Here is a 56,412-nt window from a genome sequence, read left to right as displayed (position 1 = left end):
ATCAGGTGGGATTCGCACCCACTATACAACACGACCTTGCTCGGCCGCACCGCATATCTGGACTGCGGCATCAGAACCCTTATCCCCACTGGGTTCAGAGGCAATTGAACCTGCCTGGATTGTCCTCTTGACGGACCTCCCCGTGTCGGCCACCTCGAAGGCTTCGGGAGCGATATCCCACTTTTTGTGGACAGCCCTCTGCGCAAAGCGGATGAACGCCTCGACAGCCTGCATGAGGGTGGCCACAGGAACATCCTGCGCGTAGGAGAGCCACGCTCCATTGACCCTGGTCCCCTCATTGAAGACCTTTGAAAGATGCCTCGCCTGCTCGGGGGTGAGCTTCCCCGCCTGGACAAGGTCCAGCATATCTGGATACTCAAGATAGCTCCTTTCCTGTTTGATTAGAGAATAAGCGGTGCTGCGGGACATCCCGAGGCGCTCCCTGGTATAGTGGCCCAGGCTCAGAAAGAGCATGTCTTTATAGAGACCGAAATTGTTGAGGGTCCGCAGAAGTCTCCCTTGGTAGAAGGAGAGGGAGTGGCGGAGCGCTGCCATCTTGCGGAGGCGGGAAACCGTTTCGAAGGGATCGGCCGGGGGGCGCACGAGTGTCCCGTCAGGGGTGACGGCGGTATCAACGTCGGGCCTGTGGCTCCCGGGAGCCTGGAGCTCCGGAGGAAGCTCTACGGTGACAGGCTTCCATGGCAAGAAATCCCAAAGGTGAGAGACCTCCTCGAGGTCCTTGTGGACCTGCCTGGCAAGCTCCTTTTCCTGCTCACCGAAGGGAGCCTCGTCATAGAGGGAGGCGATTACCCCCGCGAGAGCGCCAAGGAGAAGAGCCTTCTCCCCGAAGGCGGGATCGGCTCCGGTCTCCCCTGTGTCGGAAGCATCAAGACCATTCCGAGCGTGTACCCCATCACCGTGGTTGGCGCAGTCGCCATGGGAAGCCTCAATGCCCTGGGAGCCTTTCTCCTGCGCGCAGCAGAGAGAAAGCTCCCCGGTGTGATGAGCGCCTGGCTTCCCTGTCCCGGAATCCGAATCCTCCGGTGCCTGCGTCTCTGTGCCAGGACGCCCGAGACCCACAAGCGGCGCCGATGCGACAAACTCGGCGAGAAGAGCCTCCACGAATGTCTCCAAAGGAAGATCCGCCTCCTCGGACCTTTGGAACACTTCCAGCGCCCTGTCCCACTTTGCGGCAAGAGATATGGGAATCCGCACGCTTACCGCGAGGCTCCCTGTGTCCTCTTCGTCATCATCCCCGGCGGCGAATGCATTGATACCACTCCCCCCGGCTTTAAAACGCTTCACCTCCTCTTCAATTTGTCTTATGGTTGAATGCATGGCTCTTGAGATACACTCCACCTCGGTCTCAGGCGTCACGACCTGGAAAAGATACCGCAGCGCGCTCTTCCTGAGATGCCCCTTTTCGAGAGCCTCCCTGATGAGGGGGAGCTTCTGAAGGGCCTTCGCGTTCCGCATCAGCTCATAGCCGCTCCTGGAAGAGATGCCCAGCTCTTCTCGCACAAAGTCGGACACTCTCACATAGCCAAGCCTCTCGAGCTTCCCGTCAAGGAAGAGAAGAGCCTCCCCGATGAGGAGATCGAGCCTGACCCCGGCAGAAGAGAGGCACCAGAGGTTCCAGTCCAGGACCTCGGCGGTGAGATCGCGGAATATGTGCCGGCAATTCGAGCGCGAGAGCACCTCATCGGCGCCGTACGTGACCAGCGGGAGGCCGGGGCATGCATTGAAGACCTGCCCGCCCTCCATTGTGGCCTCGTAGCCGGGATATTCGCGGATTGCGCCGGTGCTCACGATAGTCCTCCTTTCATGATATATGCAGATCGAGCAGATACTTTTGTATCTCTATTAACATTATATACAAATAGAGATGTCATGTCAAAAGGGTCATCTGCAGAGATGCCTGTATTTATTGAGGTTGAAGGTCATTGCTGGATGGCCTCTGAAGGACCGGGAAAGCATCTTTTGCGATTTTTCTGATCGATGTGCTGAAAAATGCAGCCAGCGCAGAAATATGAGGCATTGCCGGCAGCGAAAAGGAGGACAGGGAGCAATGCACAGGAATTTCTGACAATTTTTAAAGATAAGACCGGCCCTGTCCTTGGTGACTGCCCCCCTGCTCGAGAAGGGACGACAGATTTTCACATGAAGGCAACACCGGGCTGCTATGATAATCCTGAGGAACAGAAGAGAGAGGTGCCCGGTGAAGGTTGTCCCCCTTACTAATGACATTCTTTTCAAATCGGTGTTTGGAAGAGATACCAATACGTGCATACTGAGAGCGTTCTTGAATAGCGTGCTGGGATTTTCTGGTGAGGACCGCATCGAAAAGGTGGCGATCCTGAATCCATTCCGCTATGGGGAGAAGCTTGAAGACAGGCTGGGGATCCTGGATATCGCGGCAAAAGACAGCTGGGGCCGCCGCTATCACATCGAGATGCAGGTTGGCGATGAGAAGATGTTCATTCCGAGAGTGTCATTTTACCATGCCAGGCTTCATGGGGGCCAGCTTGGCCGCGGCGACGACTTCACGCTGCTAAAGAAGACAATAGCAATATCTATTGTGAGTTATGTCCTCTTTCCCGGCTTTGAGAGGGTTCACAGCAGGTTCAGCAGTCCCCATTTTTTGAAATTCAGCGTGAAATATGCTACTATTGAGGTGGAAGTTCCTGCAGTGCTGAAGGATGAGGAGGGGATGGAAATGGCAGTGAACGAGTATAGGAAGTCGCTTGCCGACCGCAGGGTGCAGAATATGATTCACTTTCGTGAGAAAGCGGAGCTGATAGAGGCCACGAAGCTTACTCTTGCCCGTGAAGAGGGCAAAGCAGAGGGCAAAGCAGAAGTGGCCGCCCGCCTCAGGAGCCAAGGTTTCGAAAGGGAAACCATCAAAAAGGCCACGGCCCTCTCCGACGCAGAGCTGGACAGGCTCGGGATAGAATAACCTGCAGCACGGGCAGCGTTTCCTGCCTTTCTTCCTTGGCGAGCCTGCAGAGTTAATAGAAGTCTTTGAAGAGCCGACTTCGGCCAGGACAGCGTGAAGATATATGCCGAAGCTGAAGCAAAGGGCTGAAGCTCGAGATTTTACTCCACAGATCCCTTGATAAGTCCCATTTATTTCATCCTGTGCTTGATTATATAATCTTTTCACCTGTGGTGATGAGCGTTACGCCATGAATGCGGAGCGTGTGACCGGCAAATCGCCAACTGGCGGGGCAAAAAAGGCCAACTTTCATTGGGCGGCCTTTTTAGTTTCCAGAAGTGCCGGGCGGGGTATCCATGGAGCATGAAAATCTGCCACCCCGGTCATGCCTCCAGGGGAAATTTTGAGAAAATTTTACGCGCATTTTAGCGGTGCGACATTGTTTGTGCCTATTGCAATAGCGCTATTGACGATTTTTTGGGTTTCACTCATGCAAAAGGCGGCCGGTTAAAAAATCTCTGCATAGGATCTGTGGGTGGGGAAAAAAGGGCAAAATCCCGAGTGAGATATTTTTATCATATTAAGGAATGAAAAGTATGTTGAAGCGGTATAAAAATAGGGGATATTGAGGGCTTGAACGGGGAAACTGTGGCAGGAGGATGAGCGATGCGTCAGGGCGAATTATCACAACCGGCCATGCCCGGGAAGAGAGGAGAAATCGAACCGGCAGACAGGAGTGGGGAGAAATTAATCAAATCATCATACTCAAGTGGAGATATTTTCTCCGCATCTCATACTGAAGGATGAAATTTTAACATTTTGGTAAAAACGTACAGAATACCTGTTGACTGCGGGGAAAAATTCAGGTATAATTATATCAGGAAGAGGGAAAATGAGTAAAAAATACTCAGAAAAGGGGGATAAAATGATGAAGAACCTGGTAAAAATGATAAAGGTGACCGCCGCCGTCGCGATAATCGCGCTCATATTTTCAGGGCCCGCCTTTGCGGCAGACAATGCGAGCGCAACGGTGACCTACGCGGTATCGGGGATCAATGAGATAGCGGTGAGCGGGAGCCCCGGAGCGATGACGATAAGCACTGCCACTGCCGGCAGCGAGCCTGACCCTGTTGAGGATGCCACGACCACCTACGCGTTCACCACCAACCAGACCACCAGGAAGATCACGGGCGCGCTCTCGGCGAATATGCCTTCAGGTCTCACGCTCGAGGTGAACCTCGCGGCAGCCGGGGCACCCAACGCATGGTCAAGCACCGGCTACCAGAGCCTCTCGACATCGGCTGCTGACCTGGCGACCGGGGGCAGAAAAAGAGCATCGGGTCTCACCATCACATACCGTCTCTCAGCCACGGTCGATGCAGGTGAGGTGTCGAGCGGCACGACCAACGTGACCTACACCCTCACCTCGCAATAGCTATGGAAAATATCCTCATGGTATTGACCGGAACAAAGAAATAAGTTATAATGAGAAAGGTGGAATAGTGACAGTGAAAGGGTAAAAATTCCTCAAAGAAGTGCGAAGGAGGTGCAAGAGCCCCAGAGGAAGTTGAAGGATAGATAAGCAAGAGATATTGAAAAAAACCCAAAGGAGGGAAAGACTCAAGATGAAAAAATATGCACTCATACTCACGATAGCCGCGATGATATGCCTGATGAGCGGGTCGGCGATGGCGGCAACCCAGGCGACCCACACGGTAAGTTTCTCAATTGCGTCATTCCAGGAGATCTCAAGCACCGGCACAGCGACCCTCGCCATCACCACGGTGACACCAGGTGAAGACCCCGATCCTGTGGAGGATCTGACAAACGTCAAATACAGCTTTACCACCAACCTTGCTACCCGCAGGATTACCGCGCAGTTGAGCGCCGATATGCCGGCCGAGGTCACCCTTCAGATAAAGTCGGCTATTCCCTCGGGTACGGGAGGCGGAACTTGGGCAGGGAGTGAATACCAGACCATCACAGGCTCCACGGCGGTCACCATTGCCACCGGAGGCAAATACAGAGCATCTGATACGCAAATAAGCTATAAGCTCTCCTGCACCCAGGACGCCGACCCGGTGAATGCAAGCAGGACGTGCACGCTCACCATGCTGAGTCAATAAGGAACCCGACTTACACTTTAATGGACTTAAGGCCGGTCTCTCAGGGGGCCGGCTTTTTTGTGCCTTGTTGCCGGGCACGGAGAGGAGTAAGAGACCCGGGCGGGGAATCGGAAAGGCGTGGCCTTCGGCGGAGCGCCTGCGGCAGATCGGGGAGAGAGTGACCGGAGAGGTGAGCCCATGGGGCGGCAAGAGAAGAGGAAATGCTCAGATTCACGGCAGGGCGGCCGTCAGGCCCTGCTAGTTTTTCTTCTCGTCGCCGTCACCTTCACAGCGTTTTTCCCGTCTCTTCAGAACGGCTTCACCAACTGGGATGACGACGAGTATATCCTGAACAACCCCCTGGTCTTTGAGCTTTCCTGGGAGAACCTGAAGGGAATCTTCAATTTCTCAGACCCCTCGCTCTACCGGAGCAACATCCTGGTGAAGAGCCTCTACGTCCCCCTCACCACCCTCTCCTTCGCCGTGGAATATCACTTTTCGGGGCCTTCCCCCTTCACCTTCCATCTCACCAACCTCGTGCTCCACTGCCTCAACACGACCCTGGTCTTCTGGCTGTTCCTGCTGCTCGCGAGGAATGAGTGGGCGGCCTTCATCGTGGCGCTCCTCTTCGGGATCCACCCCCTCCACGTGGAGTCCGTGGCATGGATCACCGAGCGCAAGGACGTGCTCTATGCTTTTTTCTATCTTCTCTCCATGATTGCTTACCTTCACTGGCGGACACACAGAAAGCCTCTTTTTTACGGCCTCACGCTAGCCTTCTTTGTGCTCTCGCTCTTGGCCAAGCCCATGGCAATCACCCTCCCGGCGGTGCTTCTCCTTCTTGACTGGTACGAGGAGCGGGCGCTCAAGGCTGACTTCCTGGTGAACAAGCTGCCTTTTATCCTGCTCTGCATCGGCGAGCTTCTGATCCTGAGGACTATCGGCGAGATAGGAAAGGCCGTCGAGACGGACCTGGGACCTGCGCCGACCCTCGGTTACAATCTCATTGTCGCCGGCTACGGCTTTTATTTCTATTTCTCCAAGATGCTCCTCCCGGTCAATCTCTCAGCGGTGTATCGCCACCCTGTCGAGGCAAAAACCGCGGGCTCACTTCCATGGGAGTTCACGGCGACAGGCGTCATCGCGCCCCTGGTCTTCGCCCTGGCCCTTTACTTCGCCCGGCGCTCCAGGGAGGTCCTCTTCGGCCTTCTCTTCTATCTCATCACTATCCTCCCCGTGAGCCAGATCCTCCCTATCCCGCCCGGCATCGCCGCCGACCGCTATTTCTACGTGCCTTCCCTGGGGTATTTCTTCATTATTGCCCTCGGGGTGCTGTGGATCCACCAGGGGCTTTCCAGAGAGCACAGTCCCGCGGCGCGGGGGATACTCGCTCTCGGCGCCGCCATGGTCATCACGCTCAGTATCCTCACATGGGAGCGCTGCGGCGTCTGGAAGGACAGCATCACCCTCTGGAACGACACGTCAATGAAGGACTCGAGGAACCTTAATGCATACTATGGCCGCTGCCTCGCCTATATAGAACAAAAAGACTTTGACGCAGCTCTCGCGGAATGCACTACCGTCCTCTCCGTCAATCCCTATGACGCCTCGGCACACAATAACTGCGGCGTCATCTTCTTCATGACGGGAAAGACAGATGAGGCCATCGCCTACTACGACAAGGCCATAGCATACAGCCCCCGCTTTTCCGAGGCACACGGGAACCGGGGCGCCGCACGTCAGAAGAAAGGAGATCTGGAAAGCGCCCTGGTGGACTGTGACAGGGCTGTGGAATACAACCCCTATAACGCCGACGCCTTTACCACGAGGGGATTGGTGCACCAGCATAAGGGAGAGTTCCGGGAAGCCCTCAGGGACTATGACCGCGCCCTCTTCCTCGACCCGATGCACAAGGATGCCCTCAACAACCGGGGCTCTCTCCACGCGGCCATGAAGGAATACGACAGGGCCGTCGCCGACCTCACGGAGGCCCTCAGGCTCTCGCCGGGCCACGCGGGAATACTGAGCAACAGGGGGACCGTCTTTTTCCTGAAAAAAGACTATGATAAAGCTCTTGACGACCTGAGGGAAGCCCTCAGGCTCGACCCCTCCCACCTGAGGGCCCGCGTCACGCTGGCCCACACGCTCCACAGGATGGGGAACGATCCCAAGGCCCTCGCAGAGCTCGCGAAGGTTCTCGAGCGCGACCCCTCCTTTCTGGACGCATACCGGGTCCGCATGGAGATCCACCGCGACCGCAACGAGCCGGAGGCTGTCCGGCTTGATGCCCTTGAGCTTGAAAAGCGGGGAGGGGCAGCGAGGGAATAAAACCATTTTTCCGGAATACACTCTCATGAAAGGAGGGTTCTTCCGGGGCGTATTGAATTTTCTACGGGAGGTGAAGAGCATTTCATGATGAGAGACTTTTTCAAATCATTGAAAAGCCGTGTGGGATATTTCTTTGTTTTTTTTATTTTGACAGCCGCACTGCTCACGGGCCAGGTTTATGCGGTACCCACCATTTCATCAACTTCCTCGGGGTGGACAAGAACAATAGATTCCACTGATCTTCAGTCAGGCGCAGGCTCAGAGATCAATCAGATCATTGACAGCGCCACCAACCAGACACTTGTAGTGATCTCGGGCTGCAAAAATAAGTGGGACAACTACCGTGTTGATGTGCGTTATACCTACGGTGGGACGCTTCCCTTTCAGATCTGGATAAAGAGGACCGGTACCGGCACTGGTTCAAACGGAACAGCAGTATCGGGCGGCGACACCTTCCTGCTGGTAACCACCTCGGATCAAACTTTTTTCAACGGGAACGGGGACAGGAATAACATCCCTATCCAGTATGAGATCCAGGGCTGCGAGCTTACCGATGGCACAGGGACCTACAGCAATATCATTATAGTACTGACATGCGTAAATACACCGTAAAGGGGGAGACCATGAAAAAAGTTGCACTGATTCTTCTCTTCATAGTCCTTACCGCCACATGTTCCTGGGCCCGCGTGGCTGTCGTGGGGAACCTCACCCACGATCACGACGCGAAGCCGGGAGACTCCTATGACGGCATGATCATCTGCCGCAACGACGGCGATACCCCGAGCGACGTGAAGGTTTACCAGACGGACTACCAGTTCTTCTATGACGGCCGTAACACTTACGGCGAGGCCGGAAAAATGGCCCGCTCAAATGCAAAATGGATATCCATAAGCCCCATGCGCCTCACGGTGGCTCCCAAGGAGACGGCGGCAATCAATTACACCATCACAGTGCCCAAGGACGATGCCCTCAACGGATCGTACTGGAGCATGATAATGGTGGAGCCTATCGCCGAAACGGCTCCCGAGGTGTCGCCCGAAAAGGGCAAGATCAAGGTGGGCCTCCAGACCATTGTGCGCTATGGGATACAGATCTCCACCAACATCGCCGACTCCGGGGAGAAGAAGCTCCGTTTCATTGACAAGCAGCTCGTCCTCAAGGACAACCAGGTGGCCCTGCAGCTCGACCTGGAGAACAACGGCGAGCGAACCCTTATCCCGGCAGTGTGGACAGAGCTTTACAGCGGGAGCGGCGCTTACGTGGGCCGCTTTGAGAGCGGCAAGTACAGAATTTACCCCGGCTGCTCAGTGCGCCACCTCATCGACCTCTCAGGCGTGCCGAAAGGAGATTACAAGGCCCTTGTCGTAGCAGATAACGGTGATGAAAACGTTTTCGGGGCGGAGTACAATATCTCGATCAAGTAAGCTCCCCTCTCACTTCATTCTCATGGTGCTCATGGTCCTCCTCGTCTGCGGGGCAGGCACAGCTTTCTCTTCAGGCGCCCTTTCAGTGCGACGCTCGTCGCCGCAGGCCATCCAGACCGACCCGGGGAGGATTGTCACTGCCGCCTTTCAGGTGAAAAACACCTTAGGTGCGGCCCTTTCTCCCACAGAGACCATGAAAGTGCCCCCCGGGTGGCAGGTCGTGATCCCCACGGGTCAGCCCTTCAGGATCAGCGCCGGAGAAGAGCTTGTCCGTTTTGCCACGGTGCGGATCCCCGCAAAGGCACCCGCGGGCCGCTACGAGCTCACCTACCAGGTCCAGGCCTCCCAGGCCGCCGAGGGGAGCGGAACCGTCGAGATCGAAGTGAACCCTCTGATAAGAATTGAGGCCCAGGTTGAGGAGAAGCCCGAGATAGTCATCGCCGGCGACATATATGCGATAAAGCTCCGCGTCACCAACAGGGGAAACGTGGCCACCGCCATGGGCCTTGAGCTGAAAAACTCCCCACCGTTTCCCCTCAGTGCCCCGGTTTCCCGCATGACCCTGGACGTGGGACAGTCAGAGCTCATCACCGTCACCGTGAAGACCGAGAAAAGCCTGGTCCGGGAGGAGCAGAACGTCGTGGTGATGAGGCTCATTGTCGATGAGAGCCTGAAAAAGAATCTGGTCATCGAGCGGAGCGCATCGGTAAAAGTGCTTCCCCGCATTACAGGCGTCTATGATCCCTATCACCGCCTCAAGTGCCTCGTGAGCCTCGCCGAGTTCAACGACAACGGCCAGACAGGATTCCAGGGCGAGGTGTCAGGCGCGGGGAGTCTTGACGAGGCAGAGACCAGGAAAATCGATTTTCTCTTCCGGTCGCCGGATCTCCAGAACTTCCAGTGGGCAAACCGGGAGCAGTACTTCATGAATTACTATACCAGGACCTTCGAGATGCACCTCGGCGACCAGAACTATTCCCTCACGCCCCTCACGGAGAACTTCAAGTACGGCAGGGCCGCCGAAGTGGATTTCCTGGGACCCCGCGTGGAGTGGGGGGGCTATACGCTGCGCACCCTTCTCTCCCAGCCGCAGGAGGAGCAGACGGCGGCCTTCATGGCCTATAACGCGAGCGACCGCCTTTATTTTCAGGGCACCCTTCTCAACAAGACCCGTGATACCTCAGTCATGCCCAACAATTACCTCAACAACTACGTCAATGCATACCTCAACGGCTTCTTCAACGGCTACATAAGCGGCCAGGTAATAGGCTTCGTGACAGGCTACGGCTATGTGAACGGGGAGTTCGAGGGCTATGTGAACGGCACCATCAACTGCTTCGTGAACGGCGCGATGAACGGGTACTTCGATGACTACAGCGGCGCCCCTCCTATCGGATTCATTTACGGCAGCGGCCTGCCGGGAAGCTGGAACAATGCGAGGCTTTACAGTATCCTGGGTAATTACGAGGTGAAAGACAAACTCAAGCTCCAGGCCGAGTACGCGGGCTGCAACAGCAACAGCGGCGGTGCAGCCTTCGACAAGGCCTACCATATCGTGCTGAACGGCGCCATCAGCCAGTCCATCAATTACGCCTTCGAGAAATGCTATGCAGGCCCCCGCTATTTCGGCTACATGAGCGACGTGGACTACACCAACGCCTCCATCACCTTCCCCATACTGAAGGAGCTCTCGGGCTACGGCTCATACCGTTTCTACCAGAACAATCTTTCCCGCGACCCGACGCAGAGCACGGCGAACCGGGAGGAGACCTACCAGGTGGGCACCGCCTACACTTTTCCCGGCGGGCTTTCTCTTTCCCTCGATTACAACGACTTTGACCGCAAGGACGACTTCCTGCCCGTTGATTACAATTTCCGGACGCGCTGGTGGCGCTGGGGGCTCGGGCAGAGTTTCACCAGATGGGGCCTCCAGGCCTACCTGGAAAAGGGAGTTCTCAATGAAAACATAATCAACTACGAGCAACCGATGACCAGAACCAGTCTTTATGCTTATTACAATCCAGCTCCCGGCCTAGGTCTCACCCTGTACCTCATCAACGGCGAGACCACCTTCTATCTGAATCCCCAGTTCGGAAACACCATAGGGGGATCGGCGCAGCTCGCCTTTTCAAAAAACCTCAAGATGACCTTCAACTACGAGCAGTACACCATATATGACACCATGCAGCAGAGCCAGAACTACTACGGCACCGTTGAGTATCTTTTCCCCGACAAGAGCTTCCTGCTCATGAGGGCCCGAAAGAGGAGATCCACCAACACTTTTGATGACAGGGGCGTCATGGTGACCTACAATATCCCGCTTGGGGTCCCGGTCTCGCGGAAAAAGGACATCGCCATGATAAAGGGCGTGGTGTTCGACGCCGAAAAGGAAGGGGTGGTCCCCCTCGCCAACGTCGTCGTGAAGGCCGGCCAGGCCGTTGCCGTGAGTGACGGCAAGGGAAAGTATCTTTTCCCCGCCCTTGGGCCGGGTGAGATTTATATATCGGTGGAGAAGCGCTCCATCGGACTCAGGAAAGTGACAAAGGAGAAGACGCCATTTGCCATCAAGCTCAAGGGCGGTGAAACAAAAGAGCTCCCTATCGGAATCATCACCTCGGCGAAGATATCGGGAAACATCACCATTTATGGTCCCCCGGAGGACAGGGGGAGCGGCGAGCTTCTCATCCCCGGCAAGGGCGAGGCGCCGGCGCCCCTTGTGGCCAAGGGAGGTCTCTCCTCGGCCCTTGTCGAGATCACCAACGGGAATGAGACGGTGAGGCAGATGACCAACGGCAACGGCGATTTCGCCTTTTATGACGTGCGCCCGGGAAAATGGACCCTGATTGTCTATGATGACGAGCTTCCCGAGCTTACTTACCTGGAGACCAACAATATCGAAGTCGAGGTGGCCCCTGGCGGGGAAAAGACACTCGCCCTGAGAATCCTTCCCAGGAAGAGGACCATCAAGATCATCGATCACGGCGACGTCAAGAAGGATCAGAAGAAAGAAACCAGGAAGAAATGATTGACGCGGGGAGCTTTTCTCCGTTATAATAGAGAGGGTGAAAGGAGGCGCCATGACAGCCAGAATTATCATCGCCGCAGCACTGCTCTTCGTGCTTGCCGCTCCAGTCCACGGGTCCAACGTCGTGGTAGGTGTGGTGAACCTTCAGGCAAACTCGATAAGCGAGCTCTCCGTCTCGGGCTCTCCTGCTCCCCTCACGGTGAACTCCGCGGTAGCAGGTGAGGAGCCCACGGCAGTCAGCGATTCCACCACGAGATACAGTTTCACCACCAACGGGACCAACCTGAAGATCACGGTGCGCATCGACAGCAACACCGAGACCGGCACTGCTCTCATGATCGCCTTCAAGAAGCCCGACAGCACATGGACGAGCGATCTGCTCCTCACAAGCTCGACAGTTGACGCCGTGACGGGCCTCACGAAAATAAAGGGAAAGAACCTTGACCTTCGCTACACCTTCTCGGCCACAGTCGATGCGGGAGAGATCGATACGACCACCAGAACGGTCTTTTTCACGCTTACCAATTAAGGAGGGGCGCCATGAACTGCAGGCGGTGGATTATCCTGTCTCTGTGCCTTATAGTGTTTGCCTGTTCTCCCGGCAGCGCGAACTCCATAAACCAGACTCTCAACATCACCGTGGCATCAATCACTGAGATGTCCCTCACCGGGTCGCCAGTATCCCTGACGGTGCAGACCGCCGCAGCCGGCGATGAGCCTGATTCAAGCGAGCAGTCCATGACCTACAATATCTCATCGAACCGTGCCAACTTCAAGCTCACGGCGGCCCTCAACTCTGCGGCTCCTGCTGACACCACTGTCGAGATGCAGGCCGCCGCCCCGGGCGGGACTCTGGGCGGGACAAGCGCCGGTTTCGTGCCGCTCTCCACGACGGCGCAGAACGTTGTCTCATCGCTTAACCCGGGCTACCGCACGGCGATCACAGTGACATTCCGCTTCACGGCCCCCGTCATATCGGGCATTATAGCCTCCACCTCCAGAGATGTGACCATTACCCTGACCGCCGGTCCATGATCACCTTGAGCGAGGAAATTTTACTCGGACAAAAGGCCTTCATGGCGGCGTTTCCGAGGCGCAATCGAAAGAAGAGATTTGCAATTTGAGACGAAATAGGTTATGATATAACGAGAAGATAAACTGGGGATGATGGATTTCAGCATTATGAACTATTTTTTACTGAGGAACATGTCCTCGCAGGTAAGAGCGCTTCTGGTGTGCCTCTGCCTTGTGCTGGTCCTGAGTGTGCCCGCATGGGCCGGCGACCAGGCGACGCACAATGTTTACATCTCCGTGCCCGCCATTGACCAGATCACCGTGCAGGGCGACCCCGGGATCATGGAGGTCTTTGTATCTCTTAACCAGTCGGGCGCGAGAGAGGTCATCGATTCCTCGAGTTCTTACAGTTTCTTCACCAATGCGAAGAGAAGAAAAATAACGGGCACTCTTGATCAGAACGCCCCTTCCTACACAATGCTCAAGGTGAATCTTGCAGCGCCTCCAGGCGGCACAAGTCTTGGTGATGTCTCCCTCTCCTCGTCGCCAAAGGATCTTGTGGTGGGCGTGGGGAAAAGAACGGGAAAGAACCTCACGATCACCTACAAGTTTGCCGCAGAAAAGGAAGCAGGGAGGGTGCCCCTCACAAGGCGCACCGTCACTTACACCCTCTGCGACGAATAACCTGGTCTCCTGCCCCCCTCTCCGCAGCAGCTCTTCCCATTATCTCTCCGGAATCGACTTTTTCTAAGTGATTGAGCCATTCTGCCGCACGCTCTCTCCCCTGAATACCATTTTCTGCGATAAGGTCCGGTGCGGTGTGGTTCACAAGGAAAGAACTGCTGCTCCTCGAATAATTACTCTGGATACTAGAACTTTTATTAATATGCCTTGCTCCTAAAGCCACCGATGAAAAATAAGGCCATCACGGACACCACAAAAGCTCCCTCTCAGGCCGGGCAACCCGAGCTGGTTCTTCTCGCATGCCTCATCGCGGGGTTTTGCAGCAGAATCAGGGAGTCATACCGTTTCTTTTTCCTGATATACTGCGGGATTGGGGCTCTTATTACTTTTCTGCTCATCAGGACGGGGCCAGTGGTGATCATGAGGTTCGGCCACGATGTGCCGGTGTATCTTGACTCGGCCTGGCGGGTTCTCTGCGGCCAGATTCCCCACGTTGATTTTCAACAGGTGCTTGGCGCCCTTTTTTTTCTCATTCTCGCCGCAGGGATGAAGATCTGCGGCGTCTCGGTGTGGGGGATAGTCTGCGCCAACATTCTGATGTTCTGGCTCTTTTCCTTCTGGGCCTGGATTCTTGCGGTAAAGAGGCTTTCGGCACCTCTCGCTTTTCTTTTCACTCTCGCCGTGGGGCTTTTTATCACGGGGACCTATCATCTGGGCTTTGATTACACTGTCACCACTTACACGACGCTTTATAACCGCTATGGCTATGCCATGCTTTTCATCGTCATTCTTGAGCTGTTTTTCCCTCTAAGGAAAGAAAAGAAGCTGCATGAAAGTGCGGGAGGCTTTTCCACCGGCTTTCTGCTGGTGTGCCTGTGGTTCATCAAGATCAATTATTTCACCGCGGCGTCTTTATTCATTCTATTAAGAATCCTGCTCGCCGTACCCTCTAAAGACTGGGTGAAAGGCTTTATGGCAGGCTTTTTCTGCGCCATTGTACCGATGGCGCTCTATTTCAGGTTCAGTTTCAGCGCCGTGGTCCATGATTACCGGATAGTATCCATGGTGAGAGGTTATGAAATTCTCATGGATTCTGCTTTATTCATGGAGAAAATAGGGCCTTTCGCCTATGTGTTCATACTGCTGCCCTTCTATATGCTGCTGTTTTCCAGTTTTGCTTTTACCGCAAGGGGTGGAATAAACTCGCCGGTGAAGCTCTTCGTGATTATGGGTGTTTCCGGCTTCTGCGGAATACTTCTGAATATGACGAATTACGGAATTCATGATATGCCGATGCTTCTGGTGATGGCCTTTCTTCCCTTTGAATATTTTGACCTGAAAGTGGACAGGTCAAAGGAATTCAAATGCTACCTCCTGTTCCCTCTCCTGCTGATCTGCATTTTCACTGTGGGGAGCTTTTATGGAAAAAATCTTGCCAGTATTGTATTTGCGGGCACCAATAAGGCGAGGATGCGGAACAGCATCACGAAAATCAAATCAGAGACGCTCAATACTCTCTCTGTTGATTTTGCCGATGGGAGCTACAACCGGGAGTACCCTGAAAAAATCAACGAGGGTCTGGAGCTTCTAAGAAAGCATATTGCAGAACATGACAGGATTGTATCGCTCGACTTCGAGAACCCTTTCCCGGTAGGCTTGAGATTAAAGAGTCCGAAAGGATTTTATGGAATGTGCAATTTCGGCGTTGACTTCAACAACGAGCATTATATCCCGCCGGAGAGGGCTTTCTCTGATACTACCCTCATAATGGTGCCCAAGCCGGGCTGCCCTGAATCTACGCTCCCCTTGCTGAGGATATACGGCGACTATATGGAAAAGCATTTCGACTTCGTCGAGAGCACCGAGCGCTGGATGCTCTACCGGAGGAAGCCCTGACACTTTTCACCCACCCTCCCAAAATGTCTTGACAAATTTCGCCCATGGTATAAAATTGTCATATGAGACGGATCCATTCCTTTTATCTCTTTGATGAGGAAATCAACGGGGGGAAGATGATCTTTCTCTCCGGACCCCGGCAGGTCGGGAAGACCACCTTTGTAAAAGGCAGGCTGAAGGAGGTTGGCTGCGAGGACCTCTATTTCAACTGGGATGACCCTTATGTGAGAAGGGAATATGCTAGGAACCCTCATTTTCTGAAAGCCTATCTCGCAAAACCCCGCAAAGAGAAGCCTCTTGTCGCCTTTGAAGAGATTCACAAGCACAGAGCCTGGAAAAATGTCCTGAAGGGTCTTTATGATCTCCATTCAGCCGAAGCCCAGTTCATAATCACGGGAAGTGCCCGGCTTGACTTTTTCCGGCAGTCAGGCGACAGCCTCGTGGGCAGGTATTTCCCCTACAGGATGCTCCCCGCGGGGCTTGCAGAGGTCGCCGACGATTTTCATTTTGTACAGAAAGATGCTAAGTTCCTCTCAGCACCCGGCCCCGGGGGCTACCTCCCCCTTCTTCAGAGGGTGCCGGAAAAGCCTTTTAAAGAGACCTTTGAGCGCCTGATGCGCTTTAGCGGCTTTCCGGAGCCATATCTTAAAGCCAGGGAAGAGTTCTCGCGCAAGTGGAGAAAAATATACCAGTCCCTTCTCATCGGCGAGGACCTGAGAGAGCTTAGCCGTATTGGCGATATCAAGGGTATTGAGCAGCTTTTGCTGCTTCTTCCTGAGAGAGTGGGCTCGCCGCTGAGCGTCAATTCCCTGAGGGAGGACCTCCAGGTGGCCCATAAGACCGTGGTGAACTGGCTCGAGGCCCTGAAAAAGATATATCTTGTCTTCTCGATTTCCCCTTGGGAAGGCACGCTCTCCAGGGCCATCAGGAAGGAGTCCAAGTATTACTTCTTCGACTGGACGATGGTGAAGGGCGAAGGCCCGCAGTTTGAGAACGCCCTTGCCCTGGGCCTTCTCCGCTTCTTGTGTCGCCTCAATGAGCAGGGAGCCGGCGATTTCGATCTTCACTACGTGCGCACCAGGGAGGGCCATGAAGTGGATTTCCTTATCACCTATGACCGGAAGCCTCTAGTACTCATCGAGGCGAAGGCGAGGGAGCGAAGTTTGACCCGGTCGGTATCGTACTTCAGCAGGCTTCTCTCGGTGCCCTGTTTCCAGGTGGTGTGGAAGCTTGACGATGCCGAGGAGCACCCGGGGGAAAGGTTCGTGGTCCCCGCGTGGCGCTTTTTCGCCCTGCTCGGGTAGTGGTTGACTTTGACTTTTCTTGCTGAATAATTTATAATGTAAATACAAAGCAAACAATGTGCCACAAGTGCAAAGGAACACTTTATGTTCCCAGTGAGGGGATTTGAATGGGATACCGGAAATGCAGAAAAGAACCTTCTCAAGCACAGCGTTACAACTGGGGAAACTGAGGAAGCTTTCTTTACGGATCCTTTGATCCTCAGGGTTAAAAAGAACCTTTACTATATTTTCAGCGTAACTCTTGGGGGAAGATACCTTTTCGGCGTCTTTGTTCTCAAGCCTGGAAGAATAGTGAGAGTAATCAGTATTCGCGATATGGAGAAAAAGGACAGGTCATTATACAAAGAAAAAAAAGGGAGGTGAACTTATGGCGAGACTTCCAGATTTTATCAGTGAGGATGATATTTTTGAATTTTTCGAGAGTCATAGCGGAACTGATTTTCTGGACGACGCTGAAGAAATCAAAGGCCCAGTGCTCGATAGACGCTCTCCCCAAAAGGAAGTCACCACGTTGAGACTGGATCCTGCGCTCAAACGTGTATTGAAGCTAATAGCCCGAAACAAAGGAATTCGGTATCAGACTCTCATAAGCATGTGGCTTACTGAAAAAGCGAAAGAAGAGATCCGGAGGACAGGCCAGGCAAAATAAGAGTTCCTAAGGTCCTTATGATTTTTTGCCCCATTATTTTTCATGCTCCAGTCTTCGCCCTCCCGAAGAGTGTTTTTCTCTTTACTTCAGCAGGCACCTTGGAGTCCCCTGTTTTCAGGTGGTGCGCAGTTTTGATAAGAATGAGGTATACGCGGAGTGAGGATACGTGGTCCCCGCGTGGCGCTTTCTCGCCCTGCTCGGCTAGCTCTGAAGCCACTATTTTACAATTTTCACAAGATATTCATCTCCCCGTGCCCTCTGTGGTAATATCTCTCCGCTATGATCTCCCTGTGGACGCAGATTCCAAAGGGAGGTATAATAGAGATGGAAAGAGCTTTCTCTTGTGATACACATAATATGATAAGGCAACCTCTGGCAAAGGTGAAAGGAAAGATTGTCATGGATGAAAAGAAGCTTCTCGGGAGAATCACGGTAAATCCCGATATTTTCGGGGGAAAGCCAATTATCAGGGGGCGGCGTCTTGCAGTGGAGCATATTGTGGGCATGCTCGCGGCAGGCGATACACTGGAGACTATTCTTGAAGGCTACCCATGGCTTGAGAGGGAAGACATCCAGGCAAGCCTCCTCTATGCTCACAAAATGATATGCCACGAGCGGATTGAGCCTTTTCTCATGGAAACAGGGTCATGAGAGTCTTGCTTGATACCTGTGTGTGGGGTGGAGCGCTCACCAGGCTGGAATCATCTGGAATAGATGCAGAATGGACGGGACGATGGCAAAAAGATCCAGGTGATTATGAGATTCTGGCCTATGCACACAAGGAAGAAAGAGTTTTAGTGACACTTGACAAGGATTTCGGTGAAATAGCTGTTCTTCGTGATATTCCTCACCATGGCATTGTGAGGTTGGTAAATATTCCCGCAAGGCTGCAGGCTGATATTTGCATCAAGGTCCTGATGAGGTATGGGCTTGAGCTTCAAAAAGGCGCCATAGTGACAGTTGAACCGGGAAGGGTGAGGATAAGGACGGCGGAACAATAGGGTGACAGTTATCGGTAATAACTGCGGGGCAAAGGTGCCGGAGACTTTGTTGCATGAGGAGGGGATTGTGATGGCCATGGAGTCATTCAGGAAGATGTCCTCGTCAGAAGAGGTGCATTTCCTGGTCGAGCAGAGGGAAAAGGCCAAGCGTGACTATAACCATTTCCTTCATGAGGCGCGCAGGGAAGGGCAGGAGGAAGGCCGGGCTGAGGGCAAGGCTGAGGGTAAGATTGAAGGTAAGATTGAGGCGGCCAGGAAACTGCTTGCCGAAGGGATGAAACGGGAAGATATCGCGCGGATCCTGAATCTTTCCTGCGGAGATTTCTGAGAAAGCATAATGTGCGGTAATATTAGAGGCCAGGGGACATTCTCCTCTTCAGCCAACAATTGGTTTTGTCCCTATGGATGTATCGAAACACAGGCAAAACCTGTTGGCCGGGAGAATTCCCCTGGCCTCCCGCCACACCGCAGGGCGCCGTCTCACTACCGGGGAATCACACAGCCCGGCCCCTTCAGATGTAATCCCTTTTCACAAAGTCCCGGAAAGGGAGGGCCGTGACCTTCTCACCAAGGGCCAGGCGCTCCCCCGTGAGCGTCACCACGAAGGCCCTTTCCGCCATGTCATCAAAGAGGGAGCAGAAAGAAACAAGTCTTTTCGCCATATTGAAGCGGACTTTATCAAGTGCTATCAGCATGGAGTGCGCTTCCTGTGCCGCTTGAACGAGTCTTATCCTGTGATTTCCTTAAGATGCCAGATGGCTTCAGGCACAAATGTGACTGAATAAATGGGGTCAGACTGAAGGGAACCCGGGGCACTTATCGAAGTGCATGGCGTACCGGGCTTCCGCCGCGATAATTGCCTCCCTGTATGAATAGAGCGTTATGAAAGAGCACATGGCCTCCGAACAGTCTGCCCCCTCCCGGATCGACGCCGTTTCCGGCCGCGTCATGGATTTTCTTGAGAAAATCAGCGGCTCTTACCGGCTTTTCATCGCCTTATACTTCGTCATCGCGGTGCTCATCACCGTCGTGCTCCTCAGGACGGGGCCCGTGGTGATTACAAGGTATGGCCACGACGTGCCGGTATACATGGACTGTGCCTGGCGGGTCCTCAACGGTCAGCTCCCCCACGCCGATTTTCAATCGATCCTCGGTGCCCTTTTTTTTCTCATCCTTGCCGCGGGGATGAAGCTCGGCGGCGTTTCGGTGTGGGGGATCATCTCTGCCACCCTCATGATGTTCTGGCTTTTCTCCCTCTGGACCTGGATTCTCGCCGTCAGGAGGCTGTCGGCGCCCCTTGCGTTTCTTTATGCTCTCGCCGTGGGGCTTTTCATCACGGGAGCCTATCATCTCGGACTCGATTACCGGGCAACGACCTATGCAAATCTTTACAACCGCTATGGATACGCCATGCTATTCGTCATCCTGCTTGATCTTTTTTTCCCTCCCAGGAAAGAAGATACAAGGCAGGACTTCACGGGCGGCCTCTCCACGGGCTTCCTGCTGGTGTGCCTTTTATTCATCAAGGTGAACTTCTTCACCGCCGCCTGCGCGCTTCTTGTCATAAGAGCGGTGATAGCGCGGCCTTCCGGCGGCTGGGCGGCAGGCTTCGCGGCGGGCCTTGCGGGAGCGCTCGTGCCGATGGCCCTCTTCTTCCGGTTCGATTTTACCCCGGTGCTCCGCGATTACCAGATGGTCACCCTGGTAAGAGGCCGGTCACTCTTCTCCGATCCGGCCTTTGTCATGGAAAAGATGGGACCTTTCGCCCTCTCTTTCATGCTGCTTCCCGTGTATCTGATACTGTTCTCGGGCTTCACCTTTCAACCCAGAGGGAAAATAGGCTCGCCCTCCAGGGTATTCGCCCTGATGGCCGCCGTCTTTCTCTGCGGTATTCTGCTGAATCTCACCAATCATGGGTTTTATGACATGCCGATGCTTCTGCCTCTGGTTTTTCTGCCTTTCGAGTATTTTCTGCTGAAACCCGATCACTCCCGGGAATTCCTTGCTGTCTCAGCCCTTTCCATTCTGCTGATATTTCTTATCATCACCGGGAGTTTCTATGGCAAGAATGTGGCGAGCATCGGCTTTGCCTCCGCCAACAAGAAAAAAGCTGCCGGCGCTCTCACTGCGATAAGGTCTGACGCACTTGGCGCCCTCTATGTAGCCTTTGCCGACGGCACCTTCAACAAGGATTACCCTGAAAAGCTCAATGAGGGGCTCGATCTCCTGAAAAGGCACGCCAGGGAGCATGACAGGATCGCCACGCTTGACTTTGAGAACCCTTTCCCGGTGGGCCTCGGATTGATGAGCCCGAAAGGATTTTACTCTATTTGCAATTTTGGTGTCGATTTCAACAATGAGCATTATATCATGCCGGAGAGGGCTTTCCATGACACCACCCTCGTCATGGTGCCCCGGCCGGGCTGCCCTGAATCGACGCTCCCGCTCCTGAGAATATACGGCAGCTATATTGAAAAGCATTTCGACTTCGTAGAGAGCACCGAGAGGTGGATGCTGCTGAGGAAAAAGCCCTGACCGGTTTCACCTCTTTGTTTGTGCCTCTCTTTCAGACTATTCACTTCCATCACAATTATAGCATCACAAAATGTTTACTCTTTTCCTGGGGAATGTGACATCGGGGACATACCCCAGAAGAAGGGCTCCCGCCTGAACTGGCAGGAGAGGATTGTGATGGCGCTTGAGGCGTACAAGAAGTCGAAGGCCGACTGGAGATTGAGGTACCTGATGGATCTTCGTGACAAGGCAGATCATGACTATGCGACGGACATCGCTGAAGCAAAGCGCGAAGGCATAGAGGAAGGTAAGATTGAAGCTGCCCGGAAACTGCTTGCCGAAGGGATGAAACGGGAAGATATCGCACGGATCCTGAATCTTTCCTGCGAAGATTTCTGAGAAAGCATAATGTGCGGTAATATTAGAGGTCAGGGGACATTCTCCTCTTCAGCCAATGTTTGAGTTTGTCACTATCTTGTACATGTAACACAGACAAACTCTATTGGCCGGGAGAATGCCCCTGGCCTCCCGCCACACCGCAGGGCGCTGTCTCACTACCGGGGAATCACCCCCCCCGCGGAGCCCATCGGCGAGGAAACGACGATAAAACCAATCCGCGGGGTTCCATGTCGAGGAGGTCCCCACGGTGTGGAGGAAGCGCGGAGCAGGGATGGCGCTTCATGATGGCAAGGAAAATCCCATCATGGTGAAGTGGCTGTCAAAGGCAAAGGCCGTCACAAGGGAGAGCCTTTTCATCACCGCAAAGCTTGTGCAGTCCGTATAGGTGAAGTCAAGGTCACGGTACTCTGAAAAGATGCGCCAGGCTTCCTCTTGGTCACGAGGCTCCACGGGAAGCACCATGACGGAAGGGCTTTTCATCAGGCGCTCGCCGAATTCCACTGCCACATGGTGTCCCAGGCGCTTTTTTATAAGGGTCACCGACTCGTCAAAGACAAAATTTGTCGTTACCATCGGAAGGGTGTTGCTTTTCAGAAAAGTCTCCGCCTGGCGGTGATCGGGATCGTGAGAGTCTACGAGGGCATACCAGGCGCCCGTATCCACAAATACCCGCTTCACTGCCGGTCTCCATAGAGCACGTCGTCGTGGCTCCTGGCAGTCGCATCACCATCGCCTGTCGCCATGCCGATTATCCCCATGAGAGGATCATCATGGAGCGCTACCTGCCGATCCAGGTATTTTTCCGCAATGAGGTCACGGATAAGGGATGATATGCTTTGCTTCCTCACCATGGAAAGCTCCCTGAGGAGCATGTACTGCCAGTCCTCAAGTGAAATCTGAGTCCTGTGCTTGCGGTGCTCCATGCTCCCTCCTGTTTACATCATACATCATAAACATGGTGATGTCAATTTGGGGGGAGATGGGACACTTCACCCCAGTGATCCTGGAAAATTCCCCAGGCCCCCCTTCCGCCCTTTTCATGTTTCTCTCTTGAAAGTGCCGTCTTACTCCACTGCCTGTAGAGGGCAGCCGTACTTTTTCCGGGGACCCCGAAAGACAAAAAAACCTTCCAGGATGCAAAACCAGATGAGGCGACTTGCTCCATTTACCCATCACTATGCCAATTGATACAATAAGAGCAGGAAGACAAGAGGAGCAGAACCCCATGTACGGAGAGCTTACAAAAACGCGCAGAATCTGGAAAGGAGCCATTGCCATGGCGGCAGTGCTCTTTTTCTTGCTGGCCTGCTCCCCTGTCTATGCCGGAAGCTCGGCCACGCAGGTCGTCATGCTGAAAGTGACCCCCGTGGACGACATCACCATGGAGGGCGGCTCCTCCTTCGTGTCCCTTGCCCAGGCTGCCTCTGCGAGGAGCGCCAGCGGCCAGGTGTCCTCGTCGTACAGCAGCTCCTCCGTGGGGCTCGAGCGCCGCATCACCGGCGCCATTGACGAAGCTCCCTCTTCACAGATGGTGAAGATTCATATGGCAGCCCCTGAAGGCGCGCGCAGCTCAGGCTACGTGCCCCTCTCCCAGGTCCACAGGAGCCTTGTGACGGGAACACCTGACAGGGTGGCCACTGATCTTCCCATCACCTACCGCATGAGCAGCCAGGACAAGAACAGTACGCCAGCGGCGCGGACCATCACCTTCACCATCACAGGCGACTAAAGCCGCCAGGCACCCAGTAAACGGAGGCAAATTATGAGGCACGGAATCGCAATAACCGCAGCAGCAATGGCGCTCCTCTTTCTCCTTGCGTGCCCCGCTTCTGCGGGAAGCACGGCGAGCCACCAGGTCTCCTTCAGCATCGCAGGCCTCAGCATGATCTCGGTGAGCGGCGACCCCGGTCCGATGGAGGTGCTTACCGCCAAGGACCAGAAGAAGACCTCTGAAGTCACCGATGCCTCAACGTCGTACAGCTTTTTCACCAACGCAAGGAGCAGGAAGATTACAGGGAGCCTTGACAGGAACACGCCGCCTCACACGGTGCTGAAGGTGAACCTTGCGGCGCCCGCAGGGGCCACAAGCCTGGGCGAGGTTTCCCTTTCAACGTCGCCATCGGACCTGGTGACAGGCGCGGGGAAAAAGACGGCAAAGAATCTTCCGATTACGTACCGCTTTCAGGCATCAGGCGAGGCGGGCAAGGTGCCCCTCACCTCAAGGACAGTGACCTTTACCATCACGGGGGAATAGGGTTAATCCGGCGAGGTGTCTCCGATCTTCTTGAGCTTTTCCCTGAGGGTCTTCCTGTCCATCCCCAGGATATCCGCTGCCTGTGACTTGTTGCCGCCCACGCTGGCCATGACATAGTGGATATACTCCCTTTCGACCTCGGCAAGGGTTTTCGCGCGCCCTCCCTCGGCAAATGCCGTGAAGCGCAGGTACGGAGGGAGCTCCGTCATGTCGATGACGTCCCTGTCGCACATCACCACCAGGGACTGCACGGTGTTTTCCAGTTCCCTCACGTTGCCCGGCCAGGAGTACGTTTTAAGGGCCTCGAGGGCGGAATCGCTGAAGCCCGGCGCTTTCTTCCCCATCTCGCCGGCGCATCTTGTGGCAATGTAGCTCGTGAGGATCAGGATGTCGCTGCCGCGCTCCCTTAAGGGGGGCAGGGCGATGGGAATGACGTTGATGCGGTAATAAAGGTCCTCCCTGAAGGTGCCGCCGCTCACCATGGAGAGGAGGTCCCTGTTGGACGACGCGAGGAGGCGCACGTCAACTTTCCTTGTGCCTCCCTGCCCTGCTGCAGAGATTTTCCTGTCCTGGATGACGCGCAGGAGCTTGGTCTGCATCGTGTGGGTGAGGTTGGCGATGCCGTCAAAGAATATGGTGCCGCCGTCTGCGGCGCCGAAGAGGCTTGTCGGGGCCTCATCCTGGGGACGCGGAGAGCCGAAAAGCTCGTTGTCCAGGAGCTCCTCGGGGATGCCGCCGCAGTTCACCGGGATGAAGGGCGCCGCGGCCCTGGAGCTGGAGTAATGGATGGCCCGGGCTACCAGCTCCTTGCCTGTGCCGCTCTCGCCGGTGATGAGGACCGTGGCCGAGGTTTTCGCCGCTTTCCCGATGGCGTCGAAGATCTTGAGCATGGCTTCGGACCTTCCTATTATGCCATAAGGCGCCGTTGAGAAGGCCTGCCCTTCGCCTGAGCCGAGCCTGCGCATCTTGAGCTTCTCCAGGGCCCGCCGCACAGCCGAGAGGAGCTCCTCGCCAGTGAAGGGCTTGGTAAGGTACTCTTCGGCGCCTGTCTTTACCGCCGATACGGCGCTCTCAATGGAAGGGAACCCTGTCATCATCAGCACCTCGGTGAACCTGAAGTTTTCCTTAACGTGCCTTACAAGGTCCATACCGCTCATTTTTGGCATTTTAAGATCGGTGATCACCAGGTCCACCACGGTAGTCTCAAGGACCTTGATGGCCTCCGAGACGCTTGAGGCCACCAGCGCATGGTAGCCCGACCGGGAAAGGATCTTTTCCACGAACCTAAGGATGGGCAGCTCATCATCTACCACGAGCACTCGGGTCTTTCCCTCACTTGAAGACATCGGGCGTTCCTCGCATTTCACGGATTATCCATACTCTTCTACGGAAGGGACCCTAATTCCCTCTCACATGCTCTCCTGCTGCCTGCGGCATCCCGGCAAGCCTCGCCAGGCCCGCCATATCCCTTATGGTGACGAGGCCCTTCTCTATGGAAAGGAGGCCCTCGTCCTGAAGGTCTTTAAGGGTCCGCGTCACCGTCTCCCGCGAGGTGCCCATTACCGATGCGATTTCCTGGTGCGTGAGGGGGAGCCTGAAAGAGAGGGTCTTGATGCCGTGACCCGCTTCCCGGGAATGCCATGACAGGAGCATATGGCCGAGGCGCTCTTTCACCGTGGAGAGGGCCAGGTGCTCGCAGGCCGTGTTGGTGCTTCTGAGGCGCTCCAGGGACATGGCCAGTATCAACTGCGAGAAGGAAGGCTCCTTCTCGATGAGCCACCGGAGGTGAAAATCCGAGAGGGCCATGGCCTCAATGGGAGTGAGGGCAACGACTGAGGCGCACCTCGCCTTTCCGTCCAGGAGGGCCATTTCGCCGAAGAGCTCATTTTTGCCAAGAATGGCCAGGGTGACCTCTTTGCCGTCAAAGGACTGGTGCACCACTTTCACCCTGCCTGAAAGGATGAAAAAGCAGGAATCGCCGGGCTCGCCTTCGAGGAAGATGAATTGATCCTTGTGGTACTGCCTTTTTATGAGGAGCGGGAGCCTTGAAAAGTGGTCGGCAATCGAGATGCTCTCCCGGGAGGGGCCTTCAGAAAGAGTCCTCTGCATTGAGATCACCATCCCTTTTTCTTTTATTCTACCAGATATCATTTCAGAGATAAGTGACGGTGATCACATGAAACCGTGAAATTTCTGTTAACTGATGTTACCATTTTGGGATGCGGGGTGGAGGGGCATGGCGTTCAGGGGAAAAAAAGAGGCCAGGCAGGTTCGGCGCTGCCTGGCCCGGTTGCTAAGCCGCGTCTTCTTCCGCAGATAAATCCTCTTCCTCCACAAACTCCACTGCCCCGAAGGTCTTCTCCCTTATGAGGGCAAGGATATCCTCCTGGACCTTGGGATTATCCTCAAGGAATCTCCTGGCGTTTTCAATACCCTGGCCCAGGCGCACCTCCCTGAAGGAGAGCCACGATCCCGATTTCTCCACTACCCCCGCGGTGATGGCCTCCTGGAGCACCGAGGCGTCGCGGGAGAAGCCCGATCCAAAGTAAAGCTCGAGCTCGCACTCTTTGAAGGGCGGCGCCACTTTGTTCTTCTTCACGCTCACCTTGCAGCGGTGGCCTATTGTCTCGCCTGTCTTGCCGTCCTTGATGGATTCCTTCTTTCTCACGTCAAGGCGGATCGACGAGTAGAACTTGAGGGCCCTCCCGCCGGGTGTCACCTCGTTTGACCCGAACATGACGCCTACCTTTTCCCTTATCTGGTTGATGAAAATCACGATGGTGCCCGACACGTTGATCTGTGCCGTCATCCTCCTGAGGGCCTGGGACATCATCCTTGCCTGGTTGGCCACATGGGCGTCGCCTATTTCACCCTCGATCTCCGCCTTGGGGGTGAGGGCCGCCACGGAGTCAATGACGATGATGTCCACGGAATGGCTCCTGATGAGCTCATCGGCGATGAAGAGTGCCTGCTCGCCATAATCGGGCTGCGAGATGAAGAGGCTGTCGAGGTCCACGCCGAGCCTGGTGGCATACTGGGGGTCCAGGGCATGCTCTGCGTCGATGAAAACGGCGTTGCCCCCCTCCTTCTGCACGGCAGCGAGTATTTCCAGGGCCAGGGTGCTCTTGCCGGAGCCCTCGGGACCGAAGACCTCGATGACCCTCCCCCTTGGGACGCCGCCTACGCCAAGGGCCACGTCAAGCCCTATGAAGCCCGTGGGGATGCTGTTCGCGTCCACCCGCCTCACGTCGTTGAGCTTCATCAGCGATCCCTTCCCGCACTGTTTCTCAATGGCCTGGAGCGCCCGCTCAAAGGCCTTCTGCTTGTCAAGAACTTCTACTTTTGCCATACTGCTCATCTCCTTTTCTTTTTCTTCTTTCATTGTAGAATCTCTCACTGACACCTGTATGTCAGTGCCTCCCATGGAATATCTTGTGGCTCCTATTTTTTCCCCTCCCATATATGCCCTCCCGGTGCTTTCACCTCTCCATTATAAAGGAAGGATATGAACAGCATTTTAAAAAGAGTTTGCCGGGGAGGAATAATTTGTTACATTTTCATACTATAAGAAATAAAGAGTACATCATACATGAAAGGAGCAGAACATGGAGATGAAAGTGAGGTCACTGGTGATTCTGCTTGCGTTCCTGGCAGCCCTTTCGGCCTCGTGGGCCTGGGCTGGCAATGACGTGACGGAAGGCACCCTGAAGATCATAGACAAGCAGGGGAAGACCAAGGCGCTCTGCCCCCTCAGGCACACGGCAGTGAAGGCAGACATCACGGGCTTCATGGCCCGTGTGAAGGTGACGCAGCAGTTTCACAACCCGAGCAAGGAAAAAATCGAGGCCGTGTATGTCTTTCCGCTGCCTTCCCGGGCTGCAGTCGATGACATGGTGATGCACGTGGGGAAGCGCACCATAAAGGGCGACATCAAGAAGCGCGAGGAGGCCAAGAAAATCTACGAGGCGGCGAAGAAGCAGGGCCATGTGGCATCCCTTCTCGAGCAGGAGCGCCCCAACATCTTCACCCAGTCCGTAGCCAACATCATGCCCGGCGAAGCCGTCAATATAGAGATAAGCTACGTGGAGTACCTGAGCTACCAGGACGGCATTTACGAGTTCGTCTTTCCCATGGTGGTAGGTCCCCGCTACATTCCCGGCAGGGCCACGGGAGCCCAGGGGACGGGGTGGGCGTCTGATACCAATGATGTCCCCGATGCCTCGCGCATCACGCCCCCGGTGACGCCGAAAGGCACCAGGGCAGGCCATGACATTGAAGTCTCCCTGTCGATTGACGCCGGCGTCCCCATAAGGAAAATCCGCTCGGTGCTCCACAGGGTTCACACGGTGCAGCAGGAAGGAAGCTCCAGGGCACAGGTGACCCTTGATCAGCTTGACAACATTCCCAACAAGGACTTCATACTCCAGTATGAGACGGCGGGAAAGTCCATCGAGGACGCCTGCCTTACCCATGCCTCCAAGGCACGCGGAGGATTCTTCTCCCTCATCGTCCAGCCTCCCCTCAGGCCTGAAAAAGCGCAGATCACGCCCAAGGAGATGATCTTTGTCATCGACTCTTCAGGCTCCCAGATGGGGTGGCCCATTGAGAAGGCCAAGGAGACCATGAAGTACTGCATCGAGAACATGAACGACGGCGACACCTTCAACCTCATGGCTTTCTCCAACAACGTGGTGAAGCTCTTTGACGCCCCGCAGCCCAACTCAAAGAAAAACCGCGAGGAAGCCCTGGACTTCCTCGCCCACCGCCTCGGAGGCGGCGGCACCGAGATGCTCCCCGCCATGATGGCGGCCCTCGAGCCAAAGCCGGACCCTGAAAAGCTCAGGATCGTCTGCTTCATGACCGACGGCTACGTGGGAAATGACATGCAGATAATCGACGCTGTCAAGAAGAACATCGGCAAGGCCCGCCTCTTCTCCTTCGGCGTCGGGAACAGCGTAAACCGCTACCTGCTGGACAAGATGGCAGAGATGGGCCGCGGCGAGGCGGAATACGTGACGCTCAACCGCCATGGCGACGAGGTGGCCGAGGCCTTCCAGCAGAAGATAGGCACGCCCATCCTCACCGACATCTCCATCGACTGGGGGAACCTCCCCGTCAGGGAGATCTTCCCGAAATACCACCCCGACCTCTTCAGCGGCAAGCCCCTGGTCTTCACCGGGCGGTATTCAGGCGCCTCCAAGGGCGATATCACCCTGAAAGGCTTCATCGCGGGGAAGCCCCATGCCCGGAAGATCGCCGTCACGCTCCCGGGGAGCGAGGCAGGGCATGAAGTCCTTGCGAGCCTCTGGGCCCGGACATGTGTCGAGTACCTTATGGACCAGGATCTCCTCAATATCCAGCAAAACAGGCCCAACCCCAAAATCAAGAATGAGATTACGAAGCTGGGCCTGGATTACCGCATCATGACGCAGTATACCTCCTTCGTGGCTGTCGAGGAGAAAGTAGTCACCGAGGGCGGAGTTCCTAAAACGGTGGTCGTGCCGGTAGAGATGCCCGACGGCGTGAGCTACGAGGGAGTCTTCGGCGAGGAGAAGTCCAAGGCCGATAAGGGCGCGATGAAAATGCGGGCTTACAATGCCCCTTCCTCGATGGCAGGACCGGCAGGCTCAGGCAGCGGCGCAGCGAGGATGAACAAGATGGCAATGCCCTCACAGGGCTATCTCTCAGGGGATGAGAGCCGTTACACGCCTCCTGCGAAGAAGCCTGAAGAGAAGCTTGCCTCCTCCCTCAAGGACATAGCCTCGAAGGTAAAGGCAGGCGGCGGGACCTACGTGACGGCCCAGGTGGAAGTGCGCGGGGGGAAAATCCCTCTCATCGTGACGGTGACCCACCTTTCAAAGAAAGTGCTTGCGGACCTCAAAGCCGCGGGGCTTAAAATAGCCACATATTCAGCAGGGCAGAAGGTGGTCACAGGGACGCTCCCCGTGGAAAAGCTCGATGACCTGGCAAAGCTTCCCGCTGTGGAAAAGATTGAGCCCCTGACGGGCGGAAGGAAGATAAGCTTCCTTCCAATGACTCATTTCATGGGAATTCTGGCATACGCTCTGGCGGACGATCCTGTCCCGCCGGAGCGGGGCTGGTGCAGCCAGCTGTTCTAAGGCCTTTACAGGGCGGTCTGTTTCCGATAGGGCCCGGGGTATCCCGGGCTTTTTTTTTCAAGCGGCAATTCCCCGCCTCGCGGAAGCCTGAGACCAGGCTCCGGTATCGCCTCAAAAGGAGAATGGGGGCGGGGGAAGAAAATGAAGAGGTACCCAAGGCGTGCCGTCCCGCGGCACAAGAAAGAGAAGGTGGAAGTATGAACTCTGTAAAAGGCCGCTGTGCTCTCCTTATTCTCGCCGCGCTCCTCTTGGGAGTCTGCTCCCCTGGCGCCGTTGCCGCAGTACCGGACTCATGGAAGAAGACAAAGATGAGAGAATCTCTCTATGCCAGCCTCCCGCGCTTCGTGTTCGACGGCAAGGGGGCCGTGCGCCTCGCCTTCTCGACGAGAGTGCCCGCACCTCCCGCCTGCGTGCATGTGGGGATTATTCTTCCGGGTGACAAGCTCTCCATCCCCGTCTTCAGGAAAACCTTCAAGGAGCGCATTGGAGAGCCGGGGAGCCTCGCAAGGGACCACTCCATCGCCGTCAATTTCGGCGCGATGAAGAATTATGTCGATCAGGGAGCGCTCCGCGGCGAAGGACTGGATTTTCATTACCGCGTGGAGGTATGGAACCCCGTGGATCTGGGCGTATCCTTCTACGAGGGGAGACAGCGGGTCCGCGAGGAGCAGGGCCTTTTCAAGCCCATGCCCACCCTCACCGAAGGCCCTTTTGTGGACATGGTGACCCATAGTTCTGCCACCATCGGGTGGAAAACTGACGTGCCCACGAGGGGCGAGGTCCTCGTGGGGCAGAAATCGGTGGCGCAGAATGAGCCCTCCTGCGCGCACGAGGTGACGGTCACCGGCCTCTCCCCCGATACCCATTATCACTATGAAGTGAAGGTCCAGAACGACACCTGCTCATACCGGTATCCCCGGTATTCCTTTGACACGGCGCCCCTTCCCGGCACCGGAAAGAAATTCCGCTTCGCCTTCATGTCCGACAGCAGGGCCTCGGAAGGAGGGGGGCAGGAGGATTTCCTGGGCTTCTCCAAGCCCGATCTCCAGAACTTTTTCATGCAGTGCTACCAGCAGAGGGCAAAGATGATATTCTTCGGGGGGGATCTCGTGGACGGCTATGTCTCCGAGGCCAGGGACCTGCAGCAGCAGCTCAACCAGTGGAAGCTCACCATTGAGTTCGTGGGGCACCGCATCCCTGTCTATGAGCTCATCGGCAACCACGAGTTCGTGGGTGACGCGTGGCTTGTGGAAAAACAGGGAAAGACCCGGGAGTATTACCGCTACAAGGAGGGAAATGACGGCACCGAGGCCGTCATTGCAAGGGAGTTCGCCAACCCCGGGGAGAGCTTCCCGCCGCCGGAAATAATCAAGGGAGCAAAGGGTCCTTCCTACGAGGAGAGCGTCTTCAGCCTGGACTACGCCAACTGCCATTTCGCCTGCCTCAACAGCAACTATGCCAGTGCGGGCGTCAGAGACACCTATGACGGGGATATGTTCGCCGAGGCTCTCACCGTGCTGGGGGGCAACAGGGTCGGCTACCTCATGGAAAACCAGCTCAGGTGGCTCGAAGAGGACCTGAAAAAAGCCAGGGAGCGGAAGATGGAGCATCTCTTCGTGATGCTCCATGAGCCTCCCTTCCCCAACGGGGGCCACGCCGACAGCGCCATGTTCTGGGGCAAGAAGCAGGGGGGCACTTGGAAGGGCCTCAATGACAGGACACAGCCCATGGGAGACGTGCTGGCCATGAGAAGCCGGTTTCTCTCGATTCTCTCAAAATACCGCGTACTTGCACTCTTTACAGGTCATGAGCATAATTATTCCAGGATGGTAATTGACAAATCGCTTGATCCCGCGGTGGAAAACCCCATGTGGCAGATTTTGAGCGGTGACGTGGGGGCTCCCTATTACTTCCAGCAGAAGGATCTCCCCTGGAGCGGCAAGGTGAAAGCCTTCAGCTCCGAGCTCAACTGCTGCATCATTGAAGTGGAGGGGCCAATGGTGTTCCTGAAGGTCATCTCGCCCACCGGCGAGCTGCTGGATGAGGTACAGGACATGAAGGGCGAGCTGAAGGGGCAGCCGTAAAAAGCTGCAGGGGCTTATCCCTGCCTCGGATTATCCCCCTTATCGGCAAGATCGCGGACCTTCACCTCGTCTGCTGCCACACCGAGGTGCTCCCCCTCCTCGGGGAAGGGCTCCCTGCTCTCAGGCGTGAAGGAGAGCACGAGGAACATAAGGGCAAGGATGGCGTAGGCCAGGGCGAACTGGTAGGGAACCTGCTGGGCGATGCCGGAGAGATTCCATGGGGCATACATGCCCCCGTCTGGCGACGAGGAGTGGATGATGCCGAAGAAGGCCAGGATCGCCAGGATCGAGAGGTACACCGAGCTCAGCCTCAGGCGCCTGTCGATAAGCTCCGCGAGGAAGCCTCCCCAGAGCATTGCCGTAAGGATGAAGCCGTTGCCGAGGGCTACCGTGACGAGCACTTCGGGGAGAGTCTTTCCCTGAGTCTGCATGAGCTCCTGGAACCGTTCTATGGGCACGATGTCGGGCGTACCGAACTTTATGGCAAGGAGCCTCGCCACCGTGGGGAAATAAGCAAAGGCCACGGCGGGAGCATGGCGGGCGGGGCAGGCAAGGAAGGCCTGCACCATGATATCGAGGGCCACAAATATCAGGATTGGCGCCAGGACCGCCCTTGGAATCAATTCCACGAAAAAGGAGATATAACCCAGGATCCCCCCGAGCCCTATGAAAAGCCCCGTGAGAAGCGTGTAACCGGCGCGGGCTCCCATCCCCTTGTAAGCCGGCTGGCCGATGTAGGGCGTTGACTGCGCCACGCCCCCGCAGATGCCTGCGATAAGGGTGGCGATGGCCTCGGTGAGGAGGATGTTTCTCGTATTGAAGTCGTCACCGGCAACGCGGGCACTCTCGGTCACGTTGATGCCGCCCACGACGGTGAGGATGGCGAAGGGAAGGGCGATGGGGAGGTACTTAAGGGCTTCCATGAAGCCATTCAGGAACAGGATCGACGGCGTGGGAAAGCCGAAATGAAGCTCGGCAACGGGAGGCTTGTACTGGAGGCCCCCCAGGGAGCCGGTACTTCCCAGGACGTGATAGAGCACCGTGCCGATGACAATGGCGGCAAGGACACCGGGGAAGTTTCCGGGGAGCCTTATCTTTGCCACGAGGGTGTAGAGGATTATGCCCAGGGAGATGAGGCCCACGACGGGGAGGCCGAAGATGTCTATGAGGGGCACGAGGCCTATGAGGGCGAGCCCTATGCCTGCCAGGGAGCCCAGGAGGCCTGCCTGGGGGACTATCTTCTGGATCCATCTCCCGCAGAAGGACATGATGAGCTTGAATACGCCGATGAGGACCATGGTGGCCATCCCGATGTACCATGTCATATAGGCCGCGTCATTGGGCGAGTATCCTTTCTGCTTCAGGGCGATGAAAGCAGGGCCCAGCACCACGAGGGCCACGCCGATAGTCGAGGGGGTGTCAAGCCCGAGGGGCATGGCAGTCACATTGGGGTTCCCGCTCTTTTTCGCGAGCTGGAAGGCCATCCAGGTATAGACCAGGTCGCCGAAGAGCACGCCGAAGGCCGTGCCGGGGAACATGTGCTTGTACACGATCTCGGCGGGGTACTGGAAGGCGAAGATGAGGATGCCGGCCAGGAACGAAAGGACTGTCATGTTGTCGAACATGAGGCCGAAAAACCCGTTGATGTCACCTATGACAAACCACTTGTACTGCTCTTCCTTCTGTTTCATCAGTGCCACACTCCCGGCGAAAATTTTCCCAAGTTCCTGAGAACTTTTCGACGCCCCCGCCTTTCTCCCTTCTTCAGGAAGGCGTCCCCCGGCCATGCCTCTTTCGGTCTCTGAAAGGTGAAAGGAGCTTGCGGGGGGAACATGGATGCGGGGCTCACCATGCACAGAGGGAAGGGCAGATGGCCAGATTCCTCCAGATCAACGATTTTGCCGGGAGCCAGGGAGGCGCGGAGCTCCACATGGCTCTGCTCTCAGAACTCCTTGAGGCAAAAGGGCACGAGGTAATCCTTTTTCCTGTCAGGGAGCTTTACCGCAAGCTCTCAACAAAGGGCCTCAGGGAGAAGCTTGAGGGGATTCTTTCTTCTCCGGGTATCGACGTGGCTCACGTGCACATGCTTGACCACCCCTTTCTGCACCTTCTGGAGGCCCTTTACGCCCGCGGCGTGCCGATTATCCAGACCCTTCACGATCACCGCCCCATATGCCCGGCGGGGTCGCTCTTCAGGAAGGGGAAGCTCTGCCCGCGCTGCAAGGGCGGCGCTTTTTACCAGGCCGGCTTCTCGGCCTGTGTGAATATGCCTCTCGCGCTCAGCCTGTGGGCACGATTGACGATCATGGGGCAGTCGCCCTACGGGTGCGTGGCAAAATTCATCGCCCCGAGCAGGGCTCTCATCGATACTTACAGGAAATGGGGATTTTACTACCCCATGGTCCACCTTGCGAATTTTCTGGATATGCCTTCCTATGAGCCTTATTACCGGGACGACTCACGGAAGGTGGCCTATTTCGGCCGCCTCTCGCCGGTAAAGGGCATCAATACGCTGATGGAGGCCGTGAAGGGCCTTCCCGTGGAACTGCACATCATCGGGCGCGGCGAGCTTGAGGGAGCCCTTGAGAGGAAAATAAGAAGTGGAGGTTTTGATAACGTGGTGCTCCGGGGCTACCTATCCGGTGACAGGCTGAGAGAGGCAGTCAATGAAGCCTTCTGCGTGGTGGTGCCGTCGGAGTGCGTCGAAAACCTGCCTTACGCCGTCATGGAGGCCTTTGCCCTGGGCAAGCCGGTCATAGGGACCATGATGGGCGGTATCCCGGAGCTTGTCGAGGACGGCACGCGGGGCTTTCTCTTCCCTGCCGGCGATACCGCGGCGCTGAGGGAGAAGATCGAGATCCTCTTCAGGGACCGAGATAAGGCCCTCGCCATGGGTCATCAGGCGCGGCAGTTCGCCGAGGAGTCCTTTTCCCCCGACCGCTATTACCATGCTTTCATGGAGCTGGTGAAAGGAGTGCTGAGGGTGCCCGGGGTGCCCTGATAGAGGATGAGAATCGCTTTTTTTGCAAAGGACTGCAGCAGTTATACGGTAAAGAGGCTTGCCGAGGAGGCCGTCATGGAGGGCCATGAGGTTGCCTGCCATAATCCCCTCCAGGTGGCCATCGGTCCTGACAGCCTTCTTTCAGGAGGCGCAAGGCTCTCAGGCTGTGACATGGCTTTTGTCCGCACCTCAGTCCATGCTGCCGAAAGGGAGTTTATCCTCGCGGTGGCAAGGCACCTTGAGCTTGGCGGGGTCCCTGTCATCAATCCCCCCGGGGCCATTGAGCGCTCAAGCAACAAGTTCACCACTTTCCAGGTGCTCAAAGGGATCGGAGTGCCCGTGGTGCCCTCAGTCGCCCTCCGGTCAGGCGAGGAGGCAGGCGCCGTAATTGAAGCCCTGGGCGGCTTCCCCCTGGTGGTGAAGCTGTTTTATGGCTCCCGCGGCATGGGCGTGACTTATGCCACCTCCCAGGATATGCTGGTGTCCCTTATTGACTCTTACCGGGCCCTCGGCGTGAACGTGCTTGTCTCTCCCTTTCTCGGGGAACCCAGGGGAAGGTGCCTCAGGGTGCTCTGCGCGGGAGGCGAGGTCATCGCGGCGGTGCACATGGCGTCAAAGCCCGGTGATTTCAGGAGCAACGCGGCGCGGGGAGGGGTTATTGCGGGGAAAGAGGAAACGGAGCAATGCGGCGGGCTCGCGATGAGGGCCCTGAGCTCGCTGGGGCTTCTTGCGGGAAGCGCCGATCTGCTCGCTGACCGGGGCAGGCTCATGGTCCTTGAAGTGAACTCATCACCGGGGATAGAAAGCCTTGAAAGGGCTCTCGGGTGCTCCATTGCAGGCCCCATGCTCAAGGCCCTCATTGAGGCGCTTGCCAGGGACGGCAGGCTTCCCGGGGGACGGTGAAAGAGGTTTCTTCGGAAAACCAAAGAATACATGAGCCGTGGAGCAAGGGGCTTCGGTGACGGCACTGCCCCGAAAAAGAAAGAGGTGGGTGGTATGAAGCGGATTTTCGTGATGCTTGCGGGGCTCATGCTGGCGCTTTTGATAAGCGGGTGCCCCAAGGAAGGGGGGAAAAGCGGCGAGGAGCCCGGGATGAAAGTGGGCTTCGTCTATATAGGGCCGGTGGGCGATGCGGGCTGGACCCTTTCTCATGATAAAGGCCGGAAGTACCTCGAGGAGCAGCTCACTTCGGTGAAGACCACCTACGTGGAAAACGTGGCGGAATCATCGGATGCCGAGCGCTTTATCACCAACCTTGCCATGCAGGGCAACAAGGTGATTTTCACCACCAGTTACGGCTATATGGATGCCACGCTGAACGTGGCGAAGAAGTTCCCCCAGGTGGTGTTCATGCACTGCTCAGGCTACAAAACGGCGCCGAATGTGGGAACTTACTTCGGGCGGATGTACCAGGCCCGTTACCTGAGCGGCATAGTGGCGGGAAAGATGACAAAGAGCAATATCATCGGCTACGTGGCTGCGAACCCCATTCCCGAGGTGGTGAGGGGTATCAACGCCTTCACCCTCGGCGTGAGAAAGGTGAATCCCAAGGCCAAGGTGAAAGTGGTGTGGACCCACGTATGGTATGATCCTCCTGCAGAGCGCGAGGCCGCAGAGAGCCTGCTTGATTTCAAGGCCGACGTGATTGCCCAGCACCAGGACACCTATGCTCCCCAGCAGGCCGCCCAGGAGCGCGGCAAGTTCAGCATAGGCTACAACACCGACATGGCCACCTTTGCGCCGAAGGCCCATCTCACGGCGCCCGTCTGGAACTGGGGCCCCTATTATGCGAAAGTGGTGAAATCGGTCCAGGACGGCACGTGGAAGAGCGGGTCCTACTGGGGCGGCATGGAGGAGGGGATCGTGGGGCTCGCTCCCTTCGGCCCCATGGTGCCCAGGGAGGTCCAGGATCTTGTCAAGGCTGAAAGGGAAAAGATAGAGGCGGCGGCAACGGATAAGGCAAAACCCGGGGAGCCCGCTGACTGCATTTTCTCCGGCCCTCTCAAGGACAACACGGGCACTCTCAGGGTAAAGAAGGGGGAAAAGCTCACCGATGACCAGCTTCTCAAGATTGACTGGTTTGTCGAGGGCGTCGAGGGCAAGGTGGAAACGGGGCAGCGCCTCTTTGAGCAGGTGCCCCAGGCGAGTATGAGTCTCAGGTAGGCCGGGAAATCGATGGAAACAGACAGCTCTCTTCTTCTCATGAAAGGCATCACAAAGCGATTTCCCGGCATTGTAGCCAATGATGACGTCACCTTTGAGCTGAGAGCAGGCGAGATCCATGCCCTGCTGGGCGAAAACGGCGCGGGGAAGAGCACCTTGATGAGCATCCTTTCGGGGCTTTACTTCCCCGACAAGGGAGAGATCCTCATGGCGGGAAAGCCCGTGAGCTTCCGCTCTCCCGGCGAGAGCCTCCGCCACGGCATTGCAATGATATACCAGCACTTCATGCTCGTGGAGTCCCACACGGTCTGCGAAAATATCATACTTGGAAGGCGTGAGACGGGGATTCATCTCCCGATGGCCCGGCTTGAAGGGAAGATCGAGGAGCTTTCCCTGAAGTACCGTCTTGCCGTGAGCCCCCGGTCGTTGATCTGGCAGCTTTCCGTGGGCGAGCAGCAGCGGGTGGAGATTCTGAAGGCCCTTTACCGTGATGCAAAGATCCTCGTCATGGACGAGCCTACGGCAGTCCTCACGCCCCAGGAGACCCGGGAGCTCTTCACCACCCTCAGGCTTCTCGCCGGGCAGGGCCATGCCATAGTGTTCATCTCCCACAAGCTCGAGGAGGTGATGGCTCTCTCTTCACGCGTCACGGTAATGAAAGCGGGGAGGGTCGAAGGGACGGTGAACACGGCGGAGACGACCGCCGAGGGCCTTGCCCGGATGATGGTGGGGCGCGATGTGAAGCTCAGCCGCTTTCCCTCGGAGCCGCCCGGCCTTTCTGAAGCCCTCGTGGTGAAAGATCTCCATGTAAGGAACGAGCGGGGTCTTCCTGCCCTCAGGGGGGTGAGCTTCACCATCCAGAAGGGGGAGATCGTGGGCATCGCCGGTGTGGCGGGAAACGGGCAGAAAGAGCTCTCCGAGGCGCTCAACGGCCTCAGGCCCATTGAAAAAGGCACCATCACCCTTTTGGGCAAGGAGGTCGCCCGCAGGAGCCCCAGGGAGCACTACCGCGAAGGCATGGCCTTTATCCCGGCCGACAGGCTTGCCATGGGCCTTGTGCCCACTCTCCCCGTGGACGATAACTTCGCGCTGAGGGAATATGACAGGCCTCCCTTTTCCAGGGGACCTTTCATTGACAGCGGGGAAATCGGGAAGGCGGCGAAAAGAGCCGTGGCCGAGTACGGGATAAAGGTCCCGAAAGAGCATTACCCTGTGAAGCTCATGTCGGGCGGGAACCTCCAGAAGCTCCTCTTCTCCAGGGAGCTTCACGGCGGCCCGAAAGTTCTCGTGGCGGTCCATCCCACGCGTGGACTTGACATCGGCGCAGTGGAGTTTGTCCATGAGAAGCTCCGCGGGGAGCGCCAGGCCGGGACGGCAATACTGCTCATCTCTGAGGATCTGGAGGAGCTTCTTCTGCTTTCCGACAGGATAGCCGTCATCTATGAGGGAAAGATTACGGGAATTGTAGAGGCCGGGACCGCCAGCATCGAAGAGCTGGGCCTCATGATGAGCGGGTCTCTCAGGAGGGAGCCCGGCGACTAGGCCGGGAAGACAGGCAGTACGACAGGTAAAGGAAGTGCCATGACCATAAGGCTTGTGAAAAGGGAGAACCCGGAGTGGTGGATGCCTGCAGCGGTATTTCTCGTTTCTCTTCTCGCTGCCCTCCTCATTGCGGGAGTACTTATGGCTTTCATGGGAGTCTCTCCCCTCAGGGCATACAAGGAGATGATAATCGGCGCCTTCGGCACCCCATACGGCCTCTCAGAAACGCTTGTGAAGGCTATTCCCCTTATGATGATGGGCCTTGGAGTGGGCCTGGCTTTTCGCATGGTGCTCTGGAACATCGGCGCCGAGGGGCAGTACTGCCTGGGGGCCATCTGTGCCGCAGGGCTCGCTCTTGCTTTTCCTGCGCTCCCCGCAATGGTGATGATCCCTCTCATGATAGCCATGGGCTTCCTGGGAGGAGCCCTGTGGGGCCTTGTACCCGGCGCCCTGAGGGCCTACCTGGGCACCAGCGAGATCGTGACGTCGCTCATGCTTAATTACGTGGGGATTTATTTCCTGGAATACCTTGTTTACGGCCCCTGGAAAGATCCCAGGGGCTACCAGTTTCCCATGACCGCCATCCTGCCCGAGACGACCTTTCTTCCCCAGTTCGGCATCACCCGCGTTCATGCCGGTATTGTGATTGCCCTGTTCATGGTGGCGCTCTTCTGGGTGATCATGAAAAAGACAAAGTGGGGCTACGAGGTGAGGGTTACCGGCGAGAATCCGGGAGCGGCCCGGTACTGCGGAATCAAGGTGGAGCGGAATATCCTCCTTGTGATGCTGGTGAGCGGCGGCCTCGCGGGGCTTGCAGGTATGTGCGAGCTCTCAGGGGTGCAGCACCGCCTCCAGCATGGCTTTGCGCTCGGTTACGGCTACACGGCCATAATCATCGCCTGGCTTGCCAGGCTGAATCCTCTCTCCATCATCCTCGTATCGGTGCTCTTTGCAGGGCTCATGACAAGCGGCGACCTGCTGCAGATGAACCTCGGCGCCGGCGCCGGCCTTGAGGGCGTCATCCAGGGAATCATCCTCTTTTTCATTCTGGCAGGCGGTCTTTTCTGCGAATACAGGATAGTGACAGGTAAGGAGTGACCATGGACTTGCACACCACCCTTCTTGTGGCCATACTTGCGGCGGCGGTACGGGCAGGCACGCCCATACTGCTCGCGACCCTCGGCGAGATCATAGCGGAGCGCGCCGGCATGCTCAACCTCGGGCTGGAAGGCATGATGCTCGTGGGGGCCCTGTCAGGTTTTGCCACTTACCAGCGCGCCGCCGCTATATGCGGTATCCCGGTGGCATGCGAGCCCAGCGGGAAACTTCTCATTGTGGCTCTTCTCGCGGCGATGGCAGCCGCGGCTCTGCTGGCCCTGGTCCATGGGCTGGTGACCATCACGTGCCGTGCCAACCAGGTGGTGAGCGGCCTCGCCGTCACCATTTTCGGCGCCGGCATCACGGGCTTTGCAGGAGATGCATTCGTGGGCCTTCCTGCAAAAGGATTTCCCGTCGTGCCTGTTCCGCTCCTCTCAAAAATCCCCGTCCTGGGGCCTGCCTTTTTCCAGCACAATGTGCTGGTCTACTTCTCATATCTGCTTGTGCCCCTTGTGTGGTTTTTTCTTTTCAGGACACGGTGGGGCCTGGAGCTCCGCTCCGCAGGCGAGAGCCCAAGGACCGCCGACGTGATGGGCATTAACGTGACGGCGGTGAGATTCGCCGCACTCCTGGTGGGAGGGCTCTTCGCGGGGCTTGCCGGCGCCTCCATCTCCCTGGCCTACACGCCGGGCTGGACGGAGATGATGACGGGGGGAAGGGGCTGGATTGCCGTGGCAATCGTCATCTTTTCAGGGTGGAATCCCCTGAGGGCGGCGGCGGGCGCCTACCTCTTCGGAGGCATCAGCGGCATCCAGATGAGGATCCAGGCGGCGGGCACCCATATCCCCGCCAACGTGCTGATGATGTTCCCCTACCTGTTCACCATTCTTGTCCTTGTCATCGCCTCGTCAGGCCCCCTCAAAAGGTTCTCACAGGCCCCGAAGGGACTGGGTCTCCCCTATATAAGAGAGGAAAGAGAATAGAAAAAGGGAATCATGAAGAAGGGGTCCAGGGAGATGGATATACAGGAAGCGAGGAACCGCCATGGACGATATGCACAAGATACGGCAAGAGATTGACGAGCTTAACTTTGAGATCCTCAGGCTCCTCAATGAGCGGGCGGCCCGTGTCGAAAAAATAGGCATGATTAAGAGGGAAAAGGGACTCAAGACCTATGATCCCGCCAGGGAGTCGGACATGCTCGCGAGGCTTCTCGCAGAAAACAAGGGGCCTTTCCCCTCGAGCGCCGTGAAGAAGCTTTTCAAGGAGATTTTCAGCGCCTCACGGGACCTCATGGAGGAGGAATGGCGCGAGACCCTCGTGGTGAGCAGGAAGCACAAGTCCGAGGACACCCTTGTGGCCCTGGGAGACCAGGTCGTCATCGGGGGAGAAAGGCCTGTAATAATCGCCGGGCCCTGTTCCGTCGAGAGCTTCGAGCAGATGGAGCGCATCTGCGAGGGCCTCATACCTCTCGGCATCAAGGTGATCCGCGGCGGCGCCTACAAACCCCGCACCTCGCCTTACAGCTTCCAGGGTCTCGGAGCTGACGGGCTCGCCATCTTTGCGGAGATAAAGAAAAAGTACGGCCTCAAGGTGGTGACCGAGGTCCTTGATTGCAGGGATATAGAGGCAGTGAGCGAAGTGGCCGATGTGCTGCAGATCGGCGCGAGAAACATGTATAATTACGAGCTGCTCAAGGAGGTGGGCCGCCAGAAGAAGCCCGTGCTGCTTAAGCGGAGCTTCTCCGCGACTATCGAGGAGCTCATCCTTGCGGCAGAATACGTGATGAGCCGTGGAAACAGCAGCATCATCCTCTGTGAGCGGGGCATAAGGACCTTTGAGAGATGGACCAGGAACACCCTTGACATATCGGCCATCCCCCTTCTTGCCAGGGAGTCCCATCTGCCCGTCATCGTTGACGTGAGCCATGCCACAGGGAGAAGGGACATTCTCCTTCCCGTGGCAAAGGCGGCGCTGGCGGCAGGTGCCAAGGGCATCATGGTGGAAGTGCATTACAACCCTGACGTGGCCCTTTCAGACAACGAGCAGCAGCTCGACCTGGAACAGTTCAGCACCTTTTTTGAAGGACTGGGGGTGAAGCGATGAAGAACCTTACCGCTTCATTCATGCTTCTGCTGATGATGGCCGCGGGACTGAGCGCCGCCTGGGCCCGCGGGGCTTCCCCCATCGGTGCGCTGAAAGACCTCTCGGGCAAGGTGTACCTGATAAGGAACACTGAGAAAAGCGCGGCCAAAGAGGGGATGAACCTTGAGGAAGGCGACGGGATCATCACCGACAAGGACTCAAGGGCGACGATCTTCATCAATGAAAAAGCCAGGATTGTCCTTAACGCCTCGACGGAGGTCTTTTTGGGGATGAAATTCAGGTTCCCCGTGTATGCCCTCGAGTCGGGGCAGGTGAGAGGGCTCTTTGACGGCTGCCCTGCAAAGATAATCATACTGGCCGGCGATGCCACCATAACGGCCGATAACGCGGAGATTGACGTCTATGCGGAGCGCCAGGAGAAGAACCATCTCATCGTGCTTCGCGGCAGGGTGTGGTGGGTGGTTGAGAAGTGGGCCGCCAGGAAGACGCTCCCGGAGGGAGAGCATGTCCTGTGGGACGAGCGGGGAGCAATGCCTTTTGATGATAAAAGAGATGACGGGCGGAAGAAGATGCTTGAGTGGTACCCGGCGAAACCAGGTGAGAGGGGACCGGCAATATTACCTTGAGGAGAAAGGTGGAGTGCTATGACAATCTTTCAGATGATGGGAAGCCATGGCTGTGAATATGTGACGGCCTGCTGTGACGAGGCGACGAAGCTCCGGGCTTTTATCGCCATCAGCAACACCTCGATGGGGCCGGCGCTTGCAGGCCTGAGGATGTGGAACTACGGGAGCGAGGAGGAGGCTCTTCTCGATGCCCTGAGGCTTGCCCGCGACATGGCCCTGAGGACTGCGGTCTCCGGCTGCGACCTCTCAGGGGGGAGCATTGTCATATGGGGCAATCACAAGGTCCACAAGAGCGAGGCGCTGCTTCGGGCCCTGGGCAGATTTATTGAAAGCCTTGAGGGAAGGCTCATCGCTACCACGGAGCTTGGTACCTCTTGCGAGGACCTTGAGTGTGTGTGCCGCGAGACTGAGTATGCCGTAAACCTGCCCCTTATCGGCTCCATGAGCGGCGAGGAAGGCCTGGCTACGGCCTGGGGGGTCTACTACGGCATCATGGCCTGCGTGAAAGAGATCTTCAAGCTCACGACGCTGAAGGACCTCAAGGTGGGCGTCCAGGGCGCCGGGCGCGTGGGAAGGAACCTCATCGAGCTCATCAAGAAAAGGGAGCCGGGCGTGCAGCTCTCCATAAGCGACATAGATTATGACAGGATGAAGATCATCCAGGACTGCCATCCTGACATAAAGATCGTGTCGCCCGAGGAGATACTGCAGAAGGAATACGACATCTTCATCCCCTGCGCCCTTGGCGGGATCATTACGCCCGAGGTGGCATCTGCCCTCAGGTGCAGGATGATCGCCGGGGCGGCGACATGCGTGCTCTCCGATGCTTCAGCCGCTGATGTGCTTCACGGGAAAGGCATCCTCTTCGCCCCCGATTTCGTCATCAACGCGGGGGGCGTGCTGCAGGCCGAGGACGAGATTACAGGGCGCGGCGCCATGCAGGGCGAGGAATCATACAGGAAAATCGCCAGGAACCTTGTGGGCATTGTCTCCCAGGCCCGCGAGGAGGACTCGAGCCCCTACCGGGTGGCTTTGAGGCTTGCCAGGGAGAGGATTGAGAATATCTCGCGGGTGAGTCACATCCTTGCCGTCAGGTAGAGAGGAGCACGCCTATGAAAGAGGAAAAAAAGTTCAAGCTGCTGATCATCAATCCCGGCTCCACATCGACAAAAATCGCCCTTTACCAGAATGAGACGCCGGTCTGGGAAAAGAACATCTCCCACAGCTCCATGGAGCTCGAGCAGTTCAAGCGGGTCTGGGACCAGTATGACTTCAGGAAGAGGACCATTCTCAAGGAGCTTGACAAGAGGGGCGTTTCCCACGATGAGATATCAGCCGTCGTGGGCCGCGGGGGCCTCCTCCCCCCTCTTGAGAGCGGCACTTACCGCGTCAATAATGAGATGATTGATGACCTCCGGGCTGCCGTCCGCGGCGAGCATGCCTCGAACCTGGGGGGCATTCTTGCCTATGGAATTGCGTGGGACCTCAGGATAGACAGCTTTATCGTGGACCCCGTCTCCGTCGATGAGCTTGAGCCCCTGGCCCGTTACTCGGGCATCCCCGAGATCACCCGCGAGAGCATTCTCCATGCCCTCAACATCAAGGCAGTGGCAAGGAAGTTCGCGGCACTCAAGGGGAAATCCCTCAATGATCTGAACATCATTGTGACCCACATGGGAGGCGGCGTCACTTCCTGCGCCATAAAAGCCGGCCGCATGGTGGACGTGAACAACGGCATCTACGAAGGCCCCTTCACGCCTGAGCGCGCCGGAAGCCTTCCCACTTATCCCCTTATCGAGATGTGCTTCTCGGGGAACTATACCATCAAGCAGATCAAGGAGCGCCTTGTGGGCAAGGGCGGTCTCGTGGCCTACCTGGGGAGCAACAGCGCCAAGACCGTCGAGGAGATGATCAAGGCCGGCGACAGGAAAGCCCGCGAGGTCTACGAGGCCATGGCCTACCAGATTGCCAAGGAGATAGGCATGCGGGCAACGGTGCTGTCGGGGAAAGTTGACGGCATCGTGCTCACCGGCGGGCTTGCCCATTCCAAGATGCTTACCGACTGGATTGTGGAGCGCGTGCAGTTCATCTGCCCCGTGACGCTCATTCCCGGCGAGAACGAGATGGAGGCCCTTGCCCTGGGAGGCCTGAGGGTGCTGCGCGGCGAGGAGCAGGCCAAGCGGTACGGCTCAAAGAAAAAATCCATCGGTGTCGTCTTCTGGGAGTCCCTCCCCGAGACAGAGATCGTGCTGGAAGAGCTTGAGAGGGCTCTCAAGGAGGCGGGGTTCAGATTCAGGACAGGCGATGAGAACATTGAGCTTCACTACCGCAACTGTGACGAGAAGGAAGCCAACTGCCGCGCCATCATGGCAGATTTTCTGGAGATGAAGGTTGATCTTATCTATTCCCTGGGCTCGCCGGTAATCAGCACCGTGAAAAAGATGCTCGTGGGGACCGAGGTGCCCGTGGTCTGCGCCGAGGTATTCGACCCCGTGGTGATGGGGCTTCTCCGCGATTACGAGGGCACCCACGGCAACGTGACGGGCACCTATTACCGCGTAAGCCTTGCCGAGCAGCTTGACAAGGGCCTCATTCCCCTCGTGGATACCGTGAAGCGCCTCGGCGTCATCTACAACACGGGGGAGCTCCACTCGGAGATACAGCTTGACGAGGCGAAGAAGCTGGCCTCTGAGAGAGGCTTTGAGCTTTTCCCCTTTGACGTGCAGAACCCCGGCGATCTCCACAGGGCCCTCGAGTTCTTCCAGGATCAGGAGATAGATGCCCTGTTCCTCCCTGCCGACACCATGACGCCCCAGGTGGCGAAAAAAGATATCAAGGCTCTGGCGGAAAAATTTCCGGCCCTCTGCGCGCTCCGCTCAGCGGTGCAGAAGGGCGGCCTTGTCTCTTACTGCGCCAACTGGAGAAACCTCTGCCAGGTGAGCGCAAAGAGCGCCGTGAGGATTCTCAACGGCGAGTCTCCTGACAAGATACCCTTCGTGGGCCCCCAGGAGCACCAGCTTATCGTCAACCTCGAGACGGCCAGGGCCCTGGGGCTCTCCGTCGGTGAAGAGACAAGGAAGAAAGCCGCTGAGCTCATAGAAAAGTCATAGCGCGCCGACAGCAGCATATGAGGAAAAGATGAACAGCCGGAACGACAGCATTGCCGAACGATGGCGCCTGCTCTGGGAGAAATACCACCGCTCCTATTTCATCTTTTCACTCACCGTGCTCACCGTGGCGCTCACCGTCGTCCTCTTTTCATTGAAAGGCTCCATTATCCTCGAGGATGCCGTGGCAGTGCTCTGGATGATGCTCTTTTTCTTCTATTCCGACAAGCTCCTTTTTCTGGTGATGACCCGGGTGAGGCGTGAGAAGATCTTGCAGCGCCTGAGGTATATGCTTAACGAAAGCCCCCTGTTCATATGGAGCATCATCTCCCTGATCCTCTTTTCCCTCGTGCTCATAATCATAGAGGCGGTCTGCAGGCTGAGCACTCCCATGGCTTCTTTCTTCAGGGCCATCGATGACGCGGTCCTGGTCATCTTGCTGCTGGAATACTACCTTCGCTATCTTTCAGCAGGTGATGACAAGATAAAATTCATCACAAGCTCCGAGTCCCTCATTGACCTGCTGGCCCTTTTCCCGCTCCTCAGGGCCTTCAGGCTCATGCGTTTCATAAGGCTTCTGCGGTTTCTGCGCATCGCCAAATTCAGGAAGTACCTGCAGACCCTGGCCGAAAGCACCAAATATCTCGCCGCGCTCTGGTCCGAGAATGTCTTCAACTTCATGATCATCGTGATACTGAGCATCGTTTTTCTTTTCTTCGGCACCATCACCATATTTCACCTCGAGCATCACCGTGAGCCCTTCAGGCACTTCCATGACGCCCTCTGGTGGAGCATTTCCCTCCTTTTTGCCGGACAGCCCCTTGACATCACCACTCCGGGGAGCCGCATCATCGGCGTCATCCTGATGCTGAGCGGCGTCGTCATCACCTCGATACTCACCGGCACAGTGGCCGCCACTCTCAGCGAGCGGCTCCAGTCGGTGAAGAGCGGGAATATAAATTATTCATTCAGAGACCATGTGGTGATCTGCGGCTGGCGCGACCAGGCCGCTGACCTTATAGGGTACCTGCACTCCCATATGGGAAAGAGGAAAAGGCACATCCTAGTGATTGACGATAGTATCGAAGCGCTCCCCCTCCTCGGCCGCGATGTCTTTTTCGTGAGGGGGAGCCCTCTCAATGAATCGGTGCTGCTGCGGGCAAATGTCCCCTACGCGGCCGCCGTCATCGTGCTCTCGGGCACTACGCAAGGCCTCTACGCCGACGAGAGGGCAATCCTGGCCACCCTTGCCGTAGAGTCCATCTCGCGCACCAGGATGGGCCGCGATATCCACACGTGCTCCGAGCTCTTCAACGCGGCAAACATGAGAAATCTTGAGCGGGCCTACGTCAACGAGATTATTCTCATCGATGACGAGGCCGATGACATCCTCGCTCAGTCGGCCATTATCCCCGATCTCGTGGACGTGATGAACGAGCTTCTCACCAATGAAAAGGGGGAGAACAACCTCTACAAGATCATGTCCTATAGTTTTGTGGGAAAGCACTTCGGGGAGATCTACCTGGAGCTTTCCGACAAAAACATCATTCCCCTCGCGGTCCTCAGTGAAGAAGTGAAGACCGACCGCGAGGGGGTCCCCCTTGTGGATGAGCTGGGCATCATGGAGTTCACATGCAGGACCACGGTGAATCCCCCGGGAAGCTATGTCATCACGCCCCATGACAGGATTTTCGTCATCGCCAGGCCTGAAGATATCAGAGGATGGGAGGTGATGAGGGAGTGATCATTGACAAGGAAGCCTCTTTCACCCTCGAGGATCATCTGGTGATACTGGCATGGGACGAGAGGCTGGTGAAGGTCCTCTCCCATATCGAGAGCCGCCAGAAGCTCTGCGGTCTTCCCGCAATAAACCTTGTGATCTCCGCAGGGGCCAACAGCATCCCATGGGAGAAGCTGCCGGGAGAGAAAGTATACCGGCTCATCGGCGATCCCACCGATGAAGGGCTGCTTCGGGCCGCCGATATAGAGAAGGCCAGGAATGTGATCCTCCTCGCCAATGAAAAGGAGCGCTCCGTAGCCGATGCCCGGTCAATTCTCATTATCCTGGCCATCAAGAGCATCTCAAAGAATATCCATGTCTGCGTCGAGGTGGTGGACACCGACAATATCGCGAGCATGAAGCTGGCCCGGGCCGACCATATCATCTCAATTCCCAACCTTAGGGAGAAGCTCCTGGCGCAGGCTGCCGTCACCCATTATGTATCCCATGTGTACAAGGAGCTCTTTGACCTCTCCACCTCCCAGAGTCTTTTTGCGATAGCCGTAAACGGCGATCTCGTGGGGAAGACCGTGAGCGAGGCCTCAGCCCTGCTCTATAAAAAGGAAATGCTGCTGATAGCCCTCAGCGACCGGAAGACGGAGAAGCCGCGCATCAACCCCCCCCGGTCGTACTGCCTTGCCAGGGAGGATCAGATCCTGGTCCTCGCCAACCAGCATACCTTTGATTTTGCGCGCCTCTGCACGCTGATGTAAAAGAGTTTCATGCGCCTTGTGCCGCCCGCAGGGTGGTCTTGAAAGTGAAAGGAGTGACTGTAATGAAGAAAACCTGGTGTGGAGCCTTCTTCGCCGTGATGGTCATATCTCTTGGCCTGGCTTGCGCTCACGCCTCGGAAGAGAAAAGAAGCCCCTACAGGAAAGAATCCATGGAGTGGAAGGGTCTCACGCGAACTTATATTCTCTATCTTCCCGTGAGGGAGTTTGAAAAGCACCCTCCCCTCGTGATAGCTCTTCACGGCGGCGGCGGCACGGCCCAGAAGATGGCGGGCTTCACGGTGAAGGGCTTTCAGAAGATGGCCGACAGGGATGAGTTCCTGCTGTGCTATCCTGACGGCGTGGAGGGCCACTGGAATGACGGCCGGGGAATCAGTGAGTACCGCGCCCACAAGGGAAACATTGATGACGTAGGCTTTCTTACGGCGCTCATTGATTCCCTGGTCAAGAATTACGGCGTAGATCCTGCAAGGGTCTATGTGACAGGTGCTTCAAACGGCGCCCTGATGGCGTACCGGCTTGCCTGCGAGGCCACGGGCAAGATCGCTGCCATTGCCCCCGTTATCTGCCCCATGGGGGAGGCCGTTTACAAGGGGCCCAAGCCTGCGATGCCCATCTCGGTGATGATAATCAACGGCACCGACGATCCCCTGGCGCCTTACAAGGGCGGTGATATTCACCTGGGAAAGAAGACTCTGGGAAAGGCTGTCTCCACCAAGGAGACCGTCGAGTACTTCGTGAAGCTCAACGGGTGCGAGAAGGCTCCCAGAACGGAATCATTACCTGATGCTGATCCCGGGGACGGCTGCACCGCCACTGTCGAGACCTATGGCAGCGGCAGGGAGGGCACCGAGGTGATCCTCTATACCATAAAGAACGGCGGCCACACGTGGCCCGGCGGCACCCAGTACCTTCCCGAGAAGGTCGTGGGCAAGGTCTGCAGGGACTTTGACGGCGCCTCGGTGATATGGGAGTTCTTCAAGAGGCACCACCGCTGAGATCGCCATCTTCGGGGGAGAAGTGTTCCACACTCCTCCGCTGCCTAGCGCCTTCAGCCTGCGCCATCAACGGCAGGGGCGCTCTTCACCTTTTCTCCCAGGAGGCTCCTCAGGGCTGCTTCGGCTCCTTCCCTGGTGAAAGGCTTCCGCTCCGCAACGTGGGCCCCGGTGTCCAGCACATAGAAAAACGGCACGGCCTGGACGCCGAATTTTTCCCCGCTCAGAGCCCCTTTGCCGTCGGCCAGCACGGGAATGCCCGGCGCCTTCTCCCGGTAAAAGGAAAGAGGTGAGGAATCCCTGCTGCTGTCTATGATGAGAAAGGCGATGCCTTTTTTTCCGAACTCCCTCTGTATTTCGGGAAGGCTCGAGGTTGCACTGGCGCTGAAAGGGCACGAAGGAGAGCCGAAAAAGATCACGGTCCCTTTCTTTCCCAGCAGCTCATAAAGCTTCACCGGTTTTTTCTCAAGGGTTGAGGCGTCAAAATCGGCAATCAAAGTGCCTTTTTCCGGGAGCGGCCTCGTGTAGACATGGGGAGCGTCCCCCTGTTTTTCACTGAGTATTTCCGCCACCATTCTCTTCACTTCCCCCGCGTCGCACCCGCCGGAGAACCTTATCTCTCTTTTCCCGTCAAGGATATAGAGGGTGGGATAGGAGAAGAAATCAAGCGCCCTGGCGATTTTCCTGTCATTGTCATCTATCCTGGAGAATGGAGCGTTCCATTTGGCGGCAGACGCTGCCATCCCGGGCAGCTTTTCGGGAGGGGGCACGTCCACCCTTATGATGACGGCCTCTCGGGGCTTCTCTTTCGAATATTCAGCAAGAGACTGCGTTGCCTTGCCCGTCTCGCTGCAGCCCTCCATTCCAAGGAGCAGCACGAGGACCTTCCCTTCGTACCGGGGGAAAAGCTTCTGCCGGGCTTCCGCCTGCCCGAGGGCGCATGCTTTGTGCATGCCGCTCCCTGCCACAAGAACAAGCATGACAAAGGCACAAAGCATAAGGGAGGAGAGAGTGCCCTTTCTATTCATTCTGTACCTCCTTTTGTGAGGGGCATTTTCGTGATGACGGGCACAAGGTCGGGATAGGGAGGCCCCCCTTTCTCCTTGCCGATGACAGGATTTCCCGTGCTGTCTGATTCGAAGGAGGCCACCTCGCTGGCACCCAGGAATTTTGATGACGCCCTGTCAAAGGAGTAGAGGCGGAGCACGTAAGAGGCTCTCTTATCCCTGGAAGAGGGAATGGGGGGATAGGGATGCTCCTCGAAGCAGACATGCTCAAGCCTCACAAAGACCACGGTGTCTGGTTTTTCTACCGAGGGGGATTTCACCTCCGCGGGGAGCCTGAAATAATCTTCAGGAACGGTGGTGAGGAGTTGCTCCTTCATGGTGAGGAGAAGGACTTTACCGCTTCTTTTAGGGACCGCATCGAAGCTCACGGTCCGCTTCTCGTATTTTCTCTCCCTGTCCAGCTCAAAGAGAAGCTTTTCATAACCGGGTCGCGCGTTGGGGAATTTTGCCATCTCGATGAACCGCCCGGCAGGCTCCCTCACCAGCAGATAGATACCCGCAAGGACCGCCACGATGAGCACGATGACGATAACCTGTTTCATGGCACACCTCCTCCCGGAAAGTTCTTTTTCCGGCGGAGAAATACCTTTACGCCCATCGGAGCTTTCCGGGGGGAATCGCCTTGCCGCTATTGAATATTAAAGAAGAGGTGAAGGGCTATGGAGATTATTGTAGCAGAGCAAGAAGGTATGGTGAGCCTTCTGATAGCCGGGAGGCTTGACGGCACCTCTTCAGGTGAATTTGAAAAGGCGGTGCTCCCGCTCGCGTCTTCAGGGAAGGCGCTGGTGCTCGACTGCAAAGGGCTTCTCTATATCAGCAGTGCCGGCATCAGGAGCATCCTGATGACCGCCCGCAAAGTAAAGGCATCGGGCGCCTCATTTTCTGTCAGGGGGCTTTCGGGCCCCGTGCGGGAGACTTTCCTGCAGTCCGGTTTCGGTTCCCTGATTACTCTCGAAGGCTGAAAGCGCTCTCTGGAATTTTCAAGGAGGAAGGCATGCTTTTTCTTTCAGAAGAGGAAAAAAGTGAATGGCGCCAGCGAAGCGATGAGATCCTGCGGGGTGCTCTCTCCCCGGGGGAATGCTGCGACGGGATAAGGCCCAATCTTATCCCGGTATTCTATTGTTACGCGGGCACCCTGCTCTCTGCAAAGGGGCTTGAAGAGAAGGGAGCCTCCTGGATAAGGGAAGGCGCCATGCTCGAGGAGGAGGGTGTCTTTTTCAATTCCTTTCTCTCGAGCTTTCTTGAGCGCCATGGGGGGCGCCTCGTGATGCCTGCCGTGGTCTTTCAGGATCCGGCTCCCTTTCTCCACTTTGCCGGCGTTCCCACGCTTAAGGAGGCGAGGGCCGCCTTCAGAGTCCACTGTGCCCACTCGCTCCCGGTCTTCACGAAGCCTTTCCGTATCATGGACATAGGCTGCGGCGACGGAGGGCTTCTGACCGCGCTTCTCTCGCACCTCAGGAAGGCCGGGAGGATCGGTGACATTGCCGAGATAGTGCTCCTGGACGCTTCAAGGGCAATGTGCGCCATGGCGGAGGAGAAGGTGGGTCACGCTTTCCCGCAGGCTTCGGTCCGCGTGGTGCAGAGCAGGATAGAAAATTTCTCCGGCGGCCTCGAGGGGCACTTTGACGTGATGCTCTCGTCGCTTGCCTACCACCACATGCCCCGGGAGACAAAGCTTGTGCATCTTAAGAAAATATCGCCTCATACGGATCACTTCATTATATTTGAGGTGGACTCCAACAATGACACGCCGGAGCAGTTCTCCCCCGAGCTTGCCCTCTCGGTATACCAGTCCTATGGCTCTCTTATTGACTGGGTATTCAGCCACGATGCCCCTCTTGAGACGGCCATTCCGAGCGTTGATGCCTTCCTGATGATGGAGGCAGTCTCATTTTTCATCCAGGGGCGGGGCGCCAGGACTGATTATCATATGCTGCGCCCACAGTGGCATGATCTTTTCCGCGAAGGTCTTGGCAGTGCTTTCACATGCCGTTGCGACTCCATTGCCTATTCTGATGAGTATATCAACCTCTATACCATCCATTACGGGCGGTAGGCATTACTGGCCGGGGAACCGCGGCCGCCTGTGGCTCCTCTCATAGTCGGTTCTCGTGGCGTTGGGATCAAAGTTGGGGTTGTAATCAGGGTCATCGGTAAAGTAATCTTTCCCCTCAGGAGTGACCCAGCGGTATTTACCCTGCTCCTCGACTCTTTCAAAATCTCCGCTGTGGGGGTTATGGTATTCTTCCTGGCCCATCAGGGTGAGATACTGGTCGTTCTGGATCTCGGCGCTGGTCATCATCCTGTGCTGCTGGATCTCCTGATCCATCTGGTTCAGCGACCGCTGGGTATCCAGGAGCTTCTGGTCGCGCTGCTGCTGCTGATGCTGAGCATCGAGGGCCATGTTCCCCATGGCCTGGGCATTCCGGGACTCGCTGCCGGCCCACTGCCCGCTGATCTTCATGGAATCCCTGATTTTTTCCAGCACAGGGAGCCAGGTGTTGAACTGCTCCATGGGTGCCCTGAGCAGGTGGGTGTCCTCGTTTACCCACATGCCGGCCATCATCGGGCCGTAGCTCTTGATGTAGCAGAAGGCGCGCTCAAGGTAGCGGCGGTCCTGCTCGGCATATTCATATTCAACAGCGGCGGCGTCGCACTGGCACATCAACCCCGTGGCCATGCTGGCCTGGGCTTTCTGCTGCGCAAGCTGCGGGAATGGCTGAGCGCCGTGAAAGCGGGCATCGCCCGCCTGGGGGTGAGCCTGCCTGAAGAGGACCTGCCACAGAAACTCTGCAGCCGGCATCGCCGGCATCACTGTCATGCCGTTATAGTTGCTGCCCGGCGGGAACATGCCGCCGATCATAGGGTTCATGCGCAGGTCGCAGAAATAGAGAGAGGGAAGGAAGTGGATCATCACGGTCCCCTGGGGGTCGCTCATCACCGCCATATCGAGCTTGGCTTCGATGGACTGGGTGAAGCCGCCCCTCATCATAGGATTAACCCTTACAATGCCTCCCTCGATATGCCACCCCGCGGGCATGAGAAAGGTGAAAGCCCCCTCGCGGGGCTCCCGGGCTTCCTGAAACAGGATTGTTTCCTGCATAAAACCTCCTTGTGCCCCCATGACCGCCCTTGTGACAATGTCTTCAAGAATGGCGGAAATCGGAGGATTTTTAAGAGTCCTGTTCTCTGCTGACAATCATTATTTGATGCCGCCCGGGTAAATTGCCATGAGACGCTGGTTGTGCTCTGCAGCAAAATAATGTCGCCTGGTATGCTCTTGAGTATAGCAGAGTAAAAGTCTATGGTCAACAGGCCTCCCCAGGTGCACCGGCCTCATTATTACATCCCCCGTTACCCCGATAAGGAAAGCGTCGTCAATGCTACAGGGATACCTCGCCTCTCAGGCGGTTAATTGCGTCCATGGCGCCCATTACTATAATCACGTCGTTTTCATGAAGGCGCATGTCGGCCGATACATTCGGAAGCGTCTCTTTTCCCCGCTGGACTGCGAGCACTGAGACTCCGTAAAGCCTTCTCAGGTTGGATTCCGCAAGGGTCTTTCCCGCCAGGGGTGAAGTGGCGGATATTCTCAGCGGTATGATGGTGATGTCCGGGCGAGAGAGCAGGAGGCCCGCCATGGTGTGTGTCACGGGAGAGCGAGGCCTGAACATCCTGTAGCCGCCCGCTCTTGCCTGGGCGGTGAACCTTTCGATGTCCTGCACGGGGATAAGGTAATGTTTCAGAACCCTGGTGAAAATCTCGACAGAGGTCTCGAATTCCTCGGGGATCACGCAGTCGGCGCCAAGTGCCTGAAGCTCTTCCACTTCGGCCATGAATCTTGTTCTCACGATAATATGGAGGTCCCTGTTTCTTCTCCTCGCAAGCTCCGTCACGCCCCTCATGGCGGCAGGATCAGAAATGGCAATGACCAGTATTCTTGCCGTGCCGATGTTGACATGGTGAAGTATGGCCTCATGGGTTGCATCTCCATAAAGAATCGGCTCCCCGTTTTTCTGCTCTGTCTTGACTGTGTCAGGGTTCATTTCAATAATTGCATAGGAGATGCCGACAGTCTTTGCCGCCATGGCGAGGTTCTTCCCCACGAGCCCGAATCCCACGATGATCAGGTGGTCTTTCTGCGGGGCTTCGGCACCTTCTTCCTTCTCTTCGGGGCAAGTGCCCCTAAAGCACCGTAGAATGGGCAATTTCAACAGCAGACCCGAGAGAGCGGGAGCAAGTGAGAGCGCCAGAGGGGTGAGGAAGAGAGTGCAGAGGGCAACACCCAGGAAAACCTGGCGGAAATCCTCGCCTATGATGCCCAGGCTGACGCCTGACTGAATAAGGATAAAGGAAAATTCTCCTATCTGGCATATCGATGCCCCTACAAGCACTGCAGTGCTTAGCGGCCAGCGCAGCATCAATACGGTAAAGGCGCCGATGGCAGCCTTGATGACCAGGATGCCAAGAGCGGCACCTATAATCAACAGGGGCTTATTGAGAAAGTAATGCATATCGAAAAGCATCCCTATGGACATGAAGAAAAAGCTTGAGAAAACGTCCTTGAAGGGGATTATGGCGCCCAGGGCCCGCTGGCCGTAATCGGATTCGGAGATTATCAGGCCTGCGATAAAGGCACCGAGCGCCAGTGAAAGGCCGAAGGACGAGGTGAGAAATCCTATGGAAAGGCACAGGAAAAGCACCGTGAACATGAAGATCTCACGGCTTCCAGTTTTCACCACGCGGTAGAGCACCTGCGGGATGACCCACTTCATCGCGATAAAGACCAGGGCCCCGAGAGCGCAGGCCTTGACAATGAGTGAAATGATCTGTCTTCCGGGGTCAGCGGCGTTCCCCGCGAGAAAGGGGATAATGAGTATCATCGCCACGACGGCGATATCCTGGAATATAAGAATGGCAAGGCTTATCCTCCCATGGGGGCTGCCAGTTTTTGCCTGCTCCTGGAGTATTGAGAGCACGAGAGCAGTGCTGCTCAAGGAGACCAGGAAGCCTATGAAAACAGCCAAGTGCAGCGGCTGCTTCATTATGAGCGCTATAGCCGTCGCAGCTGCCACGGTGAGAGTGACCTGCAGCGCGCCGCCTGAGAGGAAAAGGGTTCTTATCTTCCAGATCTTCTCGAAAGAGAACTCAAGCCCTATGGTAAAGAGGAGGGCGACCACACCAAGCTCAGCAAATACCGTGATGTTGTCGTACCCCTCTATGAGGCTGAAGCCATGGGGGCCGATAATGACCCCGGCAATGAGGAAGCCTATGATGCTGAGGATTTTGAGCCGGTGACAGAGAAGGATCACGGGGATGGTAATCCCTGTGATTACTACAAGATCTCTCAATATATCGAGCTCCATCAGGCCCTGCCCTTCTTTCTCTTTTCTCGTTCCGCCGCTTTTTCTCTTTCCGAGGCCTTCTGCTCAGCCTCCCTGCGCTCCTCCTCCTCTCTCATCTGCTCTTCCATCCTGATTTTTGCCGCTATGGCGGCGCTCACGATTATGGGATACATGTTCGGTCGCCTCCTTGTTCGGTAATATGGGGCCGGAACAGCGGGCACTCTGTCTGCTGCCGTGCAATAAGGCCTGAGTGACGGCCGGCACTGAATTACCTGTCCGGGTATCCATGAGTCCTGTGATTTGTGCTGAACGTGGCGGGAGGAGGTTACCTGAGGGGAGGGGAGCGCGCGCCTGGTGATGATGAATCAATGCATGAGCCATGGGCCGGCAGTTCTTCACAGATGCCGCCCTGAATGAGCTCTGCCGAAGACGTGGTGAAGCCATATGCGGCCTCTCTCTCTCTCTTGCCCTGGCTGCCTGTGTCCCGTGATCTCTGGCTCACAAGTGAGGCATTGGTGCCGGGCCGCCTCTCTCCCGCCGTTATCCTGTCAAAAGGAAGACAGGGGAGATTAAGGATATCCAGAGCACCGCATGGGTAAGGGGAGCACTCATCGCCGGGGCCGGAATCACTCCCCAGAGATGGGGAGCCCGTGCTTTCTGCCCCTGCTCCATTCCTGCAGGCATGGCATAACGAAGTGCCGGCGTCCAGGAAGAGAAGGCCTGCGATGGTGATAAGAAGGAGAATCTTAAAGAATCTTCCCATAGCAGTGGTTTACGCTGCCATTCATTGTGATGTCCCGGCGTGCGGGAACTTCCAGTTCCATTATAGCACATCAGCGCCCGTGGGTAAACCGGTCCTTACCCCGCTTTCATAGACGAGAAAGGCTTCATGGGAGTACGTTGAGCCGAAGATGAAGGTGAGGTCAAAGGGCGCCCTGCCTCTCACGGTGAGGGTCCGGAGTCTGTGGAGGAGGTGGAGGTGGCAGGCCTCGCAGAGCACGATAAGGTTCCAGGGGTCATCGGTGCCGCCTTGTGAGCGCTTGATGATATGATGAATGTGCAGGTTTCTGCGGCAGCGGCAGCCCGGAGTCTGGCAGCGGAACCGGTCGCGCTTCA

At 56.5% G+C, this 56,412-nt stretch carries 53 protein-coding genes and 1 pseudogene; 39 read left to right on the top strand and 15 right to left on the bottom strand.

Annotated elements, in window-relative coordinates; translation table 11 throughout:
• Window positions 1-21: 21 nt before the first annotated feature.
• On the bottom strand, window positions 22-1,809 hold the full coding sequence (locus RDV48_28095; GenBank protein MDQ7826697.1) for a hypothetical protein: 1,788 nt from the start codon (window positions 1,807-1,809) through the stop codon (window positions 22-24).
• Window positions 1,810-2,182: 373 nt separating this feature from the next.
• Here RDV48_28095 and RDV48_28090 point away from each other — a divergent pair, with 373 nt between their 5' ends.
• The 17 genes from RDV48_28090 to RDV48_28010 all read left to right on the top strand — a co-directional run bounded on the left by RDV48_28090 (window position 2,183) and on the right by RDV48_28010 (window position 18,693).
• Window positions 2,183-2,956, top strand: a complete 774-nt coding sequence (locus RDV48_28090) for an Rpn family recombination-promoting nuclease/putative transposase (protein ID MDQ7826696.1) — start codon at window positions 2,183-2,185, stop codon at window positions 2,954-2,956.
• A gap of 904 nt (window positions 2,957-3,860) precedes the next feature.
• Window positions 3,861-4,370, top strand: a complete 510-nt coding sequence (locus RDV48_28085; protein ID MDQ7826695.1) for a hypothetical protein — start codon at window positions 3,861-3,863, stop codon at window positions 4,368-4,370.
• A 190-nt stretch (window positions 4,371-4,560) separates the two neighbouring features.
• Window positions 4,561-5,061, top strand: coding sequence for a hypothetical protein (locus tag RDV48_28080; protein ID MDQ7826694.1), 501 nt, complete (start codon window positions 4,561-4,563; stop codon window positions 5,059-5,061).
• A 177-nt stretch (window positions 5,062-5,238) separates the two neighbouring features.
• A complete protein-coding gene (locus RDV48_28075; protein MDQ7826693.1) occupies window positions 5,239-7,368 on the top strand; it encodes a tetratricopeptide repeat protein in 2,130 nt (709 codons plus the stop codon).
• 84 nt (window positions 7,369-7,452) lie between these two features.
• Complete coding sequence (locus RDV48_28070; protein MDQ7826692.1) at window positions 7,453-7,980, top strand: hypothetical protein; 528 nt, start codon at window positions 7,453-7,455, stop codon at window positions 7,978-7,980.
• 11 nt (window positions 7,981-7,991) lie between these two features.
• A complete protein-coding gene (locus tag RDV48_28065) occupies window positions 7,992-8,792 on the top strand; it encodes a hypothetical protein (GenBank protein ID MDQ7826691.1) in 801 nt (266 codons plus the stop codon).
• Window positions 8,793-8,823: 31 nt separating this feature from the next.
• Entirely contained in the window at window positions 8,824-11,817 is a 2,994-nt protein-coding gene (locus RDV48_28060) for an NEW3 domain-containing protein (GenBank protein MDQ7826690.1), read from the top strand.
• Window positions 11,818-11,869: 52 nt separating this feature from the next.
• Window positions 11,870-12,346, top strand: coding sequence for a hypothetical protein (locus RDV48_28055; GenBank protein MDQ7826689.1), 477 nt, complete (start codon window positions 11,870-11,872; stop codon window positions 12,344-12,346).
• Between the two features lie 11 nt (window positions 12,347-12,357).
• The gene (locus tag RDV48_28050) at window positions 12,358-12,852 is read left to right on the top strand and encodes a hypothetical protein (protein MDQ7826688.1); all 495 of its coding nucleotides are present in this window, start codon (window positions 12,358-12,360) and stop codon (window positions 12,850-12,852) included.
• Between the two features lie 147 nt (window positions 12,853-12,999).
• Window positions 13,000-13,515 (top strand): hypothetical protein, encoded by a 516-nt coding sequence (locus tag RDV48_28045; protein MDQ7826687.1) that lies wholly within the window; start codon window positions 13,000-13,002, stop codon window positions 13,513-13,515.
• 225 nt (window positions 13,516-13,740) lie between these two features.
• Complete coding sequence (locus RDV48_28040) at window positions 13,741-15,411, top strand: hypothetical protein (protein ID MDQ7826686.1); 1,671 nt, start codon at window positions 13,741-13,743, stop codon at window positions 15,409-15,411.
• 62 nt (window positions 15,412-15,473) lie between these two features.
• Window positions 15,474-16,715, top strand: a complete 1,242-nt coding sequence (locus RDV48_28035; protein MDQ7826685.1) for an ATP-binding protein — start codon at window positions 15,474-15,476, stop codon at window positions 16,713-16,715.
• Between the two features lie 84 nt (window positions 16,716-16,799).
• The gene (locus RDV48_28030) at window positions 16,800-17,078 is read left to right on the top strand and encodes a BrnT family toxin (protein ID MDQ7826684.1); all 279 of its coding nucleotides are present in this window, start codon (window positions 16,800-16,802) and stop codon (window positions 17,076-17,078) included.
• Window positions 17,079-17,082: 4 nt separating this feature from the next.
• A complete protein-coding gene (locus tag RDV48_28025; GenBank protein MDQ7826683.1) occupies window positions 17,083-17,364 on the top strand; it encodes a CopG family antitoxin in 282 nt (93 codons plus the stop codon).
• 399 nt (window positions 17,365-17,763) lie between these two features.
• Window positions 17,764-18,015 carry a DUF433 domain-containing protein gene (locus RDV48_28020; GenBank protein ID MDQ7826682.1) on the top strand — a complete coding sequence of 84 codons (252 nt, stop codon included), beginning with the start codon at window positions 17,764-17,766 and terminating at the stop codon, window positions 18,013-18,015.
• Window positions 18,012-18,365, top strand: a complete 354-nt coding sequence (locus tag RDV48_28015) for a DUF5615 family PIN-like protein (protein ID MDQ7826681.1) — start codon at window positions 18,012-18,014, stop codon at window positions 18,363-18,365. The genes RDV48_28020 and RDV48_28015 overlap by 4 nt, the downstream gene beginning before the upstream one ends.
• 70 nt (window positions 18,366-18,435) lie before the next feature.
• Complete coding sequence (locus RDV48_28010; protein MDQ7826680.1) at window positions 18,436-18,693, top strand: hypothetical protein; 258 nt, start codon at window positions 18,436-18,438, stop codon at window positions 18,691-18,693.
• Between the two features lie 184 nt (window positions 18,694-18,877).
• Here RDV48_28010 and RDV48_28005 read toward each other — a convergent pair whose 3' ends face one another.
• A complete protein-coding gene (locus RDV48_28005; protein ID MDQ7826679.1) occupies window positions 18,878-19,060 on the bottom strand; it encodes a hypothetical protein in 183 nt (60 codons plus the stop codon).
• Window positions 19,061-19,247: 187 nt separating this feature from the next.
• Here RDV48_28005 and RDV48_28000 point away from each other — a divergent pair, with 187 nt between their 5' ends.
• Both RDV48_28000 and RDV48_27995 read left to right on the top strand, forming a co-directional pair.
• Window positions 19,248-20,900 carry a hypothetical protein gene (locus RDV48_28000; GenBank protein MDQ7826678.1) on the top strand — a complete coding sequence of 551 codons (1,653 nt, stop codon included), beginning with the start codon at window positions 19,248-19,250 and terminating at the stop codon, window positions 20,898-20,900.
• Between the two features lie 153 nt (window positions 20,901-21,053).
• Window positions 21,054-21,278, top strand: coding sequence for a hypothetical protein (locus RDV48_27995; protein MDQ7826677.1), 225 nt, complete (start codon window positions 21,054-21,056; stop codon window positions 21,276-21,278).
• Between the two features lie 279 nt (window positions 21,279-21,557).
• Here RDV48_27995 and RDV48_27990 read toward each other — a convergent pair whose 3' ends face one another.
• Complete coding sequence (locus RDV48_27990) at window positions 21,558-21,956, bottom strand: PIN domain-containing protein (protein MDQ7826676.1); 399 nt, start codon at window positions 21,954-21,956, stop codon at window positions 21,558-21,560.
• A complete protein-coding gene (locus RDV48_27985; protein MDQ7826675.1) occupies window positions 21,953-22,201 on the bottom strand; it encodes a hypothetical protein in 249 nt (82 codons plus the stop codon). Before RDV48_27985 ends, RDV48_27990 begins: the two co-directional genes overlap by 4 nt.
• Window positions 22,202-22,503: 302 nt before the next feature.
• Between RDV48_27985 and RDV48_27980 the strand changes: the two genes are divergently transcribed.
• The gene (locus RDV48_27980) at window positions 22,504-23,007 is read left to right on the top strand and encodes a hypothetical protein (GenBank protein ID MDQ7826674.1); all 504 of its coding nucleotides are present in this window, start codon (window positions 22,504-22,506) and stop codon (window positions 23,005-23,007) included.
• 33 nt (window positions 23,008-23,040) lie between these two features.
• Window positions 23,041-23,532, top strand: coding sequence for a hypothetical protein (locus RDV48_27975; GenBank protein MDQ7826673.1), 492 nt, complete (start codon window positions 23,041-23,043; stop codon window positions 23,530-23,532).
• A 2-nt stretch (window positions 23,533-23,534) separates the two neighbouring features.
• On the opposite strand, the gene RDV48_27970 is transcribed toward RDV48_27975, so the two are convergent.
• The 3 genes from RDV48_27970 to recA form a co-directional block, all read right to left on the bottom strand.
• The gene (locus tag RDV48_27970) at window positions 23,535-24,878 is read right to left on the bottom strand and encodes a sigma-54 dependent transcriptional regulator (protein ID MDQ7826672.1); all 1,344 of its coding nucleotides are present in this window, start codon (window positions 24,876-24,878) and stop codon (window positions 23,535-23,537) included.
• 52 nt (window positions 24,879-24,930) lie between these two features.
• Window positions 24,931-25,641 (bottom strand): Crp/Fnr family transcriptional regulator, encoded by a 711-nt coding sequence (locus RDV48_27965; protein MDQ7826671.1) that lies wholly within the window; start codon window positions 25,639-25,641, stop codon window positions 24,931-24,933.
• A 184-nt stretch (window positions 25,642-25,825) separates the two neighbouring features.
• Window positions 25,826-26,881: a recombinase RecA gene (gene recA, locus RDV48_27960; protein MDQ7826670.1), complete on the bottom strand. Its 1,056-nt coding sequence runs from the start codon at window positions 26,879-26,881 to the stop codon at window positions 25,826-25,828.
• Window positions 26,882-27,137: 256 nt separating this feature from the next.
• On the opposite strand from recA, the gene RDV48_27955 reads away from it, so the two are divergent.
• Both RDV48_27955 and RDV48_27950 read left to right on the top strand, forming a co-directional pair.
• Window positions 27,138-29,651, top strand: a complete 2,514-nt coding sequence (locus RDV48_27955) for a VIT domain-containing protein (GenBank protein MDQ7826669.1) — start codon at window positions 27,138-27,140, stop codon at window positions 29,649-29,651.
• A 197-nt stretch (window positions 29,652-29,848) separates the two neighbouring features.
• The gene (locus RDV48_27950; GenBank protein MDQ7826668.1) at window positions 29,849-31,735 is read left to right on the top strand and encodes a metallophosphoesterase family protein; all 1,887 of its coding nucleotides are present in this window, start codon (window positions 29,849-29,851) and stop codon (window positions 31,733-31,735) included.
• Between the two features lie 14 nt (window positions 31,736-31,749).
• Here RDV48_27950 and RDV48_27945 read toward each other — a convergent pair whose 3' ends face one another.
• Window positions 31,750-33,426, bottom strand: coding sequence for a hypothetical protein (locus RDV48_27945; GenBank protein MDQ7826667.1), 1,677 nt, complete (start codon window positions 33,424-33,426; stop codon window positions 31,750-31,752).
• Window positions 33,427-33,605: 179 nt separating this feature from the next.
• Between RDV48_27945 and RDV48_27940 the strand changes: the two genes are divergently transcribed.
• The 14 genes and pseudogenes from RDV48_27940 (at window position 33,606) to RDV48_27875 (ending at window position 48,887) form a co-directional block, all read left to right on the top strand.
• A complete protein-coding gene (locus RDV48_27940) occupies window positions 33,606-34,736 on the top strand; it encodes a glycosyltransferase family 4 protein (protein ID MDQ7826666.1) in 1,131 nt (376 codons plus the stop codon).
• Window positions 34,737-34,742: 6 nt separating this feature from the next.
• Window positions 34,743-35,639, top strand: coding sequence for a RimK family alpha-L-glutamate ligase (locus tag RDV48_27935; protein ID MDQ7826665.1), 897 nt, complete (start codon window positions 34,743-34,745; stop codon window positions 35,637-35,639).
• A 93-nt stretch (window positions 35,640-35,732) separates the two neighbouring features.
• Entirely contained in the window at window positions 35,733-36,899 is a 1,167-nt protein-coding gene (locus RDV48_27930) for a BMP family ABC transporter substrate-binding protein (protein MDQ7826664.1), read from the top strand.
• Window positions 36,900-36,911: 12 nt separating this feature from the next.
• The gene (locus tag RDV48_27925; GenBank protein ID MDQ7826663.1) at window positions 36,912-38,441 is read left to right on the top strand and encodes an ABC transporter ATP-binding protein; all 1,530 of its coding nucleotides are present in this window, start codon (window positions 36,912-36,914) and stop codon (window positions 38,439-38,441) included.
• 39 nt (window positions 38,442-38,480) lie between these two features.
• On the top strand, window positions 38,481-39,539 hold the full coding sequence (locus RDV48_27920) for an ABC transporter permease (protein MDQ7826662.1): 1,059 nt from the start codon (window positions 38,481-38,483) through the stop codon (window positions 39,537-39,539).
• A 2-nt stretch (window positions 39,540-39,541) separates the two neighbouring features.
• Window positions 39,542-40,522, top strand: a complete 981-nt coding sequence (locus RDV48_27915; protein MDQ7826661.1) for an ABC transporter permease — start codon at window positions 39,542-39,544, stop codon at window positions 40,520-40,522.
• Window positions 40,523-40,583: 61 nt separating this feature from the next.
• Window positions 40,584-41,645: a bifunctional 3-deoxy-7-phosphoheptulonate synthase/chorismate mutase gene (locus tag RDV48_27910; protein MDQ7826660.1), complete on the top strand. Its 1,062-nt coding sequence runs from the start codon at window positions 40,584-40,586 to the stop codon at window positions 41,643-41,645.
• Window positions 41,642-42,271 (top strand): hypothetical protein, encoded by a 630-nt coding sequence (locus RDV48_27905; protein ID MDQ7826659.1) that lies wholly within the window; start codon window positions 41,642-41,644, stop codon window positions 42,269-42,271. Before RDV48_27910 ends, RDV48_27905 begins: the two co-directional genes overlap by 4 nt.
• 18 nt (window positions 42,272-42,289) lie before the next feature.
• Entirely contained in the window at window positions 42,290-43,369 is a 1,080-nt protein-coding gene (locus tag RDV48_27900; protein ID MDQ7826658.1) for a Glu/Leu/Phe/Val dehydrogenase dimerization domain-containing protein, read from the top strand.
• A gap of 14 nt (window positions 43,370-43,383) precedes the next feature.
• A pseudogene (gene buk, locus RDV48_27895) lies at window positions 43,384-44,457 on the top strand (butyrate kinase).
• Window positions 44,458-44,517: 60 nt separating this feature from the next.
• Window positions 44,518-45,381: an ABC transporter substrate-binding protein gene (locus RDV48_27890; protein ID MDQ7826657.1), complete on the top strand. Its 864-nt coding sequence runs from the start codon at window positions 44,518-44,520 to the stop codon at window positions 45,379-45,381.
• A 28-nt stretch (window positions 45,382-45,409) separates the two neighbouring features.
• Window positions 45,410-47,122: an NAD-binding protein gene (locus RDV48_27885; GenBank protein ID MDQ7826656.1), complete on the top strand. Its 1,713-nt coding sequence runs from the start codon at window positions 45,410-45,412 to the stop codon at window positions 47,120-47,122.
• Window positions 47,119-47,871, top strand: a complete 753-nt coding sequence (locus RDV48_27880) for an NAD-binding protein (protein MDQ7826655.1) — start codon at window positions 47,119-47,121, stop codon at window positions 47,869-47,871. Before RDV48_27885 ends, RDV48_27880 begins: the two co-directional genes overlap by 4 nt.
• Window positions 47,872-47,933: 62 nt before the next feature.
• Window positions 47,934-48,887, top strand: coding sequence for a PHB depolymerase family esterase (locus RDV48_27875; protein ID MDQ7826654.1), 954 nt, complete (start codon window positions 47,934-47,936; stop codon window positions 48,885-48,887).
• A gap of 53 nt (window positions 48,888-48,940) precedes the next feature.
• On the opposite strand, the gene RDV48_27870 is transcribed toward RDV48_27875, so the two are convergent.
• Entirely contained in the window at window positions 48,941-49,912 is a 972-nt protein-coding gene (locus RDV48_27870) for a TlpA family protein disulfide reductase (GenBank protein ID MDQ7826653.1), read from the bottom strand.
• Entirely contained in the window at window positions 49,909-50,493 is a 585-nt protein-coding gene (locus RDV48_27865) for a hypothetical protein (protein ID MDQ7826652.1), read from the bottom strand. The genes RDV48_27870 and RDV48_27865 overlap by 4 nt, the downstream gene beginning before the upstream one ends.
• A gap of 117 nt (window positions 50,494-50,610) precedes the next feature.
• Here RDV48_27865 and RDV48_27860 point away from each other — a divergent pair, with 117 nt between their 5' ends.
• Together RDV48_27860 and RDV48_27855 are read left to right on the top strand one after the other, a co-directional pair.
• A complete protein-coding gene (locus tag RDV48_27860; protein ID MDQ7826651.1) occupies window positions 50,611-50,913 on the top strand; it encodes an STAS domain-containing protein in 303 nt (100 codons plus the stop codon).
• 32 nt (window positions 50,914-50,945) lie between these two features.
• On the top strand, window positions 50,946-52,007 hold the full coding sequence (locus RDV48_27855; protein ID MDQ7826650.1) for a class I SAM-dependent methyltransferase: 1,062 nt from the start codon (window positions 50,946-50,948) through the stop codon (window positions 52,005-52,007).
• Between the two features lie 3 nt (window positions 52,008-52,010).
• On the opposite strand, the gene RDV48_27850 is transcribed toward RDV48_27855, so the two are convergent.
• From RDV48_27850 to RDV48_27830, 5 genes are all read right to left on the bottom strand, one after another.
• Window positions 52,011-53,054: a hypothetical protein gene (locus tag RDV48_27850; GenBank protein MDQ7826649.1), complete on the bottom strand. Its 1,044-nt coding sequence runs from the start codon at window positions 53,052-53,054 to the stop codon at window positions 52,011-52,013.
• Between the two features lie 280 nt (window positions 53,055-53,334).
• A complete protein-coding gene (locus tag RDV48_27845; protein MDQ7826648.1) occupies window positions 53,335-55,317 on the bottom strand; it encodes a cation:proton antiporter in 1,983 nt (660 codons plus the stop codon).
• On the bottom strand, window positions 55,317-55,469 hold the full coding sequence (locus RDV48_27840; protein ID MDQ7826647.1) for a hypothetical protein: 153 nt from the start codon (window positions 55,467-55,469) through the stop codon (window positions 55,317-55,319). Before RDV48_27840 ends, RDV48_27845 begins: the two co-directional genes overlap by 1 nt.
• A gap of 152 nt (window positions 55,470-55,621) precedes the next feature.
• Window positions 55,622-56,059 carry a hypothetical protein gene (locus RDV48_27835; GenBank protein MDQ7826646.1) on the bottom strand — a complete coding sequence of 146 codons (438 nt, stop codon included), beginning with the start codon at window positions 56,057-56,059 and terminating at the stop codon, window positions 55,622-55,624.
• Between the two features lie 60 nt (window positions 56,060-56,119).
• The coding region (locus RDV48_27830; GenBank protein MDQ7826645.1) for an HNH endonuclease signature motif containing protein at window positions 56,120-56,412 on the bottom strand (293 nt) is incomplete at its 5' end.

The organism is Candidatus Eremiobacterota bacterium (assembly GCA_031082125.1).
Classification (GTDB): Bacteria; Vulcanimicrobiota; CADAWZ01; order CADAWZ01; family Ess09-12; genus Ess09-12.
Note: the sequence above shows the minus strand (reverse complement) of the source record. Positions and strands in the feature narration are given on the sequence as shown.

Bases quoted from the DNA above. Each gene is read 5' to 3' on its own strand.
- RDV48_28045 (MDQ7826687.1), top strand. From the start codon at position 13,000: ATGAACTATTTTTTACTGAGGAACATGTCCTCGCAGGTAAGAGCGCTT.
- RDV48_28000 (MDQ7826678.1), top strand. From the start codon at position 19,248: ATGAAAGAGCACATGGCCTCCGAACAGTCTGCCCCCTCCCGGATCGAC.
- RDV48_27955 (MDQ7826669.1), top strand. From the start codon at position 27,138: ATGGAGATGAAAGTGAGGTCACTGGTGATTCTGCTTGCGTTCCTGGCA.
- RDV48_27940 (MDQ7826666.1), top strand. From the start codon at position 33,606: ATGGCCAGATTCCTCCAGATCAACGATTTTGCCGGGAGCCAGGGAGGC.
- RDV48_27925 (MDQ7826663.1), top strand. From the start codon at position 36,912: ATGGAAACAGACAGCTCTCTTCTTCTCATGAAAGGCATCACAAAGCGA.
- RDV48_27930 (MDQ7826664.1), top strand. From the start codon at position 35,733: ATGAAGCGGATTTTCGTGATGCTTGCGGGGCTCATGCTGGCGCTTTTG.
- RDV48_27970 (MDQ7826672.1), bottom strand. From the start codon at position 24,878: ATGTCTTCAAGTGAGGGAAAGACCCGAGTGCTCGTGGTAGATGATGAG.
- RDV48_27860 (MDQ7826651.1), top strand. From the start codon at position 50,611: ATGGAGATTATTGTAGCAGAGCAAGAAGGTATGGTGAGCCTTCTGATA.
- RDV48_27885 (MDQ7826656.1), top strand. From the start codon at position 45,410: ATGAACAGCCGGAACGACAGCATTGCCGAACGATGGCGCCTGCTCTGG.
- RDV48_28075 (MDQ7826693.1), top strand. From the start codon at position 5,239: ATGGGGCGGCAAGAGAAGAGGAAATGCTCAGATTCACGGCAGGGCGGC.
- RDV48_28085 (MDQ7826695.1), top strand. From the start codon at position 3,861: ATGATGAAGAACCTGGTAAAAATGATAAAGGTGACCGCCGCCGTCGCG.
- RDV48_28055 (MDQ7826689.1), top strand. From the start codon at position 11,870: ATGACAGCCAGAATTATCATCGCCGCAGCACTGCTCTTCGTGCTTGCC.
- RDV48_27975 (MDQ7826673.1), top strand. From the start codon at position 23,041: ATGAGGCACGGAATCGCAATAACCGCAGCAGCAATGGCGCTCCTCTTT.
- RDV48_27875 (MDQ7826654.1), top strand. From the start codon at position 47,934: ATGAAGAAAACCTGGTGTGGAGCCTTCTTCGCCGTGATGGTCATATCT.
- RDV48_27855 (MDQ7826650.1), top strand. From the start codon at position 50,946: ATGCTTTTTCTTTCAGAAGAGGAAAAAAGTGAATGGCGCCAGCGAAGC.
- RDV48_28050 (MDQ7826688.1), top strand. From the start codon at position 12,358: ATGAACTGCAGGCGGTGGATTATCCTGTCTCTGTGCCTTATAGTGTTT.
- RDV48_27905 (MDQ7826659.1), top strand. From the start codon at position 41,642: ATGAAGAACCTTACCGCTTCATTCATGCTTCTGCTGATGATGGCCGCG.
- RDV48_28065 (MDQ7826691.1), top strand. From the start codon at position 7,992: ATGAAAAAAGTTGCACTGATTCTTCTCTTCATAGTCCTTACCGCCACA.
- RDV48_28025 (MDQ7826683.1), top strand. From the start codon at position 17,083: ATGGCGAGACTTCCAGATTTTATCAGTGAGGATGATATTTTTGAATTT.
- RDV48_27840 (MDQ7826647.1), bottom strand. From the start codon at position 55,469: ATGTATCCCATAATCGTGAGCGCCGCCATAGCGGCAAAAATCAGGATG.
- RDV48_28030 (MDQ7826684.1), top strand. From the start codon at position 16,800: ATGTTCCCAGTGAGGGGATTTGAATGGGATACCGGAAATGCAGAAAAG.
- RDV48_27870 (MDQ7826653.1), bottom strand. From the start codon at position 49,912: ATGAATAGAAAGGGCACTCTCTCCTCCCTTATGCTTTGTGCCTTTGTC.
- RDV48_27865 (MDQ7826652.1), bottom strand. From the start codon at position 50,493: ATGAAACAGGTTATCGTCATCGTGCTCATCGTGGCGGTCCTTGCGGGT.
- RDV48_28040 (MDQ7826686.1), top strand. From the start codon at position 13,741: ATGAAAAATAAGGCCATCACGGACACCACAAAAGCTCCCTCTCAGGCC.
- RDV48_27900 (MDQ7826658.1), top strand. From the start codon at position 42,290: ATGACAATCTTTCAGATGATGGGAAGCCATGGCTGTGAATATGTGACG.
- RDV48_27985 (MDQ7826675.1), bottom strand. From the start codon at position 22,201: ATGGAGCACCGCAAGCACAGGACTCAGATTTCACTTGAGGACTGGCAG.
- RDV48_27950 (MDQ7826668.1), top strand. From the start codon at position 29,849: ATGAACTCTGTAAAAGGCCGCTGTGCTCTCCTTATTCTCGCCGCGCTC.
- RDV48_28070 (MDQ7826692.1), top strand. From the start codon at position 7,453: ATGATGAGAGACTTTTTCAAATCATTGAAAAGCCGTGTGGGATATTTC.
- RDV48_27835 (MDQ7826646.1), bottom strand. From the start codon at position 56,059: ATGGGAAGATTCTTTAAGATTCTCCTTCTTATCACCATCGCAGGCCTT.
- RDV48_27915 (MDQ7826661.1), top strand. From the start codon at position 39,542: ATGGACTTGCACACCACCCTTCTTGTGGCCATACTTGCGGCGGCGGTA.
- RDV48_27850 (MDQ7826649.1), bottom strand. From the start codon at position 53,054: ATGCAGGAAACAATCCTGTTTCAGGAAGCCCGGGAGCCCCGCGAGGGG.
- RDV48_28020 (MDQ7826682.1), top strand. From the start codon at position 17,764: ATGGATGAAAAGAAGCTTCTCGGGAGAATCACGGTAAATCCCGATATT.
- RDV48_27980 (MDQ7826674.1), top strand. From the start codon at position 22,504: ATGTACGGAGAGCTTACAAAAACGCGCAGAATCTGGAAAGGAGCCATT.
- RDV48_28015 (MDQ7826681.1), top strand. From the start codon at position 18,012: ATGAGAGTCTTGCTTGATACCTGTGTGTGGGGTGGAGCGCTCACCAGG.
- RDV48_27935 (MDQ7826665.1), top strand. From the start codon at position 34,743: ATGAGAATCGCTTTTTTTGCAAAGGACTGCAGCAGTTATACGGTAAAG.
- RDV48_28060 (MDQ7826690.1), top strand. From the start codon at position 8,824: ATGGTCCTCCTCGTCTGCGGGGCAGGCACAGCTTTCTCTTCAGGCGCC.
- RDV48_27845 (MDQ7826648.1), bottom strand. From the start codon at position 55,317: ATGGAGCTCGATATATTGAGAGATCTTGTAGTAATCACAGGGATTACC.
- RDV48_27945 (MDQ7826667.1), bottom strand. From the start codon at position 33,426: ATGAAACAGAAGGAAGAGCAGTACAAGTGGTTTGTCATAGGTGACATC.
- recA (MDQ7826670.1), bottom strand. From the start codon at position 26,881: ATGGCAAAAGTAGAAGTTCTTGACAAGCAGAAGGCCTTTGAGCGGGCG.
- RDV48_28090 (MDQ7826696.1), top strand. From the start codon at position 2,183: ATGATAATCCTGAGGAACAGAAGAGAGAGGTGCCCGGTGAAGGTTGTC.
- RDV48_28080 (MDQ7826694.1), top strand. From the start codon at position 4,561: ATGAAAAAATATGCACTCATACTCACGATAGCCGCGATGATATGCCTG.
- RDV48_28035 (MDQ7826685.1), top strand. From the start codon at position 15,474: ATGAGACGGATCCATTCCTTTTATCTCTTTGATGAGGAAATCAACGGG.
- RDV48_27965 (MDQ7826671.1), bottom strand. From the start codon at position 25,641: ATGCAGAGGACTCTTTCTGAAGGCCCCTCCCGGGAGAGCATCTCGATT.
- RDV48_28005 (MDQ7826679.1), bottom strand. From the start codon at position 19,060: ATGCTGATAGCACTTGATAAAGTCCGCTTCAATATGGCGAAAAGACTT.
- RDV48_27910 (MDQ7826660.1), top strand. From the start codon at position 40,584: ATGGACGATATGCACAAGATACGGCAAGAGATTGACGAGCTTAACTTT.
- RDV48_27920 (MDQ7826662.1), top strand. From the start codon at position 38,481: ATGACCATAAGGCTTGTGAAAAGGGAGAACCCGGAGTGGTGGATGCCT.
- RDV48_28010 (MDQ7826680.1), top strand. From the start codon at position 18,436: ATGGCCATGGAGTCATTCAGGAAGATGTCCTCGTCAGAAGAGGTGCAT.